We start from the raw sequence: 56627 nt of genomic DNA, 5'->3' as shown, positions 1-56627 counted from the left end.
ATCTGCGTCGCCGCGGCGGAGCGCCTGTCCGGCCTTCGGGACACGGTCCCGGTCGGCTCGACACTCACGATGAAGGCCGGTTCCTCGGCGCAGATCCTGATGGCCTGGGAAGAGCCGGAGCGCCTGCACCGGGGCCTGCAGGGCGCCCGCTTCACGGCCACCGCACTCTCGGGCGTACGACGCCGCGGCTGGGCCCAGTCCATCGGTGAGCGCGAGCCGGGCGTCGCGTCCGTCTCCGCACCCGTACGCGGCCCGTCCAACCGCGTGGTGGCCGCCGTGTCCGTCTCCGGCCCCATCGAGCGCCTGACGCGTCACCCGGGCCGTATGCACGCCCAGGCGGTCATCGACGCCGCCGGCCGCCTCTCCGAGGCTCTGCGCCGCACCGGCTGACGGTCGCAGGCCGCACGGAACGTCAGCGAGGAGAGCCCGCCTCAACGCCGCGGCAGGCCCTCCCCGCTCCCCCGTTCCCCCCTGGTCAACCGGCCTTCTCGGCCGCCTTCTGCTCCGCCCCGCCCGTCGCCCGGTATGCGAAACGGTTCTTGGCGTACCGCCCCCGCCGCTCCAGCGGCACCTGCCCGTGCGCCCCGGCGAGCCCGAAGGCCGGCATGTCGATGTAGATCGCCTCGTACGAACCCTCGGGCACCACGTACGCCTCGTGCCACAGCCCGACATGGCCGCGCACCTTCCCCGTGCGCTCCTTGCCGTTGATGATCGACCAGGCCCGGTGATGGAACATCTCCGGCGAGTGCGCGTAGGCGTACAGCTTCTCCTTGGACTCCCAGTACTGGACGACGTAGTACGTCCGCGGCGATGCCGTCAGCATCACGCGCCCCAGCAGCCCCCGGTCATGGTTCCGCGCAAGCTCCCCAAGCATGCGGAACATCGCCAGCATGACCGGCAGCCACTGGTGCACCGCCCAGAAGTGATTGACCCGCACGCCGATGAGCAGGACCACCACATCACCTTCCGCATCCGCGGTCGTACGACCCCGTACCGGCTTCGCGAACATGGCGGCCCCCTGCGTCCTCATCGGATAGCAGAGCTATCCTTCCGGTCGACGCTTGGATAGTGACACTTCCCAAGGAGGGGCGCAAGAGATGCGGCTGGCCGAGCTCAGCGAGCGCAGTGGGGTGTCCACCGCGACGATCAAGTACTACCTGCGGGAAGGCCTGTTGGCGCCCGGCCGGCAGATCAACACGACGACCGCCGAGTACGACGAGGAGCATCTGCGCCGACTGCGGTTGGTGCGGGCGATGATCCAGGTGGGCGGGGTGCCGGTGGCCACGGTGCGCGAGGTGCTGGACCACGTCGACGACGACTCCCTGCCGCGCACGATCCGCCTCGGCGCCGCGATGTGGGCGCTGCCGCAGGTGCCGGAGCCGGACGAGGAGGACGAGTTCGTCCGGGCCGCACACCACGAGGTCAGCGCGCTGCTGGAGCAGCTCGGCTGGGAGAACGCCAAGCGGCTCTCGACCATCTCGCCCGCGTACCGCTCACTGGTGGTGTCGGTGGCCGCGTTCCGCCGGCTCGGCTACGGCTGGGGGGCGGAACTGATGGCGCCGTACGCCGAGTTGATGCACCGGACGGCCGTCCTCGACCTGGACAACATGGAGACGCACCCCTCGGAGGAGGAGCGCATCGAGTTCGCGATCCTGGGGGCGATCATCAACGAGCCGATCCTGCAGTCGCTGCACCGGCTGGCCCAGGAGGAGGAGACGGCACGGCGGTACGGCTTCGACGAGTAGCCGCCGGAGACGGCGAAGGCCCCTCGCCGAAGCGAAGGGCCTTCATGGTGTACCCCCGACCGGATTCGAACCGGCGCTACCGCCTTGAGAGGGCGGCGTGCTAGGCCGCTACACAACGGGGGCGAGGATCTAACGTTTCCGCAGATCCGAGCTGGTCTACCTGGACTCGAACCAAGACTAACTGAACCAGAATCAGTCGTGCTGCCAATTACACCATAGACCAATGTGGTTTAGACCAGTTTGTACCCCCGACCGGATTCGAACCGGCGCTACCGCCTTGAGAGGGCGGCGTGCTAGGCCGCTACACAACGGGGGCCCTAGCGATCCCGAGTTGATCGAGATCAGTACCCCCGACCGGATTCGAACCGGCGCTACTGCCTTGAGAGGGCAGCGTGCTAGGCCGCTACACAACGGGGGCTTCACGGATGACATCCGCGGTGCGGATGAGCTCCGCGAGCTGGCCTACCTGGACTCGAACCAAGACTAACTGAACCAGAATCAGTCGTGCTGCCAATTACACCATAGGCCACTGGAACGCAAGCCCCTACGGGGTTCTTGTTCTAGTTTGCTCCTCCGGTTCCCGGCCTTTCGGCCCGCTTCCCGGCGGCGCAGGAAGAACATTACCTGAAGGTGGACGGGGCTCCAAAACGGGTATCGGCGCCGAGGATCGCGGGGAGTTCGGCGAGGGAGGCGATCCGGTGCGGGCCTGCGGGTACGGCGACGAGGACGTCACCGCTGGTGTACGCGCCGTCGCGGTCGATCCAGACCGACAGCAGGCCTGCGTCGGCCGCGCCGCGTCCGTCGATCTCCGGGTGGTCGCCGACGTACGCGACCTGGTGCGGGGCCAGTTCCAGGGCGTCGCAGGCGGCCAGGAAGGCACCGGCCTCGGGCTTGGAGACACCGAGTTCGGCGGCGCAGAGGATCACCTCGAAGCGGTCGTGCACGCCGAGGGTGCGCAGCTTGCGGTCCTGGACGGTGAGGCTGGAGTTGGACAGCACCGCGTGCCGGTGGCTGGTGGCGAGGGCGTCCAGGGCGGGCAGGACGTCCGGGAAGAGGGCCCAGGCGGCCTCGTAGTAGGTCTTGTAGCGCCGGAACCAGTCGTCGGCCTCGTCGTCGGTGAGCTCCCGACCGAGGAAGAGCCGCACACGGTCCCGCCGCTGCCCCTCGAAGGAGACCTCGCCGACCGAGAACCGCGCCCAGTGGACCTCGGTGGCCACCCGCCACCGCTCCAGCGCCTCGGCCACGGCCCCGCCCTCGTCGATCAGCCCCTCGGCCACCAGATACTCCCGCATGGCCGCACGGTCCGCTCCGCTGTAGTCGAAGAGGGTGTCGTCGACGTCCCAGACCACGGCTCGGATGCTCATGATCCGACGGTAACCCCGTGGTCGGGGGCGCGTCCGGGGATCAGCGATTGCCAGGCGGGGGCGGGGGCGACGAAGAAGTCGGACCAGTCGCCGTTCTCGAAGGCGTCCCACGGCGGCCCTTCCTCCCCATGGGTCTCGGGGAAGGCGTTCTCGGCCGAGGCGTCGTAGAAGCAGCCGGTGCCGACGTCGACGCCGTAGCCGAAGAACTCGTCGTCCTTGAGCTCTGCGGGGTCCTGCTCGGGGCGCAGGGCCAACTCCCAGGTCACGGTGGGTTCGTCACGGATGACCACCCGGACCGCCGCCACGCGCGGGTGGGGGTGCTCGGCCGGGGGCTCGTCGGGGCGGGTGAGGGTGGCGACGGCCGCCTCGACCCGGTCGCGGCCGGGGTCGACGGTGACGGTGAACGGCTCGATGTCCCCGCTCCCCAGACAGACGAACGGGTCACAGGCGACCACGCGTCCGGTGGGCAGGTCGAGCGTCTCGCCGCCGGCCAGGTGGATCACGCCGGCCGTCCCGGACTGGTGGGTGAACGTGCTGCCCGGCGTGAACAGCCAGGTGCAGTCACGGGGGGACATCGGCATGACGGCGCCTTCCGGATCTCGAGTGCGAGTGAACCGGAACGCTGGTGCGCCCCACTGACAACGACGCCGAAGGGGCGGCAGCCGGGTGTCGACTGCCGCCCCTCCACGCGTGCGTGCGTTACGCCGCCAGCTTCGCCAGGGCCGCGTCGATGCGGGCCAAGGTCTTCTCCTTGCCCAGGATCTCCAGGGACTCGAACAGGGGCAGGCCGACCGTGCGGCCGGTGACGGCGACGCGGACGGGGGCCTGGGCCTTGCCGAGCTTGAGGCCGTGGGCCTCGCCGGCGGCCAGGACGGCCTCCTTCAGGGACTCGGCGGAGGTCCAGTCGGCGGACTCAAGCTTCTCGCGGGCCGTACGCAGGAGCGCGTCCGAGCCCTCCTTCATCGCCTTCGTCCAGCTCGGCTCGTCGAAGACCGGCTCGGCGAGGAACAGGAAGTCGACGTTGTCCGTGATCTCCGAGAGGACCTTCAGACGGGTCTGGGCGTGCGGGGCGACCGCCTGCCACTTGGCCTCGTCGAAGTCCTCCGGGGCCCAGGGCGCGAAGGGGGCCCGCAGCCAGGGGGCACAGCGCTGAGTGAAGTCCTTCACATCCAGCAGGCGGATGTGGTCGGCGTTGATCGCCTCGCACTTCTTCAGGTCGAAGCGCGCCGGGTTGGGGTTCACGTCCGCGATGTCGAAGGCCGCCACCATCTCCTCGACGGTGAAGATGTCCTGGTCCGCGGAGAGCGACCAGCCCAGCAGGGACAGGTAGTTGAGCAGGCCCTCCGGGAGGAAGCCGCGCTCGCGGTAGAGGTTCAGCGACGACTGAGGGTCGCGCTTCGACAGCTTCTTGTTGCCCTCGCCCATCACGTACGGCAGGTGGCCGAAGTGCGGGATCTCCTTGGCGATGCCCAGCTCCGTCAGCGCCTTGTAGAGGGCGATCTGGCGGGGGGTGGAGGAGAGCAGGTCCTCGCCGCGCAGGACGTGGGTGATCTCCATCAGGGCGTCGTCGACCGGGTTGACGAGCGTGTACAGCGGGGCGCCGTTCGCGCGCACGATGCCGTAGTCCGGGACGTTCTCGGGCGTGAAGGTCAGCTCGCCGCGGACCAGGTCCGTGAAGGTGATCGTCTCGTCGGGCATGCGGAAGCGGACGATCGGGGTGCGGCCCTGCGCCTTGTACTCCTCGACCTGGGCGTCGGTGAGGTCGCGGCAGTGGCCGTCGTAACCGGAGGGTTTGCCGGCGGCGCGGGCGGCCTCGCGGCGGGTGTCCAGCTCCTCCTGGGAGCAGTAGCAGTGGTACGCGTGGCCGGCGTCGAGGAGCTTGCGCGCGACGTCGGCGTAGATGTCCATGCGCTGCGACTGGCGGTACGGCGCGTGCGGGCCGCCGACCTCGGGGCCCTCGTCCCAGTCGAAGCCCAGCCAGCGCATCGAGTCGAGCAGCTGGTTGTACGACTCCTCGGAGTCGCGGGCGGCGTCGGTGTCCTCGATGCGGAAGACCAGAGTGCCCTGGTGGTGCCGCGCGAACGCCCAGTTGAACAGGGCGGTGCGGACCAGGCCCACATGGGGGTTACCGGTGGGCGAGGGGCAGAAACGGACGCGTACGGGGGAGCCGGGTGCGCTAGCCACGCTTGACAACCTTGTTGGTGAGAGTGCCGATGCCTTCGATGGTGACGGCGACCTCGTCGCCGACGGTGAGCGGCCCGACGCCTGCCGGGGTGCCCGTGAGGATCACGTCGCCCGGGAGCAGCGTCATGGCCTCGGAGATGTTGACGATCAGGTCCTCGATGGAGTGGATCATCTCGCTGGTGCGGCCGAGCTGGCGTTGTTCGCCGTTGACCGTGAGCTGGACTGTCAGGTCGGACGCGGTGGCGAGGTCGAGGTCCGTCTCCACCCAGGGGCCGAGCGGGCAGGAGGTGTCGAAGCCCTTGGCCCTGGCCCACTGTTTCTCGCGCTTCTGCACGTCGCGGGCGGTGACGTCATTGGCACAGGTGTAGCCGAAGATCACGTCCGCCACGCGCTCGCGCGGGACCTCGCGGCACATGCGGCCGATCACCACGGCCAGTTCGGCCTCGTGGTGCAGTTCCTCGGAGAAGGGCGGGTACTGGATCTCGTCACCGGGGCCGATCACCGAGGTGGAGGGCTTGAAGAAGGCGAACGGGGCGTCGGGCACCTCGTTGCCGAGTTCGCGCGCGTGCTCCGCGTAGTTGCGGCCGAAGGCCACGACCTTGCTGGGGAGCACCGGGGGCAGCAGCCGGACCTTGCTCAGCGGGACCTTCGTACCGGAGAGCTCGAAGTCCGCGAACGGGATGCCCTTGATGATGTCGAGGACGAGCTCGTCCGGCCTGTCGCCCTCGACCGCGCCGAAGGCGACGTTCCCGTCGATGGAGAATCTGGCGATGCGCACGGGATGCTGCGCCCCTCACTTGAGCCGGCTGGAGTCTGACGCTCCAGGCTAACGCGGGAGGGGGGCTGCGCTTCGCGTATTCGAGCCGCGAGCGGCCGCGCTGAGTGATCTACGGCCGGAGTGCGTACTACTGCGCGACGGAGGCCGTGGCGGGGACCTCCACCAGGATGGTGCGACGGGGATTGGCGGTCTGGGTGGGGAGGTCGACGGAGTGCTCCGGCTGTTGCGGCGTCTGCAGTGCGTCGGCGTCCTCGAGGTGCGCCAGCGTCGTGCGCCGCGGGTTGGCTATGTTGCGGAACATCATCGTCGTCTTCACTGTTCTACGTGACCTTGTCGTCTCCGGGCGCCCGGCCGGACCCTGGGGCCCTCTCGCGCAGGCGCGGTTGTCAAAGTGTTACGTCCTGTAAAGCGTCAGGCTAAACATGCAATTCCCTTCCCGAGACGCGAAGACCCCATGATCGGCATGTGAGTTTGCTCACGAACTGTGAGTCAAATCGGTCAATTCAGGCTCGCAATCCACCCCCACGAAACGGACATTGCCCACCTGAAGCCATCATTCCGCTCCTGATCATGGCGACTAGGACACCGTTTCCATCTAGGCGACTCGCTCATATAAGTCCGTTATGGACGAGATCACTTTCTACGTCCGGTAACCCCGCACTCACGTGCTGTCACGTGGGTCACGGCATAGTCCTCGGCCCTTGTTGGAGATCCGGCACTGTGCTGGAATTCCACGGACCGCCGCAGGATCGAGCCGGCGCACAGGGGGCGCGACGAGCGCCGCGTGGCGGCGAGAAGGGGGAACCAGCGCCGGTCACTCACGACCAACAGGGGGCGCATTCGGGGCGCCGCCTAAAAACGCCGACACCGTGTCTTTCCGTTCACGCGGAGGGGCGCCTGGTCCAGAGGTTGCGACGCTAGTGCAGGGACGTTTCAAGAGGGATGGCAGTGCTTCGGCGGAGCCGGAGCCGCACGGCGGGACTGGCCCCAATGCCGGCAGTCCCTCCCCCCAGCACGCCCAGAACCCGGGCCCGGCACCGTCCGGCGACGGCGGAGAGCGCCCCGGGCGCCCCGGCGCGTCGGCATCTTCCGGGTCCCCCGGCCCCACCACTTCGGCGGTCAAGCCGCCGGGCGGCCCGAACGGCCCGGGATCCCGCGTGGCACTGCGCAACTGGCGCATCTCCACGCGCCTGGTGTCACTGCTCGCGCTTCCCGTGGTGGCGGCCACCTCGCTGGGCGCCCTGCGCATCAGCGACAACGTGAACGAAATCCAGCAGCTCGACAACATGAAGCTGCTGACGGACATGACCAAGCAGGCCACCGAGCTGGCCGACGCGCTCCAGAAGGAGCGCGACCTGTCCTCCGGTCCGCTGGCGCACGGCTCCAAGGCCAGCGACTACACGGTCAAGGGCTACCGGGACAAGACGGACCGGGCCAAGACCAACTTCATCGACTCCGCCGAGCAGATCGACACCTCCAACAAGGACGGCTCGCTCCAGGGCGTCCGCGAGAGCCTCGTCGGCGTGGTCGGCGACCTCGAACAGCTGTCGAAGATCCGCTCCAGTGCCTACCAGGCCAAGAACAACTCGACGCAGACCGTCGAGGCCTACCACCGTCTCGTCACGCACCTGCTGACCCTCTCCCAGGACATGGCCGAGGCCACCAGCAACCCCGAGATGATCCAGCGCACCCGCGCCCTGTCCTCCTTTTCCTCCGCCAAGGAGTACGCGTCGATGCAGCGCGCCGTCCTGGCGGCGGCGCTCCCCGCGAGCAACACCACGGTCGGCGACCTCTCGGAGAACGACCGGCTGTACGCACAGTCGGCGCTGGAGAGCCAGAAGTCCGAGCTGCGCAGCTTCCGCAGCATCTACGGCACCGACAAGGCCACCGCTCTCCTCAAGCCCATCGAGGAGAACAACACGACGATCACGGCCAGCGACAAGTACGCCAGCCGTGCCCTCGCCTCCCAGAACGCCCTGGACGACCTGCCGAAGCGCTCGTACCAGGACTGGGTCGACGACAGCTCGACCAAGATCGAGCAGATGAAGAAGATCGAGCACACGCTGCTCGAGGACATGGAGCAGAAGGCCCGCGAGCTGCGCGCCGCCTCCGAGCGTGAGGCGATCATCTCCGGTGCGCTGATCCTGCTCGTGCTCGGCGTCTCCCTCGTCGGCGCCTTCGTCATCGCCCGGTCCATGATCCGCTCGCTGCGCCGCCTCCAGGAGACCGCCAACAAGGTCGCCCAGGACCGGCTGCCCGAGCTGGTCAAGCAGCTCTCGGAGTCGGACCCGCAGGACGTCGACACCTCCGTCGAGTCGGTCGGTGTGCACTCCCGGGACGAGATCGGCCAGGTGGCCGCGGCCTTCGACGACGTGCACCGCGAGGCGGTCCGCCTCGCCGCCGAGCAGGCCCTGCTGCGGGGCAACGTCAACGCGATGTTCACCAACCTCTCGCGCCGCTCCCAGGGCCTCATCCAGCGCCAGCTCTCGCTCATCTCCGAGCTGGAGTCCCGCGAGGCCGACCCGGACCAGCTGTCCTCCCTCTTCAAGCTCGACCACCTCGCGACGCGTATGCGCCGTAACGGTGAAAACCTCCTCGTCCTCGCCGGTGAAGAGCCGGGACGTCGCTGGACCCGCCCGGTCCCGCTGGTCGACGTGCTGCGCGCCGCCGCCTCCGAGGTGGAGCAGTACGAGCGCATCGAGCTGGCCGCCGTGCCGACCACCGAAGTGGCCGGCCGCGTGGTCAACGACCTCGTGCACCTCCTCGCCGAGCTACTGGAGAACGCCACCTCGTTCTCCTCGCCGCAGACCAAGGTCAAGGTCACCGGTCACGCGCTGCCCGACGGCCGCGTCCTGATCGAGATCCACGACACCGGCATCGGCCTCTCCCCCGAGGACCTCGCGGCGATCAACGAGCGGCTCGCCTCGCCGCCCACCGTGGACGTCTCCGTCTCCCGCCGCATGGGTCTGTTCGTGGTCGGCCGGCTGTCCCAGCGCCACGGCATCCGTATCCAGCTGCGCCCGTCCGACTCCGGTGGTACGACCGCCCTGGTCATGCTGCCCGTCGATGTCGCCCAGGGCGGCAAGAAGCCGCAGCCCAAGCCCGGTCAGGGCGCCGGTTCCCCCGGTGGTCCGGCCGCCGCGCAGGCCGCCGCGGGTGTGGCCGCCGCACGGCGCCAGGCCGGTGCCGGTGCGCCCGGTGGTGGCGCCCTCGGTGCCGGTGCGGCCTCCGGTGGTCTGCTCGGTGCCGGTCAGGGCCCGCGGGCCGCGCTGCCGGGTGCCGGCGACGGCCGCCCGGGTGCGCCCGGCGGAGCACGTGGCCCGCAGTCTCCGGGAGCCCCGCAGCAGGGCCGCCCGGCTCCCGCGGGCGCCGGGTTCGGCCAGGCGCCGGGTGCGCCACAGGGCCTGCAGGCCGCGGGCCTGGGTCAGGACAGCTTCGGCGGCGCTCGTGGCGCCGTACCGCCGCAGTCCTCGAACAACGCGGACGCAGGCAACGAGCAGGGCCGCGGCCGGCGTGGCCGTCAGCCGCAGCTGCCGGGCCGTGGCGGTCCGCGTGCCGAGCTGCCGGGCGGCAACCAGCAGTCCCGGCCGAGCTGGAGCGACGAGAACGCGCAGCCGCCGGTGCCGCGCGCTTCGCTCGACACCCCGCGCGGCCACGACGAGACATCCCGCATGCCGCGCATCGACTCGACGTCCGAGATGCCGGCGGTCCCGCGGTCCGAGGACCGTCAGGGCCCCGGTTCCACCTCGGAATTCGCGCGTCCCGACTTCGGCGCCCCGACGCCGGGCGACCCGCAGCACACGGGCCAGTTCGCCGCCCAGGACTTCGGCGCGCAGCAGCCGAGCACGAACGGTTCGCAGAACACGGGCCAGTTCGTCCGCTCGGACGTCTTCGGCGCTCCGTCCGGCCAGAACGGCCGCACCGGGCAGAACAGCCCGAACAACCCGAGCAACCCCGCCAACACGGGCCAGTTCTCCGTTCCGCAGGCGTACGACGGCAGCTCCACGGGCCAGTTCGCCACCCCCGGCTACGACAGCGGCGCCACCGGGCAGTTCGAGCGTCCGCAGCAGGGCGGTGACTTCGGTGCTCCGCGGCCGCCGGCCCCGCAGCGTCCGCAGCAGCGGCCCGTCCGCCAGGAGCCAGACAATGGGGGCGCCGCGCAGCGGCCCGATGAGGGGCGGCGGCCGGGAGACGGGTGGGAGCTGCCGCCGGCGCCGGGCCCGGGTGACGGCCGTACGCCGCTGTACGACACGCTGGAGACCAACTGGTTCCACGGCCAGCAGGGCGGTCAGCAGAGCAACGGCTCCGCACCGGCCCCGCAGCAGCCGCAGGCTCCGGCCGCACCGGCCGCACCCGCGGCCCCGCAGCACTCTGCTGCTTCACAGCGTCCCGCCTCCTCTTCCTGGCGCACCTCGCCGAACGACGATCTCGTCCGGCAGGCAGAACGCGTCAGGCAGCCGGCGGCGGGCGGCGTCACCACCTCCGGCCTGCCGCGCCGGGTGCCCCGGGCGAACCTCGTTCCGGGCACGGCTCAGCAGCAACAGCACCAAGCCGGTCCGCAGGTCTCGCGTGCGCCTGACGACGTACGCGGCCGGCTGACCAATCTCCGTCGGGGCATCGCGCAGGGTCGCCAGGCCGGTACCGGTACCGGTCAGACCGGCAGTTTCCCGAGCCCCACTCACCAGCAGGAGCGTTAGTTGAGCCAGATGAGCCAGGCGGCACAGAACCTCAACTGGTTGATCACCAACTTCGTGGACAACACCCCCGGTGTGTCCCACACCGTCGTCGTCTCCGCCGACGGTCTCCTTCTGGCGATGTCGGAAGGCTTCCCCCGCGACCGCGCCGATCAGCTGGCGGCCGTCGCGTCCGGACTGACCTCGCTGACGGCCGGGGCCTCCCGGATCTTCGAGGGCGGCAACGTGGCGCAGACGGTCGTCGAGATGGAGCGGGGTTTCCTCTTCCTGATGTCCGTCTCGGACGGCTCGTCCCTGGCCGTGCTCGCGCACCCCGAGTGCGACATCGGCCTGGTGGGCTACGAGATGGCGCTGCTCGTCGACCGGGCAGGTGCGGTCCTCACGCCGGATCTGCGCGCCGAACTACAGGGCAGTCTGCTCCACTGACCCGCCCAGGATCCACCCCCGTCACCACATCACCGTCCGGCCGCCACAATCCCCCCACGGCCAACAGACGGCCAGCCCGACCGACTTGCTGTCCCGCCCGGAGGATTCATGACCCCGCCCACCGCCTCTCATGATCCGTACGCGGAGCCGTACGAGGATGAGGGCGACCAGCCACTGGTACGTCCGTACGCGATGACCGGTGGCCGGACCCGGCCGCGCTACCAGCTCGCCATAGAGGCGCTGATCAGCACGACGGCCGACCCGGCAGCGCTCATGGGGCTGCTCCCGGAGCACCAGCGCATCTGCCACCTGTGCCGTGAGGTGAAGTCGGTCGCGGAGGTGTCGGCGCTCCTGTCCATGCCGCTGGGCGTGGCCCGGATCCTTGTCGCGGACCTGGCCGAGGCCGGGCTCGTCGCCATCCACCAGCCTGGTGGCGACGAGACGACCGGTGCGCCGGACGTGACCCTGCTCGAAAGGGTGCTCAGTGGACTTCGCAAGCTCTGAACCGAGCCGTGCCACCACCTCCGCCAAGATCGTGGTGGCGGGCGGATTCGGCGTGGGCAAGACCACCTTCGTGGGCGCCGTCTCGGAGATCAACCCGCTGCGTACCGAGGCCGTGATGACGTCCGCGTCCGCGGGTATCGACGACCTCACGCACACCGGGGACAAGACCACCACCACGGTGGCCATGGACTTCGGCCGTATCACCCTGGACCAGGACCTGATCCTTTACCTGTTCGGTACGCCGGGCCAGGACCGGTTCTGGTTCATGTGGGACGACCTGGTACGCGGTGCGATCGGCGCGGTGGTGCTCGTGGACACCCGGCGCCTGGCGGACTGCTTCCCCGCGGTCGACTACTTCGAGAACAGCGGCCTGCCCTTCGTCGTCGCGCTCAACGGCTTCGACGGGCACCAGCCGTACGCTCCCGAGGAGGTGCGCGAGGCGCTGCAGATCGGTCCGGACACCCCGATCATCACGACGGACGCCCGGCATCGCGGGGATGCGAAGAGTGCGCTGATCACCCTGGTCGAGCACGCTCTCATGGCACGGCTGCGGTAACACGCAAATCAGCCATGCCGTACGGCAGTTGTCGTAGACGCACCGGAGCCTGCTGTGGCCTTTGACACGGCGGGCCCCGGTGTTCATAACGTTTCGGCAGAGGAATCAGGTGGCACGGCCACTCGTCGCTGTCAACCGGTCTCGCTGCGCTCACATTGGCCCCGTCTTTTGACGGGGCTCGCTCTTTATGACCGATTTATCTGGGTCTTACATCACACGGAATCCTCGCTTTCCACTGTTTGGAAGAGCGCAGGTCGTCGTGCTGGAATGCGTGAACTGCCCAATAGTCAAAGACGTACTCAGTAGTACTGCGTACTCAAGGGCGAACTGGGCTCTGAGACACTGCGGCACAACGTTGGTGCCCGCCGCCGAGAGGTTGTTGGTCGAGTGAGGCGAAGCAAGAACGGTCCCGAGCCGTCGGCCCGGGGCAACTTCACCCCGCCGCCGCGCGGAGCGGCGCCCGCCCCTGTGCCCGGTTCGGAACCGACGGCCCCACCCGCTCCGAGCGGCGGCCGTTTCTCCCCCCGCAACTGGCGGGTGCCGACCCGGCTGAACGCGATCCTGCTCATACCCGTGATGGTCGGCCTCGTCATGGGCGGCTTCCAGGTGAAGAGCTCGATCGACACCTGGCAGGAGGCGCAGGACGCGGAGAACACCGCACGTCTGGTGCGGGCCTCCCTCACCTATGCCAACGCGGTGAACAACGAGCGCGACATCACCGCGGCACCGCTGCTCAAGGGCAAGAGCGCGACCGCCAAGGACAAGGCGACGGTCACCGCGGCCCGCAAGGCCACGGACGACGCAGCCGACGCCTTCGACGCGGCGGCGCAGAACATGCCGCAGAAGGCCGGCCTGCTGCGCCGCCTCAAGCTGTTCCGCCAGGCCGAGCCGCAGCTGGCCACCCTGCGCGCGATCGCGTACACCTCCAAGGTCCACGGAGTGCAGACCGAAGAGGGCTACGTCGCCGTCGCCCACCCCCTGATGGAGTTCGCCAACGAGCTGGGCCTGGGCACGGGCAACATCACCAGCTACGGCCGCACCGTCTACGCCATCTCGCTCACCCAGGCCGCCCTGTCCCTGGAGCGGTCGATCGGCATGCACCTGCTGATCAGCCCCGGCCCCAAGAAGGACGACCTCGCCAAGCAGCGTGTCGCCCTCTCCTCCTACGCCTACCTCGAGGGCATCGCCATCGAGGAGTACAAGGCGGGCGGAACCGAGGCGGACGCGCAGAAGCTCGTCGACCTGGAGGCGAAGGCCAAGGCCGAGGGCGCGGCCCAGGCCAAGCAGGCCGCCGCGCAGGCGGCGGCCAACAACCAGACCTACGTGCCTCCGCCGTCCGAGCCGACGGCCATGGTCACGGCCCTCTCGGCGCTGCAGACCACGGACACCAGTGCCCGTGCGCAGCTCGCCGCGACAGGCATCACCGCGGAGAACTGGTGGGGGGTCACCACCCTCCGGGCCGACGTCTACCGCAAGATCCAGGCGGACATGGCCGACAAGGCCGTGAACGAGGCCTCGAACATCGCCGACAACGCCAAGCGTGACGCCCTGATCACGGGTGCCGCTGTCATCGTCGCCCTGCTTCTCGCGTTCATCCTGGCCGGTGCCGTGGCCCGCCAGATGTCCCGCTCGATGCGCCAGCTGCGCAACGCCGCCTTCGGCATCGCCGAGCAGCGCCTGCCGATGCTGGTCGACCAGCTCTCGCGCACCGACCCGGGCCGCGTGGACACCCGCGTCCAGCCCATCCCGATCAACACCCGGGACGAGATCGGCGAGGTCGCCCGCGCCTTCGACCAGGTCCACCGCGAGGCCGTGCGACTCGCCGCCGAGCAGGCCCTGCTCCGTGGCAACATCAACGCGATCTTCACCAACCTCTCGCGCCGCAACCAGTCGCTGATCGAGGGCCAGCTGACCCTGATCACCGACCTGGAGAACAACGAGGCCGACCCGGACCAGCTGGAGAACCTCTTCCGCCTGGACCACCTCGCGACCCGTATGCGCCGCAACGGCGAGAACCTCCTGGTCCTCGCCGGCGAGGAGCCCGGCCGCCGCTGGGACCAGCCGGTCCCGCTCATCGACGTGGTGCGCGCCGCCTCCTCCGAGGTGGAGCAGTACGAGCGCATCGAGCTCTCCGGCGTCCCGGAGGCCGAGATCCACGGCCGCGCGGTCACCGACCTCGTGCACCTGCTGGCCGAGCTGCTGGAGAACGCGACGACGTTCTCCTCCCCGCAGACCAAGGTCCGCGTCACCGCGACCCGGCTGCCCGACGGCCGCATCATGATCGAGATCCACGACAAGGGCATCGGCCTCACCGCCGAGGACTTCGCGGACATCAACCACAAGCTCGCGAACCCGCCCACCGTCGACGCCGCGATATCCCAGCGCATGGGCCTCTTCGTGGTCGGCCGGCTGTCCGACCGGCACGGCATCCGCGTCCAGCTGCGCCCCTCGGGCGAGCAGGCCGGCACGACCTCGCTGGTCATGCTGCCGGACGCGATCACCCACGGCGGTGGCGGCGGCGAGCAGCAGTCGCGCGACGAGTTCACGGTCTCGCAGATCATCCCGGAGCAGAGCTACCAGGGTGAGGACTTCAACAACGGCCTGCCGATGCGCACGGCCGCGGAACTCGGCTTCGACGACAGCCGCTACTCAGAGATCCCGGACGACATACGCGAGCTGGACCCCGTCGGCCGCTCGCTGATGCGCGAGGAGCGCCGTGCGGCCCTGGAGGCCCAGGCGACGGACCAGCCGGTCCAGGAGTCCCCCGAGTCCCCCTACGCCGACGCGTTCGACCAGCCGTCCTACGACAACGGCCACGGTGGCTACCCGGAGCAGCAGCCCGGCGGCTACGACCCGCGCCCCGCGTACGACGAGCCGCAGCAGACCCCGTACGAGGAGCAGCAGCGCCCCGCGTATGACGAGCCGGCTCCGCGCCCGTCGTACGACGAGCCGTACTACGCGCCGAACGGCGGACTGCCGCAGAACGACACGTTCTCGTCGAACGGCGGCTACCCCGAGCCCTCGTATGCGGAGCCCGTCCGCGAGGAGCCCCCGGCCGCCCGCCCCTCCGCCCCGGAGTCCTTCCCGGCCTTCCAGGAGCGGCGTCACCAGGACGACTGGCCTCAGCAGGACACCTACCAGAACGGGTACTCGTCCGAGTACGCTCCGGAAACGGAATCTGCGCAGGCCGCTGACGTGAGCGAGCATGACCGCGTAGGCTTCGAGCGTCCGGGACCGGCCTCTTCCGCCGCCCACGCGCTGACCGACGCCGGACTGCCCCGCCGCGGATCGTTCGCAAACGGTGCGAACGGCACGGGCGGTGCGAGCGGTGCGAACGGCGCACGGCACGTGAACCAGGAGGCGCCGGCCCCCAAGCCGGAGAGCAACGGCAACGGCACCGGCGACTGGCGCTCGGCGAACGACGCGCGCTGGCAGCAGGCCTCCGCGCTCCGGAAGCCCAAGGCGGGCGGGGTCACCTCCTCCGGCCTGCCGCGGCGGGTGCCCAAGGCCAACCTGGTCGAGGGAGCCGCCGAGACCACCCCCCAGGGCGGCCCACAGGTCTCCCGCGCCCCGGAGGACGTCCGGGGCCGGCTGAGCAACCTGCGCCGGGGCGTCCAGCGCGGACGCAACGCGAGCAGTGAAACGAACGGTCAGGGCTTCGGTCCTGACAGCACCTACAACCAGGAGCGTTAGTGTGAGCCCGATGAGCCAGGCGGCACAGAACCTGAACTGGTTGATCACCAACTTCGTGGACAACACCCCGGGGGTGTCCCACACCGTGGTGGTCTCCGCCGATGGACTCCTTCTGGCGATGTCCGAAGGGTTTCCGCGCGACCGCGCCGACCAGCTGGCGGCCGTCGCGTCGGGTCTGACCTCGCTGACCGCCGGTGCCTCGCGCATCTTCGAGGGCGGCAGCGTGAACCAGACGGTTGTGGAGATGGAGCGGGGATTCCTCTTCATCATGTCCGTTTCCGACGGTTCCTCGCTCGCCGTGCTGGCCCACCCCGAGGCGGACATCGGCCTCATCGGGTACGAGATGGCTCTTCTGGTCGACCGTGCCGGTACGGTCCTCACACCGGATCTTCGTGCGGAGCTCCAGGGCAGCCTGCTCAACTGACAAACAGACGGTGCGTTTTGGCGTCCCGGGGCCGTAAGGTTTCGGGACGCGGCTCCACAGGCATTGGGTGCCCGGCACAGTCGGAGGAGGAGAAAGTGGCAACACCCCCAGGCGGTTCGAATTCGGGCAACTGGTCGTACGGCCCTGCCCAGGGCCAGGGCGGCGGTTCCCAGAACCCGAACCGTTACAACTTCCCCTCCACCCCGAGCCAGCGGCGTCAGCACCCGTATGCGCCCCAGGGTCCGCAGGGCCCCGGTCCCTCGCCTTACGACCAGCCGCCGGCGCCGCGCATCCAGCCCGTGCAGCCGCAGCGACGTGCTCCAGAGCCGGCCCCCGCGGGGTCGTCGAACAATCCCCTGGTGCGTCCGTACGCCATGACCGGCGGCCGGACGCGCCCGCGCTACCAGCTCGCCATCGAGGCGCTGGTGCACACCACCGCGCAGCCGCACCAGATGCAGGGCCAGCTGCCCGAGCATCAGCGGATCTGCAACCTCTGCCGCGAGATCAAGTCGGTGGCGGAAATCTCCGCCCTCCTGACGATCCCTCTCGGCGTGGCCAGGATCCTCGTCGCCGACTTGGCGGAGGCGGGACTGGTCGCCATCCATCAGCCCGGCGGCGACGAGAACGCCGGCGGCCAGCCAGACGTGACACTGCTCGAAAGGGTGCTCAGTGGACTTCGCAAGCTCTAGCGGCGGTCCTTCCCGCTCCACCACCTCAGCGAAGATCGTGGTGGCGGGTGGCTTCGGCGTGGGCAAGACCACGTTCGTCGGGGCCGTCTCGGAGATCAACCCGCTGCGTACCGAGGCCGTCATGACGTCTGCTTCGGCAGGCATCGACGACCTCACCCACACCGGGGACAAGACCACCACCACGGTGGCCATGGACTTCGGCCGTATCACCCTGGACCAGGACCTGATCCTGTACCTGTTCGGCACCCCCGGTCAGGACCGCTTCTGGTTCATGTGGGACGACCTGGTACGCGGTGCGATCGGCGCGATCGTCCTGGTTGACACCAGGCGCCTGGCCGACTGCTTCCCCGCGGTCGACTACTTCGAGAACTCGGGGCTGCCTTTTGTGATCGCCCTGAACGGGTTCGACGGGAACCAGCCGTACAACCCGGACGAGGTCCGGGAAGCTCTTCAGATTGGGCCGGATACGCCGATCATCACGACGGATGCGCGGCACCGGGCCGATGCGAAGTCTGCGCTGATCACTCTCGTGGAGCACGCGTTGATGGCTCGCTTGCGGTAAGTGGTTCTTGCGGCTACTGGGCTGCCTCGGACGGTTTGATGCCGTCTGCGGCGGCCCAGTGGCTTGTCGCGCAGTTCCTCGCGCCTCTAAAAGCCAATAGCCTGAACGCCTGAGGGCCCCCTCTCGTTGAGAGGGGGCCCTCAGGCGTTGTGCGGCGCTCAGTGCCAGCTGTGCGGGGCCCGGAAGCCGGGCTCGCGCTCCAGACGGCGCCAGCCGGCTTTTGCGCGGCCTCGGTGGGGCTGGGCCTCGTCCGACGGGGCGGCTGCGGCGCGGGCGAGGAGGACGGCCGTGATGGCGGCGACTTCCTCGGGCTCGGCGTGGCCCTTCTCGACACGAATGTCAGGGGTGTTCATAGGTCTCAGTCTCCGTGAGAGAGGTTTCCGCGAGGGTGTCGCGGAGGGTCCGCTGGGTTACTGCGGGGGGTTGCCGTGCTTGCGGGACGGCAGATCGGCGTGCTTGGTCTGCAGCATCGCCAGGGAGCGGATGAGGATCTCGCGGGTCTCGGTCGGGTCGATGACGTCGTCGACCAGGCCGCGCTCGGCCGCGTAGTAGGGGTGCATCAGCTCGGACTTGTACTCCTTGACCATGCGGGCCCGCATGGCCTCGGGGTCCTCGGCCTCTGCGATCTGTCGCCGGAAGATGACGTTGGCGGCCCCTTCGGCGCCCATCACGGCGATCTCGTTCGTCGGCCAGGCATAGGTGAGGTCCGCACCGATGGACTGGCTGTCCATGACGATGTAGGCACCTCCGTACGCCTTGCGCAGGATCAGCGAAATCCTCGGCACGGTCGCGTTGCAGTAGGCGTAGAGGAGCTTCGCGCCGTGGCGGATGATTCCGCCGTGCTCCTGGTCGACGCCCGGGAGGAACCCCGGGACGTCCAGGAAGGTGACGATCGGGATGTTAAAAGCGTCACACATCTGGACGAAACGCGCAGCTTTTTCCGATGCCTCGATGTCCAGGACGCCGGCGAGGGTCTGCGGCTGGTTGGCGACGATGCCGACGACCTGGCCGTCCAGGCGGCCCAGCGCGCAGATGATGTTGCGGGCCCAGCGCTCGTGGACCTCCAGGTACTCGCCGTCGTCGACGATCTCCTCGATCACCTTGGCCATGTCGTACGGCCGGTTGCCGTCCGCCGGGACCAGGTCGAGCAGCACGTCGCCGCGGCGGTCCACCGCGTCCGTGGACTCCACCCGCGGCGGGTTCTCCCGGTTGTTCTGCGGGAGCAGCGACAGGAGGTAGCGGACCTCGGCGATGCAGGTCTCCTCGTCGTCGTAGGCGAAGTGACAGACACCGGAGGTCTCGGCGTGGACGTCCGCGCCGCCCAGGCCGTTCTGGGTGATCTCCTCGCCCGTCACCGCCTTGACCACGTCCGGGCCGGTGATGAACATCTGCGAGGTCTCGCGGACCATGAAGACGAAGTCGGTCAGGGCCGGCGAGTACGCGGCGCCGCCGGCGCACGGGCCGAGCATCACCGAGATCTGCGGGATGACGCCGGAGGCCTTGGTGTTGCGCTGGAAGATGCCGCCGTATCCGGCGAGCGCGGAGACGCCCTCCTGGATGCGGGCGCCCGCACCGTCGTTCAGCGACACGAGCGGCGCCCCGGCCGCGATGGCCATGTCCATGATCTTGTGGATCTTGGTGGCGTGGGCCTCGCCCAGCGCGCCGCCGAAGATGCGGAAGTCATGGGCGTAGACGAAGACCGTGCGGCCCTCCACCGTGCCCCAACCGGTGATGACACCGTCCGTGTAGGGCTTCTTGGCCTCCAGGCCGAAGCCGACCGCGCGGTGCCGGCGCAGCTGCTCGACCTCCTGGAAGGAGCCCGGGTCGAGGAGCAGCTCGATGCGCTCCCGGCCGGTCAGCTTGCCCTTGGCGTGCTGCGCCTCGGTCGCCTTCTCGCTCGGGCCGGCCAGCGCCTGCGCACGGATCTCGTGCAGTTCGGCCACTCGCCCGCGCGCGTCCGTCGGCTCACCCGGCGCCTCATCCAAAACGGTCATGTAGTGACCTTACGAAGCCCACCCGAGAAAGCGAGCCGTCGACTCCGTACAGTCTCCGGCCCGTTTTCCTGGTGCCACTGAACAGAACCCTGGGGGCATGCAGGCTTTCCGACTGCTCAGAGGGCATCCGGCTTGTAGAGGTCAGACAAAGCCGTCAGCTGAGAGTCAGCTCACAACGGTGAGTCGCACATGACACGCCTGGGGTAATCCGGAGCGTCGTACGGCGGCCGGTGCGGAGGACTTCGACGGTGTCGTCGGCCCGCACCACCCCGCGCACCGGGTGGTTCCAGGTGATCTCGAACGGCTCACCCGTTCGGGGGGGCTCGCTCACGCAGAGGGTAGCGGTGCGGGCGTGGTGGCGTACGAGGACGCTCGCGGCCGCGGAGGCGGTCAGCGCTCCCGCCGTGCCGGGCCCCCAGAAGTTGGCGGCCGTCAGGCCGAGGGAGGGGACGCGGACGGCCTGGCAGGTGGCGCTGTTGGCGAGGATCGCCAGCCAGTGCCGGTCGGCGGCGCGGGAGGCGACCACTCGGCGGGAGGCGCCGGGCATGAGGACGTAGACGTATGCGGCGTCGACCGGGTCCGTGCCGTGGTCGAGCCAGAGGGTCTGCCACCGGCGGGTGGCCCGCTGGGTGGTGCTGGTGGTGTTGATGTCCGACCAGGCGCCGGAGCGGTCCTCGCGGAGGGTGCGCAGCGCACCGCCGGGTACGATCCAGCCGCCGTGGCCCTCCAGATGGGCCCAGCCCCTCCCCCGTACGAACTCCTGTGTCCCGGCCTCCCCCAGGTTGCGATTGTCGACGACGGTCTCGACCGGGACGCCGTCGGTACAGGTGATGCCCGCGCCGAGGCAGATCACCGCGTCCGGGACGCAGAACCACGACTTGCGGGCGTGGAGCGTCGAGCCGAGGCCCCTGAGGTGCTGGCCGACGGCCGCGTACTCGCCGTCCGTCGTGCCGCCGACCCAGCGCACGTCCGGCTTGGGCTGGCCCCATTCGCCGCCCGCCTTGTCCGCCAGGGGAAGGGTGGACACGGTGGTGCCCGGCAGGCGGTACCAGTCGACGGTCGGCCAGAACCAGTCCGTGTACTGGTCGCTGCGCCCCTTGGGCCACCAGTAGAGCATTCCGGCGCCCGTGTGCCAGCCGCGCGGGTTCTCTCCGTTGCCGTACTCGTAGTACGTGATGCGGTCGCTGCACATGGCCAGGCTCGCCGTGAAGCCCGGGCCGCGGTGGACGGCCCTGTCCATGGCCGGGAAGAGACGGTGGCCCACGGGTTCGGGGGCGGCCGGGACCGGCGCGTCGGCGACCGCGTGCAGCCGGGCCAGGTCGGCCACGTCGAGCTGACGTGCCGTCAGGATGGGTGTCACCGTGTCCCGTTCGATCCAGCCCTTGATGTACGAGTGCCAGCGGTCGCGTTCCACCGCGGTCGCCCCACCGGCCAGCAGCGCCACGGCCGCGATGATCCCCTGCCCGTGGAAGTGGTCGCTGCGCATGACGTGGCGGTCATCGCTTCTGAGGTAACCCCGGCTGATGGCACGGCCGTTGACGCCGTCCATCACCAACCCGTCGTGGATCAGCGGCGCGTAGGCGTGCTCGACGCTGTCGAGGACGAGCTGCCGGTTCGGGTCGGTCACCTCCCACGCGGATCCCGCCAGCAGCGTGAAGAGGCGGCCGAGGCCGTCGAGCATCACTTGTCCGTACGTCCCCGAGTACGCGACCCAGGTGTGCTGGACGAACGAGCCGTCCGCGTACAGGCCGTCCCCCTTGGTGACGTACGGGAAGACCGGGGAGAGCGCGTCGCGGGCCAGGGCGAGCTTGGCGTCCGCGCGGCCCAGGATGCCGCGCAGGGCGACCGAGCGGCACAGGTCGACGCGGTTGGCGCCGGTGGAGGTGCCGGAGTAGTCGGTGAGCATCGCGTCGGGGATGAAGTGGTCAACGGCGGCGCAGGCCGCTTGCCGCCGGGCCTCGGTGAGGTGGTCGTAGAGGACGGCCGTGATGTCCATCAGCAGGCGGGGGCTGCCGATCTGCCACTCCCACCAGTTGCCGTAGCGGGTGGTGGAGGGGTTGTAGACGGTGGCGGAGAGGTGGTCGAGGCCGCGCAGGACGGCCGAGAGGAGGGCAGGGTCGCCGGTCGAGCCGGTGCCCTGCTGGACGTAGGCCTGGGTCATCGTCCACACGCGGCCGTAGCTCTGGGTGATGCCGGAGGGCGGGTCGTAGGGGTAGCCGGGCCAGAGGGAGGTGGGCGTGGGGGCCATGGCGGCCTGGGCGGCGCGGGCGAGTGCGCCCGTTTCGGCCAGGCGGGAGGCGTACGGCTCGGCGGTGGGGTCGTAACCGCTACCGAGGGCGAGGTCGAGCCAGCGGCGGCGGAGGGCGTCGTAGGGGTCGGGGGCGGCTGCGCGGGCGGGGGGTGCGGCCGTGGCCAGGAGTGCCGCCGCGAGTAACACGGCTCTGCGGGTGGGTCTCATGGAGCCCCTGCGGTGTGTGGTCATGCCATGGGCATCTACCACCTCAGCGTAACCACGCCAACACTTTGCGGTTTATGTTGAAACTTGAAAGGAATAGGTCTACGGTCGATTCCGTTGAGTAGTTCAACGTTCAACTTACTGGACCCGAAGACCCAAGGAGTACGTCATGGCGAACACCGACCTGACCGCGCTGACCGGCGACTACGCGATCGACACGGCCCACTCCACCATCGGCTTCACCGTCCGGCACGCCATGGTCACCAATGTCAAGGGCAAGTTCCTCGACTTCAGCGGGTCACTGCACCTGGACGGCGGCAACCCGGCCGCGTCGACGGCCTCCATCGACGTCAAGATGGAGAGCATCGACACCGGGTCCGCCGACCGCGACGGTCACCTCAAGAGCGCGGACTTCTTCAAGACGGACGAGTTCCCGACCATGACGTTCCGCTCGACCTCCGCGGAGGCCCTCGGCGGCGAGGACTACCGCATCACCGGCGATCTGACGATCCTCGGCACCACCAAGCCGCTCACCATCGACCTCGAGTTCAACGGCGCCGCGAAGGACCCCTTCGGCAACGAGCGCGTGGGCTTCGAGGGCAAGGCGGAGATCAAGCGCTCCGAGTGGGGTCTGACGTGGAACGCGGCCCTGGAGACGGGTGGTGTGCTGATCTCCGACAAGATCAAGCTGAACTTCGACATCTCGGCGATCAAGAACGCCTGAGCCTTCACTGCATCCGCGCCTGAGCACGCCCGTCCCCTCCATCAGGGGACGGGCGCTCGGCCGAGCTCGGCCCGGTCGGTCACGGACTGCGCAGGCCCGGGGCCACTCACGCAGGACCGGTGGCGGACGCGGTCACCGTCGGCAGATCTGCTGCACGGCGTGGTCGATGCCGGCGAGTTGCGCCGCGGTGGGCACGACCGGTGCCCGGCCCTCGCGGCGGGCGTTGCGCACGGTCACGAACAGCAGGGGCGTTCCCTGCGGTGGCAGGGGCAGCTGGCAGTAGACGTTCAGGCGGGTGTGCAGGATGCGCGCCTGACCGGGCAGGAGCGCGGCGCCGGATACGGGCAGGGTCGGCAGGAAGCCGTCGTAACCCTGCCTCGTCCCCGTGAGGGTGACGGGAGCGGCGGAGGCGACGCGGAGGGTGATGCCGAGGTCCAGGGTGTAGCGCCGCGGCATCTCCACAGCGGTGATCCGGACACTCGTGGCGGCGACCGGGTCGGGCGGCGGGCGCGTGGCGACGACGTATCCGATTAGCGCGCCCAGCAGGACCGCGCAGAGCGACCCGACGACCGTCACCCGGACCCGGCGCGACAACGCCCGCCACCGCTCACCGAGCAGCGGCCGATCGTCGCCGAAGCCCTCGACGAGTTCCCGTTCGTCCCCATCGGGCGCGGTCACCACTCCCCAAGAGTAGGAGCGCGTGGGGCCGTTGGACATCGGTCGGAGCAATCTGTGCCGCCGTCGCCCGCCCGCGCGGCACCGGCAGCAGCCACCACGCCGAGGCCACCGACAGGACCGCGCCGACGGCGATGCCCTCCAGGCGGGTCGGCAGCAGGTGCTGGGCGTTCTGGCCGAAGTAGCCGAGGAGGAGGGAGAGGGCGCAGGTCATGCCCGCCGCCCAGTAGGCGTAGCGGAGCGGGCGCAGCCACAGCGCGACCGCGAGGACGGCGAACATCAGCGCCACGGCGGCGTGGCCGGTGACCCCGGCCGCCGCCACGCCCACCGCCAGCAGCGTACCTACGCAGGCCCCGGCGAGACGCTCGACCCCCTTGCGCAGCACGTCGTTCCGGCCGCGGTTGCCGCTCGCTGCGACGTACGCCGTGAGGACCACCCAGGGCCAGTGGTCGTCGAAGAGCAGGTGGCCGACGGCGAAGGCGGTGGCGATGCCGGCCGCCATCTGCAGGGCCATGCGGGTGCTCGGACGGGGGTGGAGTCGGGAGCGGCGCGGCGGCTGCTCGGGGACCGGCTCGGCGCGCCAGGGCCCGTACCGGTCCCCCAGCCCCTGCACCAGCCAGACCGAGCAGCACGCCAGCGCCCCGATCAGCGCCGACCAGAACCAGGTCACCAGCCCACTCTGCGCCTCGGGCGGCAACGTGGGGCCCGGGACGACCAGGAGGGCGATGAGCGGGAGGGTCAGCAGGGTGCCGGCCTTCGCGGCGGCCGGGCCGTAACGGCGGATCCAGATGGCCAGCGAGATGCCGACGGTGAAGACGGCGGCACCGATCGCGTAGTGGGCGGCGATCAGCCGGCCGAGGAAGATCGACGCGCCGGCCGTCACAGGCAGCACCACCAGCGCGGTGAGCCGGCGGCGGGTGTCGGCGGTGCGCTGGGTCGAGGACAGGGTGAGTGTCAGGGCGACCGCGAGGACGAGCACGTCGGTGTGCAGCCCGGCGGTGCCCTCCAGTACGAGGGCGGCGGCCCAGCAGAGCAGCATGGCGGTCATCGTCAGCACCGCTTCGTACGCGTTGCGTATAAGTTTGCCGGTCACCTGTCGGAGTTTATAGGTGTTGTCGGCATCCAGGTAGCGAGTATTAGTAAGTACTCGCGTACGATCTCTGCCACGTACGATCTCTGCCATGGAGCACCTTGCCGAAGCCAGCCGCATCCGTAGTGGTCTCGTCCGGCTCAACCGTCGGCTGCGGCAGGAGCGCGGCGACGGGTGTCTCAGCCCCAACCAGTTGTCGGTGCTGGGCCGCCTGTACCGGCACGGGCCCGCCACGCCCGGTGAGGTCGCGGCGGCCGAGCGGCAGCGGCCGCAGTCGCTGACCCGGGTCTTCGCGGAGCTGGAGGCGGAGGGGCTGATCGCGCGGGAGCCGGGCACGGCCGACCGGCGGCAGTCCGTGCTGTCGGTGACCGAGGAGGGACTGCGGAGGGTGGAGCGGGACATGGCCGAGCGGGACGCCTGGCTGTCCGGCGCGCTGGCGTCGCTGAGCCCGACGGAGCGGGGGGTCCTGGAGCTGGCGGCGGCACTGATGGAGCGGCTGGCGGACGCGGAGGTCTGACGTCTCAGAAGCCTCCGCCGAAGTCCCCGCCGCCGCCCCCGAAGTCCCCTCCGCCGCCGTCGCCGAACCCGCCGCCGAAGTCGCCGGGGTCGAAGTCAGCGCCGGAGACGTCTCCGCCGTCGTATCCGCCGCCGAAGTCCCCGTATCCGGAGCCGTAGTCGGCCGCGTACGACGGGGTCGCCATCATGCTGCCCAGCATCGTGCCGACCAGCAGGCCGGGCAGCAGGCCGCCGCCGAAGTAGCCGCCCGCCCAGGGGCCGTAGGCGGGGCCCGCGTCCCAGTAGGGGCGGCGGCCCTGATCGGTGTCGACCTCGCGGACGACGGGGTCGCGGCCGTCGGCGAGACGGGTGGCGTCGGCCGCGCAGACCGGGACCTCGCGCGGGGCGCCGCCCGGCGGCATCCAGCCGGCGTCGGTGACGGAGGGGCCGTGGCGTGGGTCGAAGAAGCAGGGCGGCCGGCGCTCGGGCAGGGGGCGGCCCTCGCGGCGGGCGGTGAGCAGGGCCAGCGAGAAGCGGCCGTCCTCCAGTGCCTGGGTGACGGCGCGGACGTCCTCGGGTTTCGTGGCGGCGGCCATGAACGACTTCGCCTGCTCGTAGGCGTCCAGCGCCCGTTCGTAGTCCGCGCGCATGGCGTCGTCGGCGCCCGCCTCCGCCGGGTGGAAGTCGAGGCGGTCCAGCTCCTCGCCGAAGGCGGTGATGTCCTCGTCGACGACGACCCGGAGCCGGTCCAGCGCGGCCCGCTGCTCCTCGGCCCTGCGGCGCCGGCCCCGTCGCACCAGCGTGTAGACGCCCGCGCCGCCCGCCACCAGCACCGCGCCCGCGGTGATCAGCGCGGTGTACGACACCCCGCCGCCGCCGGAGGAGGAGCCCCAGCTCGACGGGGCGGAGCCGCCCATGTTGGTGAGGGCGCCGTGGGTGAAGTCGGTCAGCTGGGTCTTGGCGTTCTTCTCGCCCTGGACGCTGGTGACGAGGTTCTGTACGGCGGTGCGCGGCAGGACGGAGGAGTCGGCCCTCGCGTCGAAGCGGTCACCCAGGCGGATCGCGTACAGGCCGGTGATGCCGGTGGCGGTGCGGAGGTTCTGGAAGAGGTTCGCCGTGGGGTAGCCCGCGGGGAGGACCGCGACGAAGAGCGGTTTGTCGGCGTGCTTGATCTGCTCGGCGAGGGCGTGCGCGTCGGCGGAGGACAGCTGGGCGCTCGCCGCCGGGTCGACGTAGACCGGGCTCTTGCGCAGGGCCTCGGCGACGGTCGAGACGCTAGTGGCGGCGGAGGCCGGCGGGGAGCCCGCCGACAGTACGGTCAGGGCGGCGAGCAGCAGGGCCAGGAGCAGCCCCGGGAGGCTTCGGGTCCGTACGACGGCCTTCATGGTTCGAAGCTACCCGAAGCCTCCCAAAACAGGTCATCCGTTCAGGTGAAAGTGGCGGGTGGCGTCCTCCTCAGGCGGCCCGGTAGGCCGTGATCAGCTTCTCCACGGCCGCCCCGTACCGTCCGGTGAGCGAGAGGTGATCCGCGTCGGCGAAGGGTTTCGCCACCGCCTCGGTGATGCTCGTGCCCGCCTTCTGCTGGACGATCAGCCGGGCCTTGGTGACGAGCGCGCGGCCGGTGTCGCCCGCGCCCGCCTTCTCGGCCACGGCGGCGGCCACCGCGAGGGCCTTCAGGGTCACCGCGCCGCCCTCCGGCGCCTTGGTCAGCGTGGTCAGACCCCAGCCGTACGGGAACTGCGGGTCGTACGTCGTGTCGCCGACGTTGATCGGCAGCTGGGCCTCGGACCGGGGCCAGGTGACCGGGAGTTGACCGGTGAAGGGGCGTTTGCCGTACAGCACGTCGGCCACCCCGTCGCCCTCCGTGCCCGGCAGCCAGGAGGCGACCAGGCCGTCGATCTCGCCGAGCCGGTCGCCGATCAGCTGCGGGCGCCCGGAGACGATCAGCACCGCGCACTTCATGGCCGCGCACACCTTGTCGACGGCGGCCTTGTCGGCGGCGGAGAGCTGCATGTCGTGCCCGTTGCCGACGTCACCGACGCCCTCGGCGTAGGGGGTCTCGCCGACCACGACCACGCCGACGTCGTAGCCGGCCGTGGGCGCGGAGGCGTCCTTGGAGTAGGTGACGTCTCCGTCCCTGCGCATCCCGTCGAGGATCGTCGTGCCCTGGGTGTGGGTACCGGACGCGCCCTGCCAGGTGACGGTCCAGCCGCCGGTCTGGTTGCCGAGGTCGTCGGCGTTGGACCCGGCCACGTACACCTTCTGGCCCCTCTTCAGCGGGAGCACCCCACCGCTGTTCTTCAGCAGCACCTGCGACTCGGCGGCGGCCTGCCGGGCGACGGCGCGGTGCGCGGCGGAGCCGATCTGCGGGGCGTGGGCGGTGTCGGCGTACGGGTGCTCGAAGAGCCCGAGCCGGAACTTCTGCGTGAGGATGCGCGACACGGCGTCGTCGATCCGCCGCTCGCTGATCCGCCCGGCCCGCACCTCGTCGACGAGCTGCGCGGTGAAGTCCTTGTACGAGTACGGCACCATCATCATGTCGACGCCCGCGTCGACGGACGTGCGGACGTGGGAGGAATAGTCGCCGGGGAGCTGGTCGATGGCGTTCCAGTCGCTGATGACGAATCCATCGAAGCCCATCCGCCCCTTGAGCACGCCGTTGATCATGTCGCCGCGGGCGTGCATCTTCACCGGGCCCTGTCCGTCGCCGAGGATGTCGAGCGAGGAGTACGAGGGCATGACCGTGCCGATGCCGCGTTCGACGGCCGTCCGGTACGGCGCCAGGTGGACGGCCTCCAGCTGCTGCCGGGTGACCTTGGTGACGCCCTGGTCGATGGTGTACGTGCCGGTGGTGGAGGAGCCGTACTCGGTGCCGCCGTCGCCGACTTCATGCCCATGGACCGGATGCCCCACGCCGGTCTGGCGGGCCCGATGACACTGCTGGAAACCCCCGACCACCAACCCCTCGTCTACCTGGAGGTACAGCGCGCCAGCTTCCTCGTCGAGGATCCAGACGAGGTCAGTGACTATCAACTGAAGTATGGAATGCTGCGGTCACAGGCTCTCTCCACGGGCGAGAGCGTGCGCCTCTTGCATGGATTGCTAGGAGACCGATGAGCACCGCACTTCAGTGGTTCAAGTCCAGTTACAGCAGCAACGAGGGCGGCAACTGCATCGAGGTCGCTCACGACTGGCGCAAGTCCAGCTACAGCGGCAGCCAGGGCGGCGACTGCATCGAGGTCGCCACCCAGCCCTCCGCCGTCCACATCCGCGATTCCAAGAACACCGGCCCCAACCTCACCGTGTCGCCGGGCACTTGGGCGGCCTTCGTCGGGCTCGCTCGGCAGGAGGGGCACACCACCTACGCCTCCATCGTGTAGAGGCTGTCTCCGCAGGTCACGTAGACGAGACCACCGGCCACCACCAGGGACCGGAGTTTGTCGCCCGCTTGCGCCTTCCAGCGGACCTGGCCGTTGTCCGCACTGATCGCGCACACCTGCCCCAGCCTGCTTCCGAGGTACACCTTGCCGTCGGCCACCACGGGTGAGGAACGGATGGTGCCGCCGTCAGCGGGAACACGCCATCGCGCTTCGCCGGTGGTCGCGTTCAGGGCGTACAGGTGATCGCTGCCGGTGATGTAGAGGGTGTCGCCGTGGATCGCCGGCGTGCTCTCGAAGGCGGTGCGGGCGAGGTAGGGCTGCGCCGACCAGCGCAGCTCGCCGGTGGCTGCGTCCAGTGCGTACACCTCCTGGAGATGGCCTCCGCCCAGATACAGGGTGCCGTCGTGGACCAGGGGCGCGCGGGGCACACGGGCGGAGGTCGGCCGCTGCCAGCGGACGGCGCCCGTGGCCGGGTCGAGTGCCCGGACGGTTCCCCCGTCGTCGACGACGTACAGCGTGCCGTCGGCCAGCACGGGCCCCGCGAAGTTCGCGCCGTTGCGCCGGTACTTCACCCGCCAACGGCGGCGCCCGGTCGCCGCGTCGAAGGTACGGAGGTGGCGGCTGCCGTCGACGTGGTGAACCAGGCCGTCCGCGACGACGGGCGGCGTCAGCGAGACCACGGAGGTCCGCCTGCGCCAGCGGACCCGGCCGTCGGCGGTGTCGAGGGCGAAGAACTTGTCCCCGTCGTACCTGCCCTTGCCCGCGAGGTAGACGGTGTCACCGGACACGGTGGGAGGGGCGAGGTGGCCGATTTCGGTGCTCCACCGGAAGAATCCGCCGGCCACGCTGACGGCCCGCAGGCGGCCACAGCCGACCACGTAAACGGTTCCGTCGTGGACGTAGGGCACCGAGGAGTCCGGGCCGACGAACCCCCACAGGCGCACGGTTCTGCTCCCTGTTCCCACGAGAGCCCCCAACTGGCCTGTTCCGGCGCACGGTTGCCGACACAGTACAGCGGGAGCCCTCGCCGGACGAAGGCCTCCGCACGTCCGACGGAGTTACTCCGCGGGCTCCACCCCGGCCCGGAGCAGTCCGTAGGTGTAGGCGTCCTCAAGTGCCTGCCACGACGCGGCGATCACGTTCTCCGCGACGCCGACCGTGGACCACTCGCCGGAGCCGTCCGACGTCGAGATGAGGACGCGGGTCGTGGACTGCGTGCCGTGCACGCCCTCCAGGATGCGGACCTTGTAGTCGACGAGGTCGAGCTTGGCCAGCTGGGGGTAGATCTTTTCGAGCGCCACGCGCAGGGCGCGGTCGAGGGCGTTGACCGGGCCGTTGCCCTCCGCGGTGGCGACGATGCGCTCGCCCTTGGCGTAGAGCTTGACGGTGGCCTCGTTGGCGTGGGTGCCGTCGGGGCGGTCCTCGACGATGGCACGCCAGGACTCGACCTCGAAGTACTTCAGCGGCCTGCCCTCGACCTCGCCACGCAGGAGGAGTTCGAAGGAGGCGTCGGCGGCCTCGTAGGTGTAGCCCTTGAGCTCGCGCTCCTTGACCCGCTCGACGACCCGGCCGACCAGCTCACGGTCGCCGCCGAGGTCGACCCCGAGCTCCTTGCCCTTCAGCTCGATCGAGGCGCGGCCCGCCATGTCGGACACGAGCATCCGCATGGTGTTGCCGACCAGCTCGGGGTCGATGTGCTGGTACAGGTCCGGGTCGACCTTGATCGCGGAGGCGTGCAGTCCGGCCTTGTGGGCGAAGGCCGAGACACCGACGTACGGCTGGTGCGTGGAGGGGGTGAGGTTGACGACCTCGGCGATGGCGTGCGAGATCCGGGTCATCTCGCGCAGCGCGCCCTCGGGCAGGACCTGCTTGCCGTACTTGAGTTCCAGGGCCGCGACGACCGGGAAGAGGTTGGCGTTGCCGACGCGCTCGCCGTAGCCGTTCGCCGTGCACTGGACGTGGGTGGCGCCCGCGTCGACGGCGGCGAGGGTGTTGGCGACCGCGCAGCCGGTGTCGTCCTGGGTGTGGATGCCGAGCCGGGCCCCGGTGTCGGCGAGGACCGTCGAGACGACGGCCTGGACCTGGGCGGGGAGCATGCCGCCGTTGGTGTCGCAGAGGATGACGACGGACGCGCCGGCCTCCGACGCGGCCCGTACGACGGCCTTCGCGTACTCCGGGTTGGCGCGGTAGCCGTCGAAGAAGTGCTCGCAGTCGACGAACACCCTGCGGCCCTGCTCGCGCAGGTACGAGACCGTGTCGCGGACCATTTCCAGGTTCTCGTCGAGCGTCGTCCGCAGCGCCAGCTCCACATGCCGGTCGTGGGACTTCGCGACCAGGGTGATCACCTCGGCGCCCGAGTCCAGGAGCGCCTTGACCTGCGGGTCCTCGCTCGCCTTGGCTCCGGCGCGGCGGGTGGCGCCGAAGGCGACGAGCTGGGCGTGCCTGAAGTCGATCTCCTGCCGGGCGCGGGCGAAGAACTCGGTGTCCCGCGGGTTGGCGCCGGGCCAGCCGCCCTCGATGAAGCCCACGCCGAAGTCGTCCAGGTGCCGTGCGATGGCCAGCTTGTCCGCGACGGTGAGGTTGATGCCCTCGCGCTGCGCGCCGTCGCGCAGCGTGGTGTCGAAGACGTGGAACGAATCGTCGAGCTCGCTGGTTGCGGTCATGGTGTCAAGGCTCCTGCTGTTGGATCCCGTCGGATCACGGTCGTTACCGGAATGACCGGCTCCACCGCCCTCAATGATCCCTCGCGCTTTACTCCCGGCTGAAGGTGGGCCAGAAAAGCGAAAAACCCCTCGCGGGTGCGAGAGGTCTGCGCGCGGGTCGAGGACGACGGTGTCCGCCCGTACCTGGTCGTACGTGGCGGTCACTGCGGACCGGCGCGCCTGCTGCCAATAATCATGGCGAACGAGAGCACGGAGGCAGTCTGGCACAACCCGCCCGCGCGATCACCGTCCGTCTCAGGATGCGAGCACTCTGCTGATCACCGCAGGTGTCATACGAAGATGTCGGCGGCCCGGTTGCCGTCGCCGCTGCCCGGGGACGGGCAGGCGCTCAGACGTCCGCGAGAAGCCCCTCGTCCAGGAACTCCCTTACGTGGCCGAGAACTTGCGCCCGGCCCGTCCCCCGCAGCCCGATCGCCACATGGATGGAGAAGCCGTCCAGCAACGCCCGCAGCCGGGTCGCGAAACGGTCCGGGTCGACCCGGCGGAACTCGCCCCGCGACACCCCCTCCGCGATCAGCGCCACCAGATCCCGGTGCCAGACGCCCTCGATGGCGGCCTGCCGGTCGCGGGCGGCCTCGTCCGCGGTCTGCGAGCGGTTCCAGACCTCCAGCCAGAGGGTCCAGTGCGGGTCGCGGTGGCCGTCGGGAACGTACAGGTCGACGTATGCGTCGAGCCGCTCGCGGGCCGTGCCACCGCGCGCCAGCAGCCGTCCGCGCTCGGCGCCCAGCCGGCCCTCGCTCCACTCCAGGGCCTGCAGCAGCAGCTCGTCCTTGGAGTGGAAGTAGTAGAGCAGGTGTCCGCTGCTCATGCCGACCTCACGGCCGAGCGCCGCCATGGTGAGCTTCTCCAGGCCGCGCTCGGCGATCATGTCCATGGCGGCGGCAAGGACCTGCTCGCGGGGCGGGGCCGGGGTGCGGCGGGGGGTGCTCATACGGCGGCCACGCTTACGGCTTCGGGCAGGCAGTGGGTCCCGTACGGGCCGTGGCGCTCGGCGAACCGGGTCGCCACCTCGGCCCCGCACCCCGGGCAGACCTCGTTGTCACGCGGCCCCGCGGACATCAGACGGCCCGGTCCGGTTCGTGCCCCGTCCGGACCCGGAGTGGGCGGGGTCGACGGGATGTGCCGTGAGCCGTCGGGGTTCTCCGACCCGTCGGACTCCGGGCGTTCGGGCAGCTCGGGCGGCAGACGCAGCGGCTCGCTGAGGCGGCGGCCGCAGGCCGCGCAGACCAGGACGTTCACCCGTATGTTCTACCTGACCGAGCCGCCCGGCGCGGGCCGTCACCGGACCTTCGGCTGCTGCTGGGTGATGCAGTGGATGCCGCCCCCGCCCGCGAAGATCGTCCTCGCGTCGACGAGCGTCACGGTCCGCTGCGGGAAGAGCCGGCGGAAGATCCCGGCGGCGATCTCGTCGCGCGGGTCGTCGAAGCCGCACAGCACGACACCGCCGTTGCAGAGGTAGTGGTTGATGTAGGAGTAGTCGGCCCAGTGGCCGTCGGCCTCCAGCACGGTGGGCGCCGGGACCTCGACGACCTCCAGGCTGCGGCCCCGCGCGTCCGTCTGCGCCTTCAGCAGCCCGATGACCTCCTTCGTCACCTCGTGGTCCGGGTGCGCCGGGTCCGGCTGGGAGTGCGCGACCACGGCACCGGGGCGCGCGAACGCGGCGACGATGTCGACATGGCCGAGGGTCCCGAAGCCGTGCGGAGGGTAGTCGCCGGTGAGACCGCGGGGCAGCCAGATGGCCTTGCGGGTGCCGAGCCGGGCGTGGATCTCCGCCTCGACCTGGTCCTTCGTCCAGCCCGGGTTGCGCTCGGGGCCGAGCTGCACGGTCTCCGTGAGCAGGACCGTCCCCTCGCCGTCGACATGGATCGCCCCGCCCTCGTTGACCAGCTTCGAGGCGTACGTCTTCGCGCCCGCGAGATCCGAGACGTACGCGGCGATCTTCGCGTCGTGCTCCCAGCGGGCCCAGCCCTGCGCGCCCCAGCCGTTGAACGTCCAGTCGACGGCGGCGAGTTCACTCCCGTTGGTGAGGAAGGTGGGGCCGATGTCCCGCATCCACGCGTCGTCCAGTTCACGCTCGACCGTGTCGACGTCCGGGCCCAGCAGCGCCCGCGCCTGCGCCGACTGCCCCGGTCCGCACACCACCGTCACCGGCTCGAAGCGGCGGATCGCACGGGCGACCGAGGCCCAGGCGGCACGGGAGGCGGCGAGGTCGTCCGGGTCCTCGAAGGTCGGGTTCGGCCCTGGCCAGGCCATCCAGGTGCGCTCGTGCGGGGTCCATTCGGCGGGCATGCGGAAGCCGTCGGCGGCAGCAGACATGGAGATCCTTGTCCGAGGAATCAGAGGAATCAGAGAAAGTAGAGGCGGTTGAGGGAGACGGAGTCGGCCGGCTGTGAGCGGACCGGCTCCCCGTCGAGGGTGACCAGACCCGTGCGCTGGTCGACATCCACGGCTCCGGTACGGGAGTTGAGCCGCAGGTCGGCCGGTCCGATGCCGCGGGTGCCGCGCACCGCGACCCTTCTGCGCCGGGTCGGCATGGTGTCGTTGCCCTGGTCGAGGGCGGCCTGGGCGACGAAGGCCACCGAGATCTCGGCGGGCGTCGCGCCGTGCGCCCCGAACTGCGGCCCGAGGACCAGCGGTTCGCAGGTGTCCGTCGCCGCGTTGGGGTCGCCGACCACGCCGTACGCCGGGAAGCCGGACTTGAGGACGAGCTGCGGCTTCGCTCCGAAGTACTCCGGCCGCCACAGCACGATGTCCGCGAGCTTGCCGACCTCGATGGACCCCACCTCGTGCGAGAGCCCGTGCGCGATGGCCGGGTTGATGGTCAGCTTGGCCATGTAGCGCAGGACGCGCTCGTTGTCGTGCTCGTCCGGGGCGCCGAACTCGGCCTTCATCTTCCCGGCCATGGCGAAGGTACGGCGGACGGTCTCGCCGGCCCGCCCCATGCCCTGCGCGTCGGACGAGGTGATGCCGATGGCGCCCAGGTCGTGCAGCACGTCCTCGGCGCCCATGGTCCCGGCGCGGATGCGGTCGCGGGCCATGGCGGCGTCGCCGGGCAGGTCGGTCTTCAGGTCGTGGACGGAGACGATCATGCCGTAGTGCTCGGCGACGGCGTCCCGTCCGAAGGGCAGGGTGGGGTTGGTGGAGGAGCCGATCACGTTCGGCACGCCCGCCATCTTCAGGACGTTCGGCACATGCCCGCCCCCGCACCCCTCGATGTGGAAGGCGTGGATGGTCCGGCCTTCCAGCACCCGCAGGGTGTCCTCGACCGACAGGCACTCGTTCAACCCATCGCTGTGCAGGGCGACTTGGACGTCGTGCTCCTCGGCGACACGCAACGCCGTGTCCAGGGCACGCGTGTGGGCGCCCATGTCCTCGTGCACCTTGAAGCCGCTCGCGCCGCCCTCGGCCAACGCCTCCACCAGGGGCGCGGAGTGCGAGGACGAACCGCGCCCCAGGAAGCCGATGTTGACCGGCCAGGCGTCGAAGGCGCCGAACGCGTGCCGCAGCGCCCACGGCGAGTTGACGCCGACGCCCCACACCGGCCCGAACTCCTGCCCGATGATCGTGGTCACGCCGGACGCCAGCGAGGCCTCCATGATCCGCGGCGACAGCAGATGAACGTGGGTGTCGACGGCGCCGGCGGTGGCGATCAGCCCCTCGCCGGACACGATCGAGGTACCGGTCCCGACGACGACGTCGACCCCGTCGAGCGTGTCCGGGTTCCCGGCCCGCCCGATCGAGCAGATCCGCCCCTCCCGGATGCCGATCGACACCTTCCGGATCCCCTGCACGGCATCGATCACCACCACATTGCTGATGACGACGTCACAGGTCTCCCGGACGGCTGCCGCCTTGAGGTGCAGCCCGTCGCGGGCGGTCTTGCCGAAGCCGGCCAGGAACTCGTCGCCGTACCGCTGGGAGTCGGACTCGACGCGGACGGTCAGCCCGCAGTCGCCGAGCCGGATGCGGTCGCCGGCGCGGGGCCCGTGGGTCGCGGCGTACGCACGAGGATCGATGCCCGCGTCGGGTTCGATGCTTGCGTAGGAATCGTTGCTCATCGGTCTGCTCCCAGATATCCGCAGGCGGTGGCCCTGCGCAGGGCCTCTTCCTTCGCCCCCGGCGCGTCCAGCGCCCCGTCGACGAGCCCCGCGAACCCGATCGCGACCCGCTCGCCCCCGATCGGCACCAACCCGACCTCGACGCTCTCCCCCGGCCCGAACCGCACCGACGACCCGGCCGGAACGGCGAGCCGCATCCCATAGGCCTGCTGCCGCACGAAGTCCAGGCGCGGGTTGGCCTCGAAGAAGTGGAAGTGGGAGGTGACGGAGACGGGCACGGTGGCGGTGTTGGTCACCGCAAGCCGCACGGCCGCCGCGGGCTCGGCATGCTCCGGCCCGGGCAGCAGCGCGCCCGGCGCGCGGTCCCCCAGTCCGCCCCCGCCGATCGGATCGCTGACCACCGCGAGCCGCGAACCGTCGTCGAAGACGGCCTCGACATGCACCTCGGTGACGACGTCCGCGACGCCGGGCAGCACATCGGCCGGACCGAGGACGGACCGGGCGCGGTCGATGGCCTCGGCGAGCCGGGCACCGTCGCGGGCGGCCTCGCAGACGGTGTCCGCTATGAGCGCGGTGGCCTCCGGCACATTGAGCCGGAGCCCGCGGGCCCGGCGGGCACGGGCCAGCTCGGCGGCTCCGAAGAGCAGCAGCCGGTCGCGTTCGGTGGGAGTCAGCCGCATGTCATTCCCTTCACTTTAGAGTGCCACTCTAAGCATGGGATTGATCAATAGGAAGCCTGGACGCCTCTTGACGTTCCTCACAGCGTGACTCACATTGAGTGGCGTTCTAAACGCTGCGCGAACGTGAGGGAGATCAGCCATGCCGATGGAACAGCGAGGAGTCGACACCATCCCCGACGAGGAACGCACCAGCGGGCCACACGACCTGGTGTCGATCCTGCTCGGCTCCAACCTCTGCCTGGGCGTGATCGTCTTCGGCTGGCTGCCGCCGTCGTTCGGGCTGGACTGGTGGTCGTCGGTGAGCTCGATCGTGGTCGGCACCGTGGTGGGGACGCTGCTCACGGCCCCCCTCGCCCTGATCTCCCTGCGCACGGCGACCAACCTGTCCACCTCCTCCGGCGCCCAGTTCGGCGTGCGGGGAAGGCTGGTCGGTTCGGTCGTCGGCCTCCTTCTGGCGCTCGGCTACACCGCGCTGACCGTGTGGACCGGCGGCGACGTGATGGTGAGCGTGCTGGGCCGCCTGTTCGGCCTGCCGGCGAGCGGGATGTCGTACGGGGTCGTGTACGGACTGCTCGCGGCGGCGACGGTCGCGGGCGCGGTGTACGGCTACCGGGTGCTCCTCGCGATGTCCCGGATCCTGGCGATCGGGATGACGGCGCTGCTGGCGCTCGGCGTGATCGCGTACGCGCCGCACTTCACGACCACCGCGCTGCCCGAAGCCGGCGGCTATCTGCTGGGCGGCTTCTGGCCGACGTGGTTCCTGGCGACGGTGGCCGCCGGGCTGTCCGGCCCGATCGCCTTCATCACCCTCCTCGGCGACTACACGCGCTACATCTCCCCGGCCCGCCACACCTCCCGCCGGGTCCTGCACGCGACCTGGCTCGGCCTGGTCCTCGGCCTGCTGGTCCCCCAGCTCTTCGGCACCTTCACGGCGTACGCGGCCCGGGCGGCGCTCGACTACGCCGGCCCGCTGGTGTCCGCGTCCCCCACCTGGTACCTCGTCCCGCTCCTGCTGGCGGCCTCCGCGGGCTCGGTCGGCAACGCGGGTCTGATGCTCTACTCCATGGGCCTCGACCTGGACGCCATCCTGCCGCGCGTTTCCCGTGCACGGGCCACCTGCACGGTCGCCGTGGTCGCGACGGCGTGCGTCTTCGCCGGCCACTACGCCTGGGACGCCCAGTCCGCGATGACGTCCTTCGTCCTCCTGCTGACCGCCATCGGCACCCCGTGGGCGGTCATCACCCTCATCGGCTTCGTGCGCTGCCGCGGGGTGTACGACGCGGACGCCCTACAGGTGTTCAACCGCCGCTCGCGGGGCGGGATCTACTGGTACCGGGCCGGCTGGAACCCGGCGGCGACGGTGTCCTGGGCGGTGGGCGCCGGGTTCGGCCTGCTGGGGGTGTCACTGCCGTCGTACCAGGGCCCACTGCTGCCGCTGACGGGCGGCGTGGACTGCAGCTTCGTGCTCTCGGGGCTGGTGGGCGGCGTGCTGTACGGGCTGCTGCGGCTGAGGGTGCCGTCCGAGCCCGGGTCAGCCACTCCAGCCGGTCCGGCGCTTGAGGACGAGGCCGTCCAGGCCGAAGCAGGGGGCCTGGGGGGCGCGGCCCCCCAGTAGGGCCGGCGCACCCCCCGCACAGAACCCCCGCTCAGCCCTCAGCCGAGAACATGCATCCAGCCGTGCTTGTCCTCCGCCGTGCCCCGCTGGATGTTCAGCAGCGCCTCACGGAGCCGGAGCGTGACCTCGCCCGGCTCGCCGCCCGACTGCTGCCACTCCGCGCTCGCGCGCTTCACCGTGCCGACCGGCGTGATCACGGCGGCGGTACCGCACGCGAAGACCTCCGTCAGCGTGCCGTTCTCCGCGTCGCGCTGCCACTGGTCGATGGAGACGCGGCCCTCCTCGGACTCGTAGCCGAGGTCGCGGGCGACGGTCAGGAGCGAGTCACGGGTCACGCCCTCCAGGATGGAGCCCGTCAGCGACGGCGTGACGATCACCGGCTTTTCGTTGGACGCGGCGCCGTACACGAAGTACAGGTTCATGCCGCCGAGTTCCTCGACCCACTTGTGCTCGACCGCGTCGAGGTAGCAGACCTGGTCGCAGCCCTTGGCGGCCGCCTCGGCCTGGGCGAGCAGGGAGGCCGCGTAGTTGCCGCCCGTCTTCGCGTCGCCCATGCCGCCGGGGACGGCGCGGACGCGGTCCTCGGAGAGCCAGATGGAGACCGGCTTGACGCCGCCGGGGAAGTAGGCGCCGGCCGGTGAGGCGATGACCAGGAACAGGTACTCGTTGGCGGGCTTCACGCCCAGGCCGACCTCGGTCGCGATCATGAACGGGCGGAGGTAGAGCGACTCCTCGCCGCCGTGCGCGGGCACCCACGCCTTGTCCTGCTGGACGAGGACGTCACAGGCCTCGATGAACGTCTCGACCGGAAGCTCGGGCATACCGAGGCGGTGTGCGGAACGCTGGAAGCGGCGCGCGTTCATCTCCGGGCGGAAGGTGGCCACGGAGCCGTCGGGCCGGCGGTAGGCCTTGAGGCCCTCGAAGATCTCCTGCGCGTAGTGCAGGGTCATGTTCGCCGGGTCGAGCGAGAGCGGGCCGTACGGGACGAGCTGGCCGTCGTGCCAGCCGCGGCCCTCGGTCCACTTGATCGTCACCATGTGGTCGGTGAAGTGGCGGCCGAACCCGGGGTTCTCCAGGATCGCCTCGCGCTCCGCAGCGGAGAGTGGCGAGGCCGAGGGCTTGAGCTCGATCGTGGGCGTCGTCATGAGTGGTTGTCCTTCACCGGTTGTGTGTGACGGGCCGCGCTCACGCCTGTACTGCCAGTGGCCAGTGCTAGGACGTCCGAGCATTCCCTCAATCCGCGGCTCCGCGTTCGATTATCGCAAGGCGGGGACCGTGGAAGAAACGGCGTGGAATGCGGCCCAGGGGATGATGGTGGCACCCGGCGGGGGACATGCGAAAGCCGCCGGGTGCTGATGCGACCCGGCGGCTTCTGGGGGTCCCCCCGCTCGAGCGAAGTCGAGAGTGGGGGAGGTTCGAGGAGCGGCGGGGTCAGCCGGCTACTCGTACGGCCAGCGCGTCGCCGATCTCCGACGTGCTGCGGGCGGGCTTGCCGGTGCGCTCGGCGAGGTCGGCGGAGACCGCCTCGTCGATCCGGGCGGCCTCGGCCTCGTAGCCGAGGTGACGCAGGAGCAGCGCGACGGACAGGACCGTGGCGGAGGGGTCGGCCTTGCCCTGGCCTGCGATGTCGGGCGCCGAGCCGTGCACGGGCTCGAACATCGAGGGGAACTCGCCGGACGGGTTGATGTTCCCGCTCGCGGCGACGCCGATGCCGCCGGAGACGGCCGCGGCGAGGTCGGTGATGATGTCGCCGAAGAGGTTGTCGGTGACGATCACGTCGAACCGCTCGGGCTGCGTGACCAGGTAGATGGTCGCCGCGTCCACGTGCATGTACTCGGTGGTGACCTCGGGGAACTCCGCGGCCACCTTGTTGAAGATGTTGGTCCACAGGTGACCCGCGAAGGTCAGCACGTTGTTCTTGTGGATCAGCGCGAGCTTCTTGCGCGGACGGGCCTGCGCACGGGCGAAGGCGTCACGGACGACGCGCTCCACACCGAAGGCCGTGTTCACGGAGACCTCGGTGGCGACCTCGTGCTCGGTGCCCTTGCGGATGGTGCCGCCGTTGCCGGTGTACGGGCCCTCGGTGCCCTCACGGACCACGACGAAGTCGATGCTCGGCTCACCGGCCAGCGGGGTGGCCACGCCGGGGAGCAGCTTGCTCGGCCGCAGGTTGACGTGGTGGTCGAAGGCGAAGCGGAGCTTGAGCAGGAAGCCGCGCTCCAGGACGCCGGAGGGGACGCTCGGGTCGCCGATGGCGCCCAGCAGGATCGCGTCGTGCTTCTTCAGCGCATCGAGGTCGGCGTCGGTGAGGGTCTCACCGGTGTCGTGGTAGCGCCTGGCGCCGAAGTCGTACTCCTTGGTCTCCAGCTTCACATCCTGCGGAAGGACGGCGGAGAGGACCTTCAGACCTTCGGCCACGACCTCCTGGCCGATGCCGTCACCGGGAATCACTGCGAGATTGATGCTGCGAGACATGTCGGCACCCTACTCCCCGTCCCATGGGATGACATGCCACGTCCGCCATACGGACATGCCGGCACCGGAGCGCGCCAACTGGTCGTCGCCCGTTCACCCGTATGTATGGCGGATGTTGGCGATCGCTGGGAAGTTCCCCCTTATGGGCATACCCGACTTCGGCATCCCGCCGCGGCTCGCAAGCCGGATGAGCATGGCCGAGCAGCACGAGTACCTGCGTACGAAGCTGGTCCGGCGCCGCACCCTGGTGACGGCGGGCGCGGTGGCGGCGGGCGGGCTGCTGACCGGCTGCGGCGGAGGATCGGGAGCGCGGGGCGCGAGGAGTCCGGCGCCCGCGACCCCGACCGTGCACGGCTCGGTCGTCTCCCCCTTCGGCCGGCATCTCGCGTTCGGCGCCGACCCCAAGTCGCAGATGCGGGTCTCCTGGCAGGTCCCGCTGGCCGTGCGGAAGCCGTACGTCCGCATCGGCCTCGAGCCCGACGGGCTGAGCCGGAAGATCGAGGGCGAGGTCCGCGAGCTGCACACCCCTGGCCTGACGGGCGTGCGTCCGGCGCTGGAGCAGTACCACCTCCACGCGGCCCTGGACGGCCTGCGCCCCGGCACGACGTACTACTACGGCGTGGGCCACGAGGGCTTCGATCCGGCCTCCCCGACGCACCGCTCGACGATCGGTTCCTTCCGCACCGCGCCGGCCTCCCCGGGGAGGTTCGTGTTCACGGCCTTCGGCGACCAGGGCGTCAGCCAGGCCGCCGCCGCCAACGACCACGTCATCCTGCGCCAGAACCCCGCCTTCCATCTGCACGCGGGCGACATCTGCTACGCCGACACCAACGGCCGGGGCGAGAAGTCGGACGGCTACGACCCGGCGTTCTGGGACCTGTTCCTCAAGCAGAACGAGCCGGTGGCGAGGTCGGTGCCGTGGATGGTGACGACCGGCAACCACGACATGGAGGCCTGGTACTCGCCGGAGGGCTACGGCGGCCAGCTGGCCCGCTGGTCCCTGCCGGACAGCGGCTTCGACGCGCGCACGGCGCCCGGGGTGTACGCGTTCACCTACGGCAACGTCGGCTTCGTGGCGCTGGACGCGAACGACGTCTCGTACGAGATCCCCGCCAACTTCGGCTACACCGGCGGCAGGCAGACGAAGTGGCTGGACCAGAAGCTGGCCGAACTGCGGGCGGCGAACGGCGTCGACTTCATCGTGGTCTTCTTCCACCACTGCGCCTACTCGACCTCCACGCACGCCTCAGACGGCGGAGTACGGGCGCAGTGGCTGCCACTGTTCGCCAGGCACCAGGTGGACCTGGTGATCAACGGCCACAACCACGTGTACGAACGGACGGACGCCATCAGGAACGGCGAGGTCGGCAGGCCGGTCCCCATCGGCGCGTCGACCGACCCGGCACGGGACGGGACCGTGTACGTCACCGCGGGCGGCGGCGGCCGTGATCTGTACGGCTTCCCGGCGGGCGTGAAGGAGAGCTACGAAGGGCACGTCACGCACCACGACTCCGTCGACACCTTCCGGTGGACGAGGTCGAAGGCCTCCGCGGCGGAGACCGTGGAGTGGTCGCGGGTGCGCTACCGGGGCTTCTCCCTCCTCTCGGTGGAGGCGGAGAGCGGTGCGAGGCCCACCCTGAAGGTGTCGGCACTCACCGACAGCGGCGAGCGCATCGATCACTTCGAGGTGCGGCGCGGGGCGTGAGCCCGCGCCGCACCTCATGCGGGTGCGGCTCCCGGCTTGGTTGTGATGCCCGGCTCAGTGGCCGGTCGAACCGCCGTTGTCCCTGCGGTCGAGGGCGCGCTGGAGGGCGGCTGCGGCGTTCTTGCGGTCGGACTCGCTCGTACGGGAGATGTGACGGACTCGGCGGCGTGCGGTCGTCTCGGCCATGGGAAATCGACTCCTTCGAAATCCGGGAGTGCGGAACGGGGTTACGAGACGCCGGATGGGGCGGGGAGCGGTGCCGCAGGGGTTGCCTGCACGGGGCGCGCTCACGACCGCCATTCGCTTGGTCGAGCGAGACGTTCGGCTCCTACAAAAGTAAGTGAGCGGGCCCGGTCTGTCTCCACAATTACTCGGACTTCCTACTATCTGAGACGGTGGATTGGGTCACACCGCTCTGAGCTGGGATTTCGCTTCCGGTCGGCGAAGATCAGCCCCTCCGGCGTTCGAGGACCGGGGGGCCGGCGGGCGGGCCCCGGGACCGGACGGGCAGGGGCGGCGGGGGCAGATCACCCACACGGCTGATCCTCGGCACCGCAGGCGACAACAGCCACCGGTGAAGGGAACGGTGAGGTCATGAACGACAAGGCCAAGGCACTTCTCGAGGGCGGCCCGCAGGATCTGCCCGACCGGATCGTCCCGATCGCGACGCCCGGAGCGGATCTGAAGATCGAGCTCCGGGGCGGCTACGAGCACTTCAGGCAGACCACGCGCCGCGCGGACACCCCGGAGGGGACACTCCCGGTGTACGAGTGGTGGGAGCGCACAGAACTGCCCAGCTAGCCCCGGGCCGCAGCGCCCGCTCCAGGGAGTCGACGTGCAGGCGTCGTGGAGCCCGGGCGTGCACCAGTTCCGTCTGCGCTCGTCGTTGAGGGCCTCGCCCTCCCTCAGGTGCGGCCGATCCGTCAACTCCCGCCAGCGCGCCAGCCGTTCGGGCCGCTCGCCGAGCCGCACGAGGAAGTCCCGCCGGAACGTTCCGAACCAGTCGGGAGTCCGGCCCGATGCCCGTACCGCTCACGTACACCAGCGCACTCACCCGCTCGGGATGCGCGAGCGCATGGCTCAACGCGAGCTGCGCACCCCACAGGTGACCGAGCAGCGCATCCGCTCCAGCCCGAAGTGCCGCCGCACGGCGTCGGCACCAGGGGGTCGCCGCTGCCCGACCGTGCGGCCCGCAGGCGTACGCCGCCGTCGGCCACCACGGTCGGGCTCTCGTCCTGCGTCACCGTCATGAGGGGCAGTCCGCCCCGGCGACGGGTCAGCCCATGTGCGGGTACGTGTAGTCGGTCGGCGGTACCAGCGTCTCCTTGATCGCGCGGGTCAGGGTCCAGCGCATCAGGTTCTGCGGGGCACCGGCCTTGTCGTTGGTGCCGGAGGCGCGGCCGCCGCCGAAGGGCTGCTGGCCGACGACGGCGCCGGTCGACTTGTCGTTGATGTAGAAGTTGCCGGCCGCGTAGCGGAGCTTGTCCATCGTGTACGCGGCCGCCGCACGGTCGCCCGAGATGACCGAGCCGGTCAGCGCGTAGTCGGACACCGACTCCATCTGGGTCAGCATCTCCTCGTACTTGTCGTCCTCGTAGACGTGCACGGCGAGGAACGGGCCGAAGTACTCGGTCCGGAAGACCTCGTTCTCCGGGTCGGTGCACTCGACGACGGTCGGGCGGACGAAGTAGCCGACCGAGTCGTCGTAGCTGCCGCCCGCGACGATCGTGCACGCCGGGTCCTGCTTCGCCCGGTCGATCGCGGCCTTGTTCTTGGCGAAGGAGCGCTCGTCGATGACGGCGCCGATGAAGTTGGCGAGGTCGGTGACGTCACCCATGGTCAGGTAGTCGACCTCGGCGGCGAACTCCTCCTTGAAGCCGGAGTTCCAGATGGACGCCGGGATGTAGGCGCGGGAGGTCGCGCTGCACTTCTGACCCTGGTACTCGAAGGCACCGCGGGTCAGGGCGGTCTTCAGGACGGCGCGGTCGGCGCTGGGGTGGGCGACGAGGAAGTCCTTGCCGCCGGTCTCGCCGACCAGACGCGGGTAGGTGCGGTACTTCTCGATGTTGTTGCCGACCGTCTTCCACAGGTACTGGAAGGTCTTGGTGGAGCCGGTGAAGTGGATGCCCGCGAGGTCCCGGTGCTCCAGCGCCACCTCGGAGACCTCGATGCCGTCACCGGTGACGAGGTTGATGACGCCCTTGGGCAGGCCCGCCTCCTCCAGCAGCCGCATCAGCAGGACGGCCGCGTGGGTCTGCGTCGGGGACGGCTTCCACACGACCACGTTCCCCATCAGCGCGGGAGCGGTGGGCAGATTGCCCGCGATCGCGCTGAAGTTGAACGGCGTGATCGCGTAGACGAAGCCCTCCAGCGGGCGGTGGTCGAGGCGGTTCCAGACACCCGTGGAGTTGGCCGGGGGCTGCTCGGCCAGGATCTGGCGGGCGTAGGCGACGTTGAAGCGCCAGAAGTCGATGAGTTCGCAGGGGCAGTCGATCTCGGCCTGCTGGGCGGTCTTCGACTGGCCGAGCATGGTGGACGCCGCAAGGGTCTCGCGCCACGGGCCGGACAGCAGCTCGGCCGCGCGCAGGATGATCGCGGCGCGGTCGTCGAAGGACATCGCACGCCAGGCGGGCGCGGCGGCGAGGGCCGCGTCGATGGCGTCCTGCGCGTCCTGCCGGGTGGCGTTGGCGTAGGTGCCGAGGCGCGCCTTGTGGTTGTGCGGCTGCACGACGTCGAACCGCTCGCCGCCGCCCATCCGCTTCTCGCCGCCGATCGTCATGGGCAGGTCGACCGGGTTCTCGGCCAGCTCCTTCAGCTTGGCCTCCAGCCGGGCGCGCTCGGGCGAGCCGGGGGCGTAGCCGTGCACCGGCTCGTTGACGGGGGTGGGGACCTGGGTCACAGCGTCCATGGGGTACCTCTTCCGAGTGATTCCCGGGCTTCAGCATCGAGGAGCTGAAGCGGTTGCGTATGGTGAGCAGCGGTCAGGGCTTGACCGTCACGGACTCGCTGCGGTGAGCCCGTGAGAAGCCCCCTCGGGGGCGGAGTCACGAGATCCGTAACTCCTTTCCACGGATCTGGGTCCGGCTCAGCCGGCCGCGGGCGGCGGCTGTTGGCCTCCGAGATTCCTCGGCGACCGACAACCGCGGCTCATCCAGCACATCACCCCTTGCTGATCATCGAGCGGGCGAAGAAGCGCAGGTTCGCCGGCTTCTCCGCCAGGCGCCGCATGAAGTAGCCGTACCAGTCGGTGCCGTAGGCCGTGTAGACGCGCATGCGGTGGCCCTCGGCGGCCAGTCGCAGGTGCTCGTCGCTGCGGATGCCGTACAGCATCTGGAACTCGTACTCGTCGAGTTTGCGCCCGGCCCTGCGGGCGAGTTCCTGCGCGATGGAGATGAGGCGCGGGTCGTGGGACCCGATCATCGGATACCCCTCGCCCTCCATCAGAGTCCTCAGGACCCGGACGTACGCCTTGTCGATCTCCTGCTTCTGCTGGTACGCGACCTCGGCGGGCTCCTTGTACGCGCCCTTCACCAGCCGCACCCGGCTGCCGGCCGCGGCCAGGCGGCGGGCGTCGGCCTCGGTGCGGAACAGATAGGCCTGGATGACGCAGCCGGTCTGCGGGAAGTCCTTCCGCAGCTCCTCGTGGACGGCGAACATCGAGTCGAGGGTGGTGTGGTCCTCGGCGTCGAGCGTCACCGTCGTACCGATGGCGGCGGCCGCCTCGACGACGGGCCGGACGTTGGCGAGGGCCAGCTCGTGGCCGCCGGGGAGCGCCTGGCCGAACATCGACAGCTTGACGGACATCTCGACCCGCTCGCCCAGGCCGAGGTCGCTCAGCCGGTCGATCAGCGCCAGGTAGGCGTCCCGGGCCGCGGCGGCCTGCTCCGGGGTGGTGATGTCCTCGCCGACGACGTCCATCGTCAGCTCCAGACCACGGCCGGTGAGGCCCTTGATGATCGGCACGATGTCGTCGACGGTCTCACCGGGGATGAAGCGGTCGACGACCTGCCTGGTCACCGGGGCCGCCGAGATCAGGCGTCGCATCCGGTCGCTGCGCGACGCGGCAAGAATCACGGGACCCAGCACGGGGCACCTCCACAAACCAGCAGATAGAACCACCGTGAAACCTAAGGATCCCTCCGATCCTCAGCCATCGACAGCTGTCACGCATCCGTGCCGCAGATCTCAGACAGATGTATGAAGGGGGCGCGGTTATGGGGGAGAATGCCCGAGTGACGTCCGATGCGCCGTTCAGAAACGTGGGTGACTACCAGGAGCTGGTCGACGAGATCTCCGAGCTCCTGGGGGTCCCCGCGACCCTGGAGAACCGGGATTTCGAGCTGATCGCCTTCGGTGCGTACGACAGTGAGGGCGACCTCGACGCCTCCGCCCTGGACCCGGTGCGCACCCGCTCGATCCTGACGCGGCGCTCCACCTCCGCGGTCCGTTCGTGGTTCGAGGGCTTCGGCATCACCCGGGCGACGGGCCCGGTCCGTATCCCGCCGACACCCGAGGCGGGTGTGTACCGGGGACGTATCTGCCTGCCGGTACGCCATCGGGGCGTCGTCCTCGGCTACGTCTGGCTGCTGGACTCCGACCCGGGCCCCACCGAGCGGCAGCTGACCGCGGCCATGGACGTGGCCGCCCGCATCGGCGCCCTGCTGGCGGACGAGGCGCAGCACGGCGCCGACCTCACCCGGGAGCTGCGGGCCGTGCTCACCGCCGAGCGCGGCTGGCCGCGGGACATGGCGGTGGCGGAACTGCGCACCGCGCTGGGCTCGCGTGCGGACGGCCTGCACACCGTGGTCTGCGTGACGCCCTGGCCGTCCGCCGACCCGGACGACGCGCCTTCGGTGCGTACGGTGCCGGGGGCGACGGCCTTGTGCACGGTGCCGTGGGGCGCGGCGTCCCACTCCCTCGCCCTGCTGGTCCGGCTGCGCTCGGCGGACGTCCTGACGCCGGCCACCTCGGCGGCGGGGCGGCTGCTGGAGCGGGCGCGGCTGCTGGACGGGGGCGCCACGGCGGCCTGCGGAATCGCCGCCGCGCGCACCGGGCTCGCGGAGCTGGCGACGGCCTGGCGCGAGGCGCTGGGGGCTGCGCGGGCCGCGCTGGCGGAGCCCCGGCTCGGTCCGGTCGCCGAGTGGGCGCACATCGGCCCGTTCCGCCTGCTGACCTCGCTGCCCCCCGAGGTCGCCCACGACCCTGCCGTACAGGCCCTGTTGTCCCCCACCCACCGGGAACTGGCCCGCACCGCCGAGATCTACCTCGACTGCGCGGGCCAGGCCGCCCGCACGGCTGCCGAGCTGGGCATCCACCGCCAGACCCTGTACTACCGCCTGTCCCGGGTGGAGAAGCTGACGGGCCTCGACCTGGACGACGGCGAGGACCGGCTGCTGCTGCACATGGCGCTGAAGGGAACGCGGTTGTAGGCCGGTCGGCGGATCGGTTCCCCACCCGGAATGCGCGGGACCTCCCGGGTACCGACGCTGGTGGTGCCACCCCTGGACGGAGGACACAGCATGGGCAGTCCGATCAGCGCGGCCCACACGGCCCGGATCCTGCGGCACCTCTCGCGCACCCACCCGGAAGCCCTGGACGGGCTCGTCCCGCACACACCCGCGTCTGCCGCCGCGACCGCGTCGCACCTGCGGGCGCCCACCGCCGACGGCAACGTCCCGCTCAGCGCGCCGGAGCAGCAGGCCGAGTTCTGGGGCGCCGTGCGCCGGACGGTCGGCCGGATCGCCGATGCCGCGATCGTGGCGGAGCAGATCGGCCGTGGGGGCCGTGACCTGCTGAAGTCGGTGGTCGACGACATGTGTGGCACGCCTCCGTACCGCGAGCTCCCCTGGCCCAGGCGGTGGCCGAGCCCGGGGGTGCCCCCGAACCCCGTCGATCCGGGATCCCTGGCCCCCGCCGTGCAGGTCGTGGCAGGGCTGGCCTTCCAGTCATACGCGGAACGCATCGCCGACAAGGCACTCAGCGGCGCCTTCAACGACGCGGCCGACAAGCTCCTGGCCGCCTCGCTCCGCAGCGACTAACCGAGCAGGTCCGCCACCGCCGCGACCCCCGCCACGATCGCCCGCTCCGTCACGTCCCCGAACCCCACGACGAGCTGCACCGGAGTCCCGGCCCCCGACGCCCGGCACGCGCTCATCCCGTACAGGCCCACCCCACGGCCGCGGGCCTGCGCCACCACCGTCCGCTCCCCCACACCCGACGGCAGCTGCGCCACCGCGTGGAACCCGGCCGCCAGCCCCGACAGCCGGACCGCGGGGGCGTGTTGGGCGAGTGCTTCGACGAGGGCCGTGCGGCGGGTCGCGTACGTGGTGCGCATGCGGCGCAGATGGCGGTCGTAGCGGCCGGACTCGATCAGGCGGGCGAGGGCGAGCTGGTCGAGGGCGGGTGAACCGCGGTCGGCGATGCGTTTGAGATCGGTGACCGCGGCGACGAGCGCGGGCGGGCACAGCAGCCAGCCCAGGCGCAGCGCGGGCGCGAGGGACTTGCTGACCGTGCCGATGGAGATCACCCGGTCCGCGGCCAGCCCCTGGAGCGCGCCGACCGGTTCGCGGTCGTAGCGGAACTCGGCGTCGTAGTCGTCCTCGATGACGTACCCGTCCCGGCGTGCCGCCCACTCGATCAGTGCGTGACGGCGGTCAGGTGCGAGTACGACGCCCGTGGGCCACTGGTGGGCGGGGGTGACGATCACCGCTCGGGCACCGGTGGCGTCCAACGCCCGTACGTCGACGCCGTCTTCGTCGACCGGCACCGGCACAGCCGTCAGGCCCGCCTCGTCGGCGGCGGCCCGCGCGGTGGCGGGTCCGCCCGGGTCCTCGTAGGCCACGACGCGCACCCCGTCGCGGGCCAGGGCGCGCAGGGCCAGGTGCAGGCCCTGCGCGTAGCCGGAGCAGACGACGGTGCGGGCGGGGTCGGCGGCGGCGCCGCGCACCCGCCGCAGATACCCGGCCACCACCTCGCGCAGGGCCGAACTGCCGCGCGGATCCCCGTAGTCGAACTCCGCGGTGGGCATGGTGCGGGCCGCCTCCCTGGTCGCCCACAGCCAGTCGGCGAGCGGGAAGGAGGCCAGGTCGGGGACGCCGTGGCGGAAGTCGGCGATCAAGCGGGGCCGGGCGTCGGGCGGGGCCGGCGCGGGGACGGCATCCACCTGTGCGCAGGCCGCCACGCGGGTGGCCGAGCCGACGCGGGTGACGAGGTAGCCCTCGGCCTGGAGCTGCGCGTAGCAGTCCTGGACGAGACCGCGGGACAGACCGAGGACGCGGGCGAGTTCGCGGGAGGAGGGGAGGCGTTCGCCGGCCTGCAGCCGGCCCGAGCGGATCGCGTCCCGCAGCTGCCGCTCCAGCTGGGCGCAGAGCCGGTCCCCGCTGTCCCGGTCAACGGTCAGGAGCAGCTGGGGCGACAGACCGGCCCACTGCACAGGCATGGAATTGGAGCTTAGCGGAGGGCCGCTCGGTCCGTAGCGTCGACGGTATGACGCCTACGAGGCCTTCGGCCGACTGCCCTCCGCAGACGAACACCGCACGCCCGCCGCTGCTGACCCGGCCCCTGCTGCTGCGCTTCGTGAGCCTGATCGGCGCGAGCGTCAGCTTCTTCCTGCTGCTGTCGGTGGTGCCCGCCTACGCCGCGGGGGCGGGTGGCGGGGGCGCGGCGGGTCTCGCCACCGGTTCCCTGATGCTCGCCACGGTCCTCGGCGAACTGGTCACTCCCCGGCTCGTCGCCCGGCACGGCTACCGGGCGACCCTGATGGCCGGCCTTCTCCTGCTCGGCGCCCCGGCCCTGGTGCTGACCGTCTCCGCGGACACGGCGTGGATCGTGGCGGTGTGCCTGGTGCGCGGCCTGGGCTTCGCGCTCACGATCGTGGCGGGCGGCGCCCTGACCGCGTCACTGATCCCGGCCGAGCGCCGCGGCGAGGGTCTGGCGGCGGTCGGCGTGGTGTCCGGGGTGCCGTCCCTGATCGGCCTGCCGCTGGGACTGTGGCTGGTCGGGCGGGTGGGGTACGGGCCGGTCGCCGTGGCCGGAGGCCTGGCGGCGCTGGCCACGATCGTCTCCGTCCTCGGGCTGCCGGACCGTCCGACGCGATCGGAGGCATCGCAGGCATCGGAGGCATCGCGGGGGCCGGAGGAGCCGATGGGCGTGGTCCGCGGGCTGCGCACGGGCACGCTGTTGCGACCCGTCGTCGTGTTCGCGGCCACCGCGACGGCCGCCGGAGTCCTGGTCACCTTCCTTCCGCTGGCCGTCCCTTCGGCGTCCGCCGGGGTGGTCACCCTGGCCCTGTTCGTGCAGCCCGCCGCCGCGACCGTGTCCCGCTGGGCGTCGGGCCGCTACAGCGACCGGCACGGCAGCACCCGGCTCGTCCTGCCCGGCCTGCTCCTGTCGGCGGCGGGCGTACTGGTCACCGCCGCGACGGGCAGCGCGGTCGCCGTCGTGGCGGGAACCGCCCTGTTCGGAGCCGGCTTCGGCATCGCGCAGAACACCACCCTGACACTGATGTACGCCAGGGTCTCCGCCTCCTCCTACGGCACGGTCAGCGCCCTGTGGAACCTCGCCTACGACGGCGGCATGGGCGTCGGCGCCGCGGGCTTCGGCATCCTCGCGGGGCTGACCGGCTACCCGGGGGCCTTCGCGACGACGGCGGTGCTGATGCTGGGTGCCCTGGTACCGGTCCTGCGTGATCGCCGCCACAATGACTACTGAAAACGCTTGGCACTTCGCGGACCGGGTGCTGGAGATGCGCGACGGGCGCGTCAGCCCCCGTTGACGCCGGCGACGACGTGGCGCAGGCCCTCGGTGAGCTGGGTGGCGTCCGTCGCGGTCTCGGGGCTGAAGAGCCACTGCACCATGCGCCCCTGGAGAAGGGTCTGGTAGAAGCGCCCCTCGCTGTCGACGGCCTCCTTGCCCTGCTCCTCCGCTTCGACGAGCATCCGGCGCACCTCCGGCATGCGGTCGCCCTGGAGGATCAGCTCGAAGCTCAGCATCCAGATAGCGCGCGATTCCCCCACCGCGCCGACGATGTTCCCCCACACCGCCTGGAAGCGCTCCAGGGACCCGCCGGCGTCGACTGCGCGTCCTCTCCGGTCCTGCCGGGCTCGAACCGGTGCCCCGTGGCCTCGATCACGAGTAAGGGCACATGCAGAACGCCGGACGGGCATTCTCAGCCGTCCGGCGTTCAGCGATCAGCGATCAGACAGGCTCAGGTAATTCCAGCCCGTCCGGCGTTTGAGGACGAGGCCCCTCAAGGGCCGAAAGCGGGGGCCTGGGGGCGGCAGCCCCCAGACGGCACCCTCAGACCAGGTTCACCGAGCGGGCGAACGTCGCCCCGATCTCCGCCTCAACCTCGACCAGCACCGCGGACGGCACCGTGTCGTCGACGGTCAGCACGGCCAGCGCCTCGCCGCCGGCCACGGCCCGCGAGACCTGCATACCGGCGATGTTGATACCCGCCTCGCCGAAGATGCGGCCCACCGTGCCGACGACACCGGGACGGTCCTCGTACCGCAGCACCACCATGTGGTCGGCAAGGGCGAGGTCGACGTCGTACTCACCGACGGCCACGATCTTCTGCAGGTGCTTCGGCCCGGCCAGCGTGCCGGAGACCGACACCTCCTCGCCGGTGCCGAGCGTGCCGCGCACGGTGACGACGTTGCGGTGGTCGGCCGACTCCGAGCTGGTGGTCAGCCGCACCTCGACGCCGCGCTCCTGAGCGAACAGCGGGGCGTTGACGTAGGACACCGTCTCGTCGACGACGTCCTCGAAGACACCCTTGAGGGCGGACAGCTCCAGCACCTTCACGTCGTGCTGGGTGATCTCGCCGTACACCTCGACGTCGAGGCGGACCGCGACCTCGCCCGCGAGCGCGGTGAAGATGCGGCCCAGGCGCTCGGCGAGGGGCAGGCCCGGCTTGACGTCCTCGGCGATGACACCGCCCTGCACGTTCACCGCGTCCGGCACGAGCTCACCGGCGAGGGCGAGCCGCACCGAACGGGCGACGGCGATACCGGCCTTCTCCTGCGCCTCGTCGGTGGAGGCGCCGAGGTGCGGGGTGGCGACGACCTGGTCGAACTCGAACAGCGGGGAGTCCGTGCAGGGCTCCTTCGCGTACACGTCCAGACCGGCACCGGCGACCCGGCCCTCCTTGAGGGCGGAGTACAGCGCCTCCTCGTCCACGATCCCGCCGCGCGCGGCGTTGACGATGCGCACGCTCGGCTTGACCTTGCGCAGCGCCTCGTCGCCGATCAGGCCGACGGTCTCGGGAGTCTTCGGCAGGTGCACGGTGATGAAGTCGGAGACCTCGAGCAGCTCGTCCAGCGACAGCACCTTGACGCCCATCTGGGCGGCGCGGGCGGGCTGGATGTAGGGGTCGTAGGCGACGACCTTCATGCCGAAGCCGGACATGCGCTGGGCGACCAGCGCACCGATCCGCCCGAGGCCGACGACACCGAGGGTCTTCTCGGCGAGCTCGACGCCCGTGTACTTGCTGCGCTTCCACTCGCCGTTCTTCAGCGCGGCGTTGGCCTGCGGGATGTGGCGGGCGGTGGCGACGAGGAGACCGCAGGCGAGCTCGGCGGCGGTCACGATGTTCGAGGTGGGGGCGTTGACGACCATCACGCCGGCCTTGGTGGCGGCGGAGACGTCCACGTTGTCCAGGCCGACGCCGGCTCGTGCGACGACCTTCAGCTTGTGCGCGGCGGCGATCGCCTCGGCGTCCACCTTGGTGGCGGAGCGGATCAGGATCGCGTCGACCTCTGCGATGGCGGGGAGCAGCTCGGCTCGGTCCGCTCCGTTGCAGTGCCGGATCTCGAAGTCCGGGCCAAGTGCGTCCACGGTCGCGGGCGACAGCTCTTCAGCGATGAGTACGACAGGTTTCGAGCTCACGTGAGTCCTCACAAGTCCAATGCGGACGGCCGTCCCGACGGCCGCAGGCGGTGGAGGTTTGCTAGCCGCGTGGAAGACGCACGACGCTGTGGGCCTGACGCGTATGTAGTACGGCAGTGTAGTGGCGCGGCGACGATCGTCTTACGCCTCTGCGGAAGGATCACCCGGACGTGAATCGACGGGCTGGACAACAAGGTCAGCCCCTTGGGGGTCCCCCCACGCCCTTAAGGCAGTGGGGGAGATTGAGGAGCGGGGTCCGGGGCGGAGCCCCGCGGCGGCGCCCCCGGCTGAGGGCACCGCCACGGGACACGGAGGTCACGCCTCCTCGTCCACCCAGCTCATCAGCTTGCGCAGCTGCTTGCCGGTGGTCTCCAGCAGGTGCTCGGAGTCCGCGGTCTTGTACTCGTTGTACTTCTTCAGACCGCCGTGGTACTCGGCCATCCACTCACGGGCGAAGGTGCCGTCCTGGATCTCGGCGAGGACCTTCTTCATCTCGGCCTTGGTGGCGTCGGTGATGATGCGCGGGCCGGTGACGTAGTCGCCCCACTCGGCGGTCTCGGAGATCGACCAGCGCATCTTCTCCAGGCCGCCCTCGTACATGAGGTCCACGATCAGCTTCAGCTCGTGCAGGCACTCGAAGTACGCGATCTCCGGCTGGTAGCCGGCCTCGGTCAGCGTCTCGAAACCGGCCTTGACCAGCGCGGCCGTACCACCGCAGAGAACGGCCTGCTCACCGAACAGGTCGGTCTCGGTCTCCTCGGTGAAGGTGGTCTTGATGACGCCGGCGCGGGTGCCGCCGATACCCTTGGCGTACGACAGCGCGAGCGCGAAGGCGTTGCCGGTCGCGTCCTGCTCCACGGCGGCGATGCACGGAACGCCGCGGCCCTCCTCGTACTGACGGCGCACCAGGTGGCCCGGGCCCTTGGGGGCGACCATGCACACGTCGACGTTCGCCGGGGGCTTGATGAAGTCGAAGCGGATGTTCAGGCCGTGGCCGAAGAACAGCGCGTCGCCGTCCTTGAGGTTGTCCTTGATGGACTCCTCGTAGACCTGGGCCTGGATGGGGTCCGGCACCAGGATCATGATGACGTCGGCCTCTGCGGCGGCCTCCGACGGCGTCACCACGCGCAGGCCCTGCTCCTCGGCCTTCGCCTTGGACTTGGAGCCCTCGTGCAGACCGACACGGACGTCGACACCCGAGTCACGCAGCGACAGCGCGTGGGCGTGGCCCTGGCTGCCGTAACCGATGACCGCGACCTTGCGGCCCTGGATGATGGACAGGTCGGCGTCGGCGTCGTAGAACAGCTCGGCCACTTTGGGTTCTCTCCTTGAGTGCAGGTGTTGCGTCCCACCGTATGACGGCGGGCGGAAATGAAGTTTCGGGGTCTCGGAATACGGGCGGCCGGTGTCACCCGGCCGCCCCAATCCGTCGCTACGCCGACCGGTCGAGAGCGCGCAGCGACCGGTCCGTGATGGAGCGGGCGCCCCGGCCGATCGCGATCGTGCCGGACTGGACGAGCTCCTTGATGCCGTACGGCTCCAGCATCTTCAGCATTGCGGTCAGCTTCTCGCTGCTGCCGGTGGCCTCGATCGTGACGGCCTCCGGGGAGACGTCGACGGTCTTGGCGCGGAACAGCTGGACGATCTCGACGATCTGGGAGCGCGTCTCGTTGTCGGCGCGCACCTTCACCAGGACGAGTTCGCGCTGAACGGCCTGCGTGGGCTCCAGCTCGACGATCTTCAGCACGTTGACGAGCTTGTTGAGCTGCTTGGTCACCTGTTCGAGCGGCAGGTCCTCGACGCCCACGACGATGGTGATGCGGGAGATGTCGGGGTGCTCGGTGACGCCGACCGCGAGCGAGTCGATGTTGAAGCCGCGGCGGGAGAACAGGGCGGCGATCCGGGCCAGGATGCCCGGGGTGTTCTCCACCAGGACGGAGAGCGTGTGCTTGGACATGGTCTGTTTACGTCTCTCTGGCTCAGTCGTCTTCGTTGTCGCCGAAGTCGGGGCGGACGTCCCGGGCGGCCATGATCTCGTCGTTGGAGGTGCCTGCGGCGACCATCGGCCACACCATCGCGTCCTGATGGACGATGAAGTCGACGACGACGGGGCGGTCGTTGATGGAGTTCGCCTCTTCGATGACCTTGTCGAGGTCGGCCGGGTCCTCGCAGCGGATCGCGTAGCAGCCCATGGCCTCCGACAGCTTCACGAAGTCGGGGACGCGGGTGCCGGCGCTCGGCTGCTTGCCGTCGGCCTCGGGGCCGCTGTGCAGCACGGTGTTGGAGTAGCGCTGGTTGTAGAAGAGGGTCTGCCACTGGCGGACCATCCCGAGGGCGCCGTTGTTGATGATGGCGACCTTGATCGGGATGTTGTTCAGGGCGCAGGTGGTGAGCTCCTGATTGGTCATCTGGAAGCAGCCGTCGCCGTCGATCGCCCAGACCGTCTGGTCCGGGGCTCCGGCCTTGGCGCCCATCGCGGCCGGGACCGCGTAGCCCATCGTTCCGGCACCGCCGGAGTTCAGCCAGGTCGCGGGCTGCTCGTACTCGATGTAGTGCGCGGCCCACATCTGGTGCTGGCCGACGCCCGCGGCGAAGATCGTGCCCTCCGGTGCGAGCTGTCCGATGCGCTGGATGACCTGCTGCGGCGACAGCTGGCCGTTGTCCGGCTGCTCGTAGCCCAGCGGGTATGTCTCGCGCCAGCGGCCGAGGTCCTTCCACCAGGCGGTGTAGTCGCCCTGGTGGCCCTCGCTGTGCTCCTTCTGGACGGCCTGGATCAGGTCGGCGAGGACCTCGCGCGCGTCCCCGACGATCGGCACGTCCGCGGCGCGGTTCTTGCCGATCTCGGCCGGGTCGATGTCGGCGTGCACGATCTTGGCGTTCGGGGCGAAGCTGTCCAGCTTGCCGGTGACGCGGTCGTCGAAGCGGGCTCCGAGGGCGACGATCAGGTCGGCCTTCTGCAGCGCGGTGACGGCGGTGACCGCACCGTGCATGCCCGGCATTCCCACATGCAGCGGGTGGCTGTCGGGGAATGCGCCGAGCGCCATCAGGGTGGTGGTGACGGGCGCTCCGGTGAGCTCGGCGAGGACCTTGAGCTCGGCGGTGGCGTGTGCCTTGATGACACCGCCGCCGACGTAGAGGACAGGCCGCTTCGCGGAGGTGATCAGCTTGGCGGCCTCGCGGATCTGCTTGGCGTGCGGCTTGGTCACCGGGCGGTAGCCGGGCAGGTCCATGACCGGCGGCCAGGAGAAGGTCGTCTGCGCCTGCAGCGCGTCCTTCGCGATGTCGACCAGGACCGGGCCGGGGCGGCCGGTGGAGGCGATGTGGAAGGCCTGCGCGATCACCCGCGGGATGTCCTCGGCCTTGGTGACCAGGAAGTTGTGCTTGGTGATCGGCATGGTGATGCCGACGATGTCCGCCTCCTGGAAAGCGTCCGTACCGATCGCCTTGGACGCGACCTGCCCGGTGATCGCCACGAGCGGCACCGAGTCCATGTGCGCGTCGGCGATCGGGGTCACCAGGTTGGTGGCGCCGGGACCGGAGGTCGCCATGCAGACACCGACCTTGCCGGTGGCCTGCGCGTAACCCGTCGCCGCGTGACCGGCCCCCTGCTCGTGGCGGACCAGGACGTGGCGCACCCGGGTGGAGTCCATCATCGGGTCGTACGCGGGAAGGATCGCACCGCCGGGAATGCCGAATACGGTGTCGGCCCCGACCTCCTCGAGAGAGCGGATGAGGGACTTCGCACCCGTCACGTGCTCGGGTGCGGACTGCTGTCCTCCGGATCGGGGCCGCGGCTGCGGATGGGCCCCGGTGGCCTGCTCGGTCATCGTCAGTCTCTTCTCGATGCTGAGGGTTTTTGCGAGGTTTGTGCGGTGTTCAGGCGCTGCACGACAGGTGCCTGTGCAACAAAAAACCCCTCGTGCCATAAGGCAAGCGAGGGGAGCGCGCCGGGTGTGGTCGCTGGGAGTTCCGGGTCGGTCCGGACATCACCAGCTCAGCCGACGCGCTTTCCAAGTACGAGAATTCGGGTGCGCATGGCACAGACCCTCCCC

At 70.4% G+C, this 56627-nt stretch carries 49 protein-coding genes, 5 tRNA genes and 2 pseudogenes (1 of these 56 cut by a window edge); 20 read left to right on the top strand and 36 right to left on the bottom strand.

Translation table 11 applies throughout. The features are described from left to right. Positions 1–390, top strand: partial view of an IclR family transcriptional regulator NdgR gene (gene ndgR / locus LJ657_RS24165; RefSeq protein ID WP_010984119.1) — the 3' portion only. 327 nt of this gene lie to the left of the window's left edge; only the last 390 of its 717 coding nucleotides appear in the window; its start codon lies beyond the left edge, outside the window; it ends in the stop codon at positions 388–390. A gap of 85 nt (positions 391–475) precedes the next feature. Here the strand turns inward: ndgR and LJ657_RS24160 are convergent, their stop codons facing one another. Next, on the bottom strand, positions 476–1009 hold the full coding sequence (locus LJ657_RS24160; RefSeq protein ID WP_232650969.1) for a DUF4188 domain-containing protein: 534 nt from the start codon (positions 1007–1009) through the stop codon (positions 476–478). 88 nt (positions 1010–1097) lie between these two features. On the opposite strand from LJ657_RS24160, the gene LJ657_RS24155 reads away from it, so the two are divergent. Then, positions 1098–1745, top strand: a complete 648-nt coding sequence (locus LJ657_RS24155; protein ID WP_232650831.1) for a MerR family transcriptional regulator — start codon at positions 1098–1100, stop codon at positions 1743–1745. A 50-nt stretch (positions 1746–1795) separates the two neighbouring features. Here LJ657_RS24155 and LJ657_RS24150 read toward each other — a convergent pair. The 10 genes from LJ657_RS24150 to LJ657_RS24105 all read right to left on the bottom strand — a co-directional run bounded on the left by LJ657_RS24150 (position 1796) and on the right by LJ657_RS24105 (position 6387). Continuing rightward, positions 1796–1868: transfer RNA gene (locus LJ657_RS24150), tRNA-Glu, on the bottom strand. Positions 1869–1896: 28 nt separating this feature from the next. Beyond that, positions 1897–1968 (bottom strand) — tRNA-Gln (locus LJ657_RS24145). 20 nt (positions 1969–1988) lie between these two features. Further along, positions 1989–2061 (bottom strand) — tRNA-Glu (locus tag LJ657_RS24140). Between the two features lie 29 nt (positions 2062–2090). Then, a tRNA-Glu gene (locus tag LJ657_RS24135) sits at positions 2091–2163 on the bottom strand. Between the two features lie 39 nt (positions 2164–2202). After that, a tRNA-Gln gene (locus LJ657_RS24130) sits at positions 2203–2274 on the bottom strand. A 91-nt stretch (positions 2275–2365) separates the two neighbouring features. After that, complete coding sequence (locus LJ657_RS24125) at positions 2366–3109, bottom strand: HAD family hydrolase (protein ID WP_232650830.1); 744 nt, start codon at positions 3107–3109, stop codon at positions 2366–2368. Beyond that, on the bottom strand, positions 3106–3690 hold the full coding sequence (locus tag LJ657_RS24120) for a DUF4241 domain-containing protein (RefSeq protein ID WP_232650829.1): 585 nt from the start codon (positions 3688–3690) through the stop codon (positions 3106–3108). Before LJ657_RS24120 ends, LJ657_RS24125 begins: the two co-directional genes overlap by 4 nt. Positions 3691–3808: 118 nt before the next feature. Continuing rightward, a complete protein-coding gene (gene gltX / locus LJ657_RS24115) occupies positions 3809–5293 on the bottom strand; it encodes a glutamate--tRNA ligase (RefSeq protein ID WP_232650828.1) in 1485 nt (494 codons plus the stop codon). Then, positions 5286–6071, bottom strand: coding sequence for a fumarylacetoacetate hydrolase family protein (locus tag LJ657_RS24110; RefSeq protein ID WP_232650827.1), 786 nt, complete (start codon positions 6069–6071; stop codon positions 5286–5288). The genes gltX and LJ657_RS24110 overlap by 8 nt, the downstream gene beginning before the upstream one ends. 127 nt (positions 6072–6198) lie before the next feature. Continuing rightward, positions 6199–6387: a hypothetical protein gene (locus LJ657_RS24105; protein ID WP_030943007.1), complete on the bottom strand. Its 189-nt coding sequence runs from the start codon at positions 6385–6387 to the stop codon at positions 6199–6201. Between the two features lie 604 nt (positions 6388–6991). Here LJ657_RS24105 and LJ657_RS24100 point away from each other — a divergent pair. The 8 genes from LJ657_RS24100 to LJ657_RS24065 all read left to right on the top strand — a co-directional run bounded on the left by LJ657_RS24100 (position 6992) and on the right by LJ657_RS24065 (position 17619). Then, entirely contained in the window at positions 6992–10768 is a 3777-nt protein-coding gene (locus LJ657_RS24100) for a sensor histidine kinase (protein WP_232650826.1), read from the top strand. A 9-nt stretch (positions 10769–10777) separates the two neighbouring features. Beyond that, complete coding sequence (locus LJ657_RS24095; protein WP_003973453.1) at positions 10778–11191, top strand: roadblock/LC7 domain-containing protein; 414 nt, start codon at positions 10778–10780, stop codon at positions 11189–11191. Positions 11192–11299: 108 nt separating this feature from the next. Beyond that, positions 11300–11695 carry a DUF742 domain-containing protein gene (locus LJ657_RS24090; RefSeq protein WP_030943001.1) on the top strand — a complete coding sequence of 132 codons (396 nt, stop codon included), beginning with the start codon at positions 11300–11302 and terminating at the stop codon, positions 11693–11695. After that, positions 11676–12251, top strand: coding sequence for a GTP-binding protein (locus LJ657_RS24085; protein WP_030942998.1), 576 nt, complete (start codon positions 11676–11678; stop codon positions 12249–12251). Before LJ657_RS24090 ends, LJ657_RS24085 begins: the two co-directional genes overlap by 20 nt. A 387-nt stretch (positions 12252–12638) precedes the next feature. Next, positions 12639–15944 (top strand): sensor histidine kinase, encoded by a 3306-nt coding sequence (locus LJ657_RS24080; protein WP_232650825.1) that lies wholly within the window; start codon positions 12639–12641, stop codon positions 15942–15944. Between the two features lie 10 nt (positions 15945–15954). Continuing rightward, complete coding sequence (locus tag LJ657_RS24075; protein ID WP_005479603.1) at positions 15955–16368, top strand: roadblock/LC7 domain-containing protein; 414 nt, start codon at positions 15955–15957, stop codon at positions 16366–16368. Positions 16369–16463: 95 nt separating this feature from the next. Beyond that, on the top strand, positions 16464–17057 hold the full coding sequence (locus tag LJ657_RS24070; protein ID WP_030942992.1) for a DUF742 domain-containing protein: 594 nt from the start codon (positions 16464–16466) through the stop codon (positions 17055–17057). Next, positions 17038–17619 (top strand): GTP-binding protein, encoded by a 582-nt coding sequence (locus LJ657_RS24065; protein ID WP_026248371.1) that lies wholly within the window; start codon positions 17038–17040, stop codon positions 17617–17619. The genes LJ657_RS24070 and LJ657_RS24065 overlap by 20 nt, the downstream gene beginning before the upstream one ends. Positions 17620–17777: 158 nt before the next feature. On the opposite strand, the gene LJ657_RS24060 is transcribed toward LJ657_RS24065, so the two are convergent. The 3 genes from LJ657_RS24060 to LJ657_RS24050 form a co-directional block, all read right to left on the bottom strand. After that, positions 17778–17972 (bottom strand): acyl-CoA carboxylase subunit epsilon, encoded by a 195-nt coding sequence (locus LJ657_RS24060; RefSeq protein ID WP_232650824.1) that lies wholly within the window; start codon positions 17970–17972, stop codon positions 17778–17780. A gap of 57 nt (positions 17973–18029) precedes the next feature. Next, positions 18030–19613: an acyl-CoA carboxylase subunit beta gene (locus LJ657_RS24055; RefSeq protein WP_232650823.1), complete on the bottom strand. Its 1584-nt coding sequence runs from the start codon at positions 19611–19613 to the stop codon at positions 18030–18032. A 154-nt stretch (positions 19614–19767) separates the two neighbouring features. Continuing rightward, positions 19768–22071, bottom strand: coding sequence for a polysaccharide lyase 8 family protein (locus LJ657_RS24050; protein WP_232650822.1), 2304 nt, complete (start codon positions 22069–22071; stop codon positions 19768–19770). Between the two features lie 166 nt (positions 22072–22237). Here LJ657_RS24050 and LJ657_RS24045 point away from each other — a divergent pair, with 166 nt between their 5' ends. Continuing rightward, positions 22238–22792, top strand: coding sequence for a YceI family protein (locus tag LJ657_RS24045; protein WP_232650821.1), 555 nt, complete (start codon positions 22238–22240; stop codon positions 22790–22792). 132 nt (positions 22793–22924) lie between these two features. On the opposite strand, the gene LJ657_RS24040 is transcribed toward LJ657_RS24045, so the two are convergent. Both LJ657_RS24040 and LJ657_RS48670 read right to left on the bottom strand, forming a co-directional pair. Then, positions 22925–23470: a hypothetical protein gene (locus LJ657_RS24040; protein ID WP_232650820.1), complete on the bottom strand. Its 546-nt coding sequence runs from the start codon at positions 23468–23470 to the stop codon at positions 22925–22927. Then, positions 23400–24560, bottom strand: coding sequence for an FUSC family protein (locus tag LJ657_RS48670; protein ID WP_232650819.1), 1161 nt, complete (start codon positions 24558–24560; stop codon positions 23400–23402). Before LJ657_RS48670 ends, LJ657_RS24040 begins: the two co-directional genes overlap by 71 nt. 88 nt (positions 24561–24648) lie before the next feature. On the opposite strand from LJ657_RS48670, the gene LJ657_RS24030 reads away from it, so the two are divergent. Continuing rightward, the gene (locus LJ657_RS24030; protein ID WP_232650818.1) at positions 24649–25074 is read left to right on the top strand and encodes a MarR family winged helix-turn-helix transcriptional regulator; all 426 of its coding nucleotides are present in this window, start codon (positions 24649–24651) and stop codon (positions 25072–25074) included. A 4-nt stretch (positions 25075–25078) separates the two neighbouring features. Here the strand turns inward: LJ657_RS24030 and LJ657_RS24025 are convergent, their stop codons facing one another. Further along, positions 25079–26437 (bottom strand): hypothetical protein, encoded by a 1359-nt coding sequence (locus LJ657_RS24025; protein ID WP_232650817.1) that lies wholly within the window; start codon positions 26435–26437, stop codon positions 25079–25081. 70 nt (positions 26438–26507) lie between these two features. Further along, positions 26508–27944: pseudogene (locus tag LJ657_RS24020) on the bottom strand (glycoside hydrolase family 3 protein); the annotation flags it as partial. Here LJ657_RS24020 and LJ657_RS24015 point away from each other — a divergent pair. Together LJ657_RS24015 and LJ657_RS24010 are read left to right on the top strand one after the other, a co-directional pair. Then, positions 27942–28169, top strand: a pseudogene (locus LJ657_RS24015) (Scr1 family TA system antitoxin-like transcriptional regulator); the annotation flags it as partial. The pseudogenes LJ657_RS24020 and LJ657_RS24015 overlap by 3 nt on opposite strands. Further along, positions 28166–28432, top strand: coding sequence for a DUF397 domain-containing protein (locus LJ657_RS24010; protein WP_232650816.1), 267 nt, complete (start codon positions 28166–28168; stop codon positions 28430–28432). The pseudogene LJ657_RS24015 and the gene LJ657_RS24010, both read left to right, overlap by 4 nt. Here the strand turns inward: LJ657_RS24010 and LJ657_RS24005 are convergent. From LJ657_RS24005 to ureA, 7 genes are all read right to left on the bottom strand, one after another. Then, positions 28414–29376 (bottom strand): outer membrane protein assembly factor BamB family protein, encoded by a 963-nt coding sequence (locus LJ657_RS24005; protein WP_232650815.1) that lies wholly within the window; start codon positions 29374–29376, stop codon positions 28414–28416. The genes LJ657_RS24010 and LJ657_RS24005 overlap by 19 nt on opposite strands. 114 nt (positions 29377–29490) lie before the next feature. Beyond that, positions 29491–31095: a citramalate synthase gene (gene cimA / locus LJ657_RS24000; protein ID WP_232650814.1), complete on the bottom strand. Its 1605-nt coding sequence runs from the start codon at positions 31093–31095 to the stop codon at positions 29491–29493. Positions 31096–31483: 388 nt separating this feature from the next. Further along, entirely contained in the window at positions 31484–32086 is a 603-nt protein-coding gene (locus LJ657_RS23995) for a TetR/AcrR family transcriptional regulator (RefSeq protein ID WP_232650813.1), read from the bottom strand. Further along, the gene (locus LJ657_RS23990; protein WP_232650812.1) at positions 32083–32394 is read right to left on the bottom strand and encodes a hypothetical protein; all 312 of its coding nucleotides are present in this window, start codon (positions 32392–32394) and stop codon (positions 32083–32085) included. The genes LJ657_RS23995 and LJ657_RS23990 overlap by 4 nt, the downstream gene beginning before the upstream one ends. A 39-nt stretch (positions 32395–32433) precedes the next feature. Continuing rightward, complete coding sequence (locus LJ657_RS23985; protein ID WP_232650811.1) at positions 32434–33471, bottom strand: agmatine deiminase family protein; 1038 nt, start codon at positions 33469–33471, stop codon at positions 32434–32436. 29 nt (positions 33472–33500) lie between these two features. Further along, a complete protein-coding gene (locus LJ657_RS23980; RefSeq protein WP_232650810.1) occupies positions 33501–35213 on the bottom strand; it encodes an urease subunit alpha in 1713 nt (570 codons plus the stop codon). Further along, on the bottom strand, positions 35210–35893 hold the full coding sequence (gene ureA, locus LJ657_RS23975) for an urease subunit gamma (RefSeq protein WP_232650809.1): 684 nt from the start codon (positions 35891–35893) through the stop codon (positions 35210–35212). Before ureA ends, LJ657_RS23980 begins: the two co-directional genes overlap by 4 nt. Positions 35894–36032: 139 nt before the next feature. Between ureA and LJ657_RS23970 the strand changes: the two genes are divergently transcribed. Continuing rightward, positions 36033–37508 (top strand): cytosine permease, encoded by a 1476-nt coding sequence (locus LJ657_RS23970; protein WP_232650808.1) that lies wholly within the window; start codon positions 36033–36035, stop codon positions 37506–37508. Positions 37509–37546: 38 nt separating this feature from the next. On the opposite strand, the gene LJ657_RS23965 is transcribed toward LJ657_RS23970, so the two are convergent. Beyond that, positions 37547–38653 (bottom strand): branched-chain amino acid aminotransferase, encoded by a 1107-nt coding sequence (locus LJ657_RS23965; RefSeq protein WP_232650807.1) that lies wholly within the window; start codon positions 38651–38653, stop codon positions 37547–37549. Positions 38654–38939: 286 nt separating this feature from the next. Next, positions 38940–39983, bottom strand: a complete 1044-nt coding sequence (locus tag LJ657_RS23960; RefSeq protein WP_232650806.1) for a 3-isopropylmalate dehydrogenase — start codon at positions 39981–39983, stop codon at positions 38940–38942. A 142-nt stretch (positions 39984–40125) separates the two neighbouring features. Here LJ657_RS23960 and LJ657_RS23955 point away from each other — a divergent pair, with 142 nt between their 5' ends. Further along, positions 40126–41688 carry a purple acid phosphatase family protein gene (locus tag LJ657_RS23955; protein ID WP_232650805.1) on the top strand — a complete coding sequence of 521 codons (1563 nt, stop codon included), beginning with the start codon at positions 40126–40128 and terminating at the stop codon, positions 41686–41688. Between the two features lie 54 nt (positions 41689–41742). Here LJ657_RS23955 and LJ657_RS48210 read toward each other — a convergent pair whose 3' ends face one another. Then, on the bottom strand, positions 41743–41874 hold the full coding sequence (locus tag LJ657_RS48210; protein ID WP_107056436.1) for a hypothetical protein: 132 nt from the start codon (positions 41872–41874) through the stop codon (positions 41743–41745). A 408-nt stretch (positions 41875–42282) separates the two neighbouring features. On the opposite strand from LJ657_RS48210, the gene LJ657_RS23950 reads away from it, so the two are divergent. Next, a complete protein-coding gene (locus LJ657_RS23950) occupies positions 42283–42489 on the top strand; it encodes a DUF5988 family protein (RefSeq protein WP_232650804.1) in 207 nt (68 codons plus the stop codon). A 475-nt stretch (positions 42490–42964) separates the two neighbouring features. Here LJ657_RS23950 and pruA read toward each other — a convergent pair whose 3' ends face one another. Together pruA and LJ657_RS23935 are read right to left on the bottom strand one after the other, a co-directional pair. Further along, positions 42965–44596 (bottom strand): L-glutamate gamma-semialdehyde dehydrogenase, encoded by a 1632-nt coding sequence (gene pruA / locus LJ657_RS23940; protein ID WP_232650803.1) that lies wholly within the window; start codon positions 44594–44596, stop codon positions 42965–42967. 251 nt (positions 44597–44847) lie between these two features. Then, on the bottom strand, positions 44848–45774 hold the full coding sequence (locus LJ657_RS23935) for a proline dehydrogenase family protein (RefSeq protein ID WP_232650802.1): 927 nt from the start codon (positions 45772–45774) through the stop codon (positions 44848–44850). Between the two features lie 128 nt (positions 45775–45902). On the opposite strand from LJ657_RS23935, the gene LJ657_RS23930 reads away from it, so the two are divergent. Together LJ657_RS23930 and LJ657_RS23925 are read left to right on the top strand one after the other, a co-directional pair. Next, complete coding sequence (locus LJ657_RS23930; RefSeq protein WP_232650801.1) at positions 45903–47117, top strand: PucR family transcriptional regulator; 1215 nt, start codon at positions 45903–45905, stop codon at positions 47115–47117. Positions 47118–47207: 90 nt separating this feature from the next. After that, positions 47208–47726: a hypothetical protein gene (locus LJ657_RS23925; RefSeq protein ID WP_232650800.1), complete on the top strand. Its 519-nt coding sequence runs from the start codon at positions 47208–47210 to the stop codon at positions 47724–47726. Here the strand turns inward: LJ657_RS23925 and pdxR are convergent. Beyond that, a complete protein-coding gene (pdxR, locus tag LJ657_RS23920) occupies positions 47723–49126 on the bottom strand; it encodes a MocR-like pyridoxine biosynthesis transcription factor PdxR (protein WP_232650799.1) in 1404 nt (467 codons plus the stop codon). The two genes, LJ657_RS23925 and pdxR, sit on opposite strands and share 4 nt — an antisense overlap. Before the next feature lie 47 nt (positions 49127–49173). Here pdxR and LJ657_RS23915 point away from each other — a divergent pair, with 47 nt between their 5' ends. Further along, positions 49174–50397 carry an MFS transporter gene (locus tag LJ657_RS23915; protein ID WP_232650798.1) on the top strand — a complete coding sequence of 408 codons (1224 nt, stop codon included), beginning with the start codon at positions 49174–49176 and terminating at the stop codon, positions 50395–50397. A 50-nt stretch (positions 50398–50447) separates the two neighbouring features. On the opposite strand, the gene LJ657_RS23910 is transcribed toward LJ657_RS23915, so the two are convergent. From LJ657_RS23910 to LJ657_RS23890, 5 genes are all read right to left on the bottom strand, one after another. Next, entirely contained in the window at positions 50448–50678 is a 231-nt protein-coding gene (locus LJ657_RS23910; RefSeq protein ID WP_232650797.1) for a hypothetical protein, read from the bottom strand. A 307-nt stretch (positions 50679–50985) separates the two neighbouring features. Continuing rightward, complete coding sequence (gene serA, locus LJ657_RS23905) at positions 50986–52575, bottom strand: phosphoglycerate dehydrogenase (protein WP_232650796.1); 1590 nt, start codon at positions 52573–52575, stop codon at positions 50986–50988. Between the two features lie 315 nt (positions 52576–52890). Then, positions 52891–53889, bottom strand: a complete 999-nt coding sequence (gene ilvC / locus LJ657_RS23900; protein WP_030942878.1) for a ketol-acid reductoisomerase — start codon at positions 53887–53889, stop codon at positions 52891–52893. A gap of 118 nt (positions 53890–54007) precedes the next feature. After that, positions 54008–54532 carry an acetolactate synthase small subunit gene (ilvN, locus tag LJ657_RS23895; protein ID WP_232650795.1) on the bottom strand — a complete coding sequence of 175 codons (525 nt, stop codon included), beginning with the start codon at positions 54530–54532 and terminating at the stop codon, positions 54008–54010. 22 nt (positions 54533–54554) lie between these two features. After that, a complete protein-coding gene (locus LJ657_RS23890; RefSeq protein WP_232650968.1) occupies positions 54555–56408 on the bottom strand; it encodes an acetolactate synthase large subunit in 1854 nt (617 codons plus the stop codon). Between the last annotated feature and the right edge of the window lie 219 nt (positions 56409–56627).

The sequence above is a fragment of the Streptomyces guryensis genome (assembly GCF_021261325.1).
GTDB classification, from domain to species: domain Bacteria; phylum Actinomycetota; class Actinomycetes; order Streptomycetales; family Streptomycetaceae; genus Streptomyces; species Streptomyces guryensis.
Note: the sequence above shows the minus strand (reverse complement) of the source record. Positions and strands in the feature narration are given on the sequence as shown.

Excerpts from the sequence above, each read along its gene's own strand:
- LJ657_RS24030 (WP_232650818.1), top strand. The coding sequence starts at position 24,649 with ATGGAGCACCTTGCCGAAGCCAGCCGCATCCGTAGTGGTCTCGTCCGG.
- cimA (WP_232650814.1), bottom strand. The coding sequence starts at position 31,095 with ATGACCGCAACCAGCGAGCTCGACGATTCGTTCCACGTCTTCGACACC.
- LJ657_RS23930 (WP_232650801.1), top strand. The coding sequence starts at position 45,903 with ATGGGGGAGAATGCCCGAGTGACGTCCGATGCGCCGTTCAGAAACGTG.
- LJ657_RS24120 (WP_232650829.1), bottom strand. The coding sequence starts at position 3,690 with ATGCCGATGTCCCCCCGTGACTGCACCTGGCTGTTCACGCCGGGCAGC.
- LJ657_RS24095 (WP_003973453.1), top strand. The coding sequence starts at position 10,778 with ATGAGCCAGGCGGCACAGAACCTCAACTGGTTGATCACCAACTTCGTG.
- LJ657_RS48210 (WP_107056436.1), bottom strand. The coding sequence starts at position 41,874 with ATGGCCGAGACGACCGCACGCCGCCGAGTCCGTCACATCTCCCGTACG.
- LJ657_RS23910 (WP_232650797.1), bottom strand. The coding sequence starts at position 50,678 with ATGCTGAGCTTCGAGCTGATCCTCCAGGGCGACCGCATGCCGGAGGTG.
- LJ657_RS23955 (WP_232650805.1), top strand. The coding sequence starts at position 40,126 with ATGGGCATACCCGACTTCGGCATCCCGCCGCGGCTCGCAAGCCGGATG.
- pdxR (WP_232650799.1), bottom strand. The coding sequence starts at position 49,126 with ATGCCTGTGCAGTGGGCCGGTCTGTCGCCCCAGCTGCTCCTGACCGTT.
- LJ657_RS24160 (WP_232650969.1), bottom strand. The coding sequence starts at position 1,009 with ATGTTCGCGAAGCCGGTACGGGGTCGTACGACCGCGGATGCGGAAGGT.
- LJ657_RS23965 (WP_232650807.1), bottom strand. The coding sequence starts at position 38,653 with ATGACGACGCCCACGATCGAGCTCAAGCCCTCGGCCTCGCCACTCTCC.
- LJ657_RS24010 (WP_232650816.1), top strand. The coding sequence starts at position 28,166 with ATGAGCACCGCACTTCAGTGGTTCAAGTCCAGTTACAGCAGCAACGAG.
- LJ657_RS24155 (WP_232650831.1), top strand. The coding sequence starts at position 1,098 with ATGCGGCTGGCCGAGCTCAGCGAGCGCAGTGGGGTGTCCACCGCGACG.
- pruA (WP_232650803.1), bottom strand. The coding sequence starts at position 44,596 with ATGGACGCTGTGACCCAGGTCCCCACCCCCGTCAACGAGCCGGTGCAC.
- LJ657_RS23925 (WP_232650800.1), top strand. The coding sequence starts at position 47,208 with ATGGGCAGTCCGATCAGCGCGGCCCACACGGCCCGGATCCTGCGGCAC.
- LJ657_RS23915 (WP_232650798.1), top strand. The coding sequence starts at position 49,174 with ATGACGCCTACGAGGCCTTCGGCCGACTGCCCTCCGCAGACGAACACC.
- LJ657_RS23950 (WP_232650804.1), top strand. The coding sequence starts at position 42,283 with ATGAACGACAAGGCCAAGGCACTTCTCGAGGGCGGCCCGCAGGATCTG.
- LJ657_RS24060 (WP_232650824.1), bottom strand. The coding sequence starts at position 17,972 with ATGAACACCCCTGACATTCGTGTCGAGAAGGGCCACGCCGAGCCCGAG.
- LJ657_RS23985 (WP_232650811.1), bottom strand. The coding sequence starts at position 33,471 with ATGTCTGCTGCCGCCGACGGCTTCCGCATGCCCGCCGAATGGACCCCG.
- LJ657_RS24045 (WP_232650821.1), top strand. The coding sequence starts at position 22,238 with ATGGCGAACACCGACCTGACCGCGCTGACCGGCGACTACGCGATCGAC.
- LJ657_RS24050 (WP_232650822.1), bottom strand. The coding sequence starts at position 22,071 with ATGAGACCCACCCGCAGAGCCGTGTTACTCGCGGCGGCACTCCTGGCC.
- LJ657_RS24125 (WP_232650830.1), bottom strand. The coding sequence starts at position 3,109 with ATGAGCATCCGAGCCGTGGTCTGGGACGTCGACGACACCCTCTTCGAC.
- LJ657_RS24075 (WP_005479603.1), top strand. The coding sequence starts at position 15,955 with ATGAGCCAGGCGGCACAGAACCTGAACTGGTTGATCACCAACTTCGTG.
- LJ657_RS24090 (WP_030943001.1), top strand. The coding sequence starts at position 11,300 with ATGACCCCGCCCACCGCCTCTCATGATCCGTACGCGGAGCCGTACGAG.
- ilvN (WP_232650795.1), bottom strand. The coding sequence starts at position 54,532 with ATGTCCAAGCACACGCTCTCCGTCCTGGTGGAGAACACCCCGGGCATC.
- LJ657_RS23960 (WP_232650806.1), bottom strand. The coding sequence starts at position 39,983 with ATGTCTCGCAGCATCAATCTCGCAGTGATTCCCGGTGACGGCATCGGC.
- LJ657_RS23995 (WP_232650813.1), bottom strand. The coding sequence starts at position 32,086 with ATGAGCACCCCCCGCCGCACCCCGGCCCCGCCCCGCGAGCAGGTCCTT.
- LJ657_RS24025 (WP_232650817.1), bottom strand. The coding sequence starts at position 26,437 with ATGAAGGCCGTCGTACGGACCCGAAGCCTCCCGGGGCTGCTCCTGGCC.
- ureA (WP_232650809.1), bottom strand. The coding sequence starts at position 35,893 with ATGCGGCTGACTCCCACCGAACGCGACCGGCTGCTGCTCTTCGGAGCC.
- LJ657_RS23970 (WP_232650808.1), top strand. The coding sequence starts at position 36,033 with ATGCCGATGGAACAGCGAGGAGTCGACACCATCCCCGACGAGGAACGC.
- LJ657_RS23980 (WP_232650810.1), bottom strand. The coding sequence starts at position 35,213 with ATGAGCAACGATTCCTACGCAAGCATCGAACCCGACGCGGGCATCGAT.
- LJ657_RS24055 (WP_232650823.1), bottom strand. The coding sequence starts at position 19,613 with ATGACCGTTTTGGATGAGGCGCCGGGTGAGCCGACGGACGCGCGCGGG.